Annotated in this window: 47 protein-coding genes (2 of these 47 cut by a window edge); 16 read left to right on the top strand and 31 right to left on the bottom strand. The window is 63.1% G+C overall.

Annotation, left to right across the window (positions count from 1 at the left end):
• The 3 genes from ABVN19_RS08055 to ABVN19_RS08045 all read left to right on the top strand — a co-directional run.
• Positions 1 to 20, top strand: partial view of an acyl-CoA dehydrogenase family protein gene (locus ABVN19_RS08055; protein ID WP_028944994.1) — the 3' end only. The gene continues 1129 nt to the left of window position 1, outside the view; the window shows 20 of its 1149 coding nt (coding positions 1130–1149); its start codon lies beyond the left edge, outside the window; its stop codon occupies positions 18 to 20.
• A 63-nt stretch (positions 21 to 83) separates the two neighbouring features.
• Positions 84 to 887: an enoyl-CoA hydratase/isomerase family protein gene (locus ABVN19_RS08050; RefSeq protein ID WP_105641371.1), complete on the top strand. Its 804-nt coding sequence runs from the start codon at positions 84 to 86 to the stop codon at positions 885 to 887.
• A complete protein-coding gene (locus tag ABVN19_RS08045) occupies positions 884 to 1330 on the top strand; it encodes a PaaI family thioesterase (RefSeq protein WP_028944992.1) in 447 nt (148 codons plus the stop codon). Before ABVN19_RS08050 ends, ABVN19_RS08045 begins: the two co-directional genes overlap by 4 nt.
• Here ABVN19_RS08045 and ABVN19_RS08040 read toward each other — a convergent pair whose 3' ends face one another.
• The 5 genes from ABVN19_RS08040 to ABVN19_RS08020 form a co-directional block, all read right to left on the bottom strand.
• Entirely contained in the window at positions 1331 to 4069 is a 2739-nt protein-coding gene (locus ABVN19_RS08040) for a LuxR C-terminal-related transcriptional regulator (protein ID WP_105641387.1), read from the bottom strand.
• A gap of 1253 nt (positions 4070 to 5322) precedes the next feature.
• Positions 5323 to 5892, bottom strand: coding sequence for a DUF2889 domain-containing protein (locus ABVN19_RS08035; RefSeq protein WP_028942117.1), 570 nt, complete (start codon positions 5890 to 5892; stop codon positions 5323 to 5325).
• Between the two features lie 80 nt (positions 5893 to 5972).
• Positions 5973 to 6803 (bottom strand): SDR family NAD(P)-dependent oxidoreductase, encoded by an 831-nt coding sequence (locus tag ABVN19_RS08030; RefSeq protein ID WP_028942116.1) that lies wholly within the window; start codon positions 6801 to 6803, stop codon positions 5973 to 5975.
• 39 nt (positions 6804 to 6842) lie between these two features.
• Positions 6843 to 8030 (bottom strand): lipid-transfer protein, encoded by a 1188-nt coding sequence (locus ABVN19_RS08025; RefSeq protein ID WP_028942115.1) that lies wholly within the window; start codon positions 8028 to 8030, stop codon positions 6843 to 6845.
• Positions 8031 to 8070: 40 nt separating this feature from the next.
• Entirely contained in the window at positions 8071 to 8901 is an 831-nt protein-coding gene (locus tag ABVN19_RS08020) for an acyl-CoA dehydrogenase family protein (protein WP_036989443.1), read from the bottom strand.
• Positions 8902 to 9198: 297 nt separating this feature from the next.
• Between ABVN19_RS08020 and ABVN19_RS08015 the strand changes: the two genes are divergently transcribed.
• Entirely contained in the window at positions 9199 to 11880 is a 2682-nt protein-coding gene (locus ABVN19_RS08015; protein ID WP_105641373.1) for a LuxR C-terminal-related transcriptional regulator, read from the top strand.
• A 43-nt stretch (positions 11881 to 11923) separates the two neighbouring features.
• Here the strand turns inward: ABVN19_RS08015 and ABVN19_RS08010 are convergent, their stop codons facing one another.
• From ABVN19_RS08010 to ABVN19_RS07980, 7 genes are all read right to left on the bottom strand, one after another.
• Positions 11924 to 13252: an MFS transporter gene (locus tag ABVN19_RS08010; protein WP_105641374.1), complete on the bottom strand. Its 1329-nt coding sequence runs from the start codon at positions 13250 to 13252 to the stop codon at positions 11924 to 11926.
• 61 nt (positions 13253 to 13313) lie between these two features.
• Positions 13314 to 14261 carry an FAD-binding protein gene (locus ABVN19_RS08005; protein ID WP_028942112.1) on the bottom strand — a complete coding sequence of 316 codons (948 nt, stop codon included), beginning with the start codon at positions 14259 to 14261 and terminating at the stop codon, positions 13314 to 13316.
• Positions 14261 to 15010 (bottom strand): electron transfer flavoprotein subunit beta/FixA family protein, encoded by a 750-nt coding sequence (locus tag ABVN19_RS08000; protein WP_028942111.1) that lies wholly within the window; start codon positions 15008 to 15010, stop codon positions 14261 to 14263. Before ABVN19_RS08000 ends, ABVN19_RS08005 begins: the two co-directional genes overlap by 1 nt.
• 27 nt (positions 15011 to 15037) lie before the next feature.
• A complete protein-coding gene (locus ABVN19_RS07995; RefSeq protein ID WP_105641375.1) occupies positions 15038 to 16180 on the bottom strand; it encodes an acyl-CoA dehydrogenase in 1143 nt (380 codons plus the stop codon).
• Positions 16181 to 16190: 10 nt separating this feature from the next.
• Positions 16191 to 17387 carry an acyl-CoA dehydrogenase family protein gene (locus ABVN19_RS07990; protein ID WP_105641376.1) on the bottom strand — a complete coding sequence of 399 codons (1197 nt, stop codon included), beginning with the start codon at positions 17385 to 17387 and terminating at the stop codon, positions 16191 to 16193.
• A gap of 82 nt (positions 17388 to 17469) precedes the next feature.
• On the bottom strand, positions 17470 to 18555 hold the full coding sequence (locus tag ABVN19_RS07985) for a Zn-dependent alcohol dehydrogenase (RefSeq protein ID WP_028942108.1): 1086 nt from the start codon (positions 18553 to 18555) through the stop codon (positions 17470 to 17472).
• Between the two features lie 46 nt (positions 18556 to 18601).
• Positions 18602 to 20014 carry a coniferyl aldehyde dehydrogenase gene (locus ABVN19_RS07980; protein ID WP_105641377.1) on the bottom strand — a complete coding sequence of 471 codons (1413 nt, stop codon included), beginning with the start codon at positions 20012 to 20014 and terminating at the stop codon, positions 18602 to 18604.
• Between the two features lie 228 nt (positions 20015 to 20242).
• On the opposite strand from ABVN19_RS07980, the gene ABVN19_RS07975 reads away from it, so the two are divergent.
• The gene (locus tag ABVN19_RS07975) at positions 20243 to 22840 is read left to right on the top strand and encodes a LuxR C-terminal-related transcriptional regulator (protein WP_353632797.1); all 2598 of its coding nucleotides are present in this window, start codon (positions 20243 to 20245) and stop codon (positions 22838 to 22840) included.
• A gap of 9 nt (positions 22841 to 22849) precedes the next feature.
• Here ABVN19_RS07975 and ABVN19_RS07970 read toward each other — a convergent pair whose 3' ends face one another.
• Both ABVN19_RS07970 and ABVN19_RS07965 read right to left on the bottom strand, forming a co-directional pair.
• A complete protein-coding gene (locus ABVN19_RS07970; protein WP_028942105.1) occupies positions 22850 to 23488 on the bottom strand; it encodes a TetR/AcrR family transcriptional regulator in 639 nt (212 codons plus the stop codon).
• Positions 23489 to 23499: 11 nt separating this feature from the next.
• The gene (locus tag ABVN19_RS07965) at positions 23500 to 24285 is read right to left on the bottom strand and encodes an enoyl-CoA hydratase/isomerase family protein (RefSeq protein WP_051270431.1); all 786 of its coding nucleotides are present in this window, start codon (positions 24283 to 24285) and stop codon (positions 23500 to 23502) included.
• A 140-nt stretch (positions 24286 to 24425) separates the two neighbouring features.
• Between ABVN19_RS07965 and ABVN19_RS07960 the strand changes: the two genes are divergently transcribed.
• Both ABVN19_RS07960 and ABVN19_RS07955 read left to right on the top strand, forming a co-directional pair.
• On the top strand, positions 24426 to 25568 hold the full coding sequence (locus ABVN19_RS07960; protein ID WP_105641379.1) for an acyl-CoA dehydrogenase family protein: 1143 nt from the start codon (positions 24426 to 24428) through the stop codon (positions 25566 to 25568).
• Positions 25565 to 26686, top strand: coding sequence for an acyl-CoA dehydrogenase (locus ABVN19_RS07955; RefSeq protein WP_051270429.1), 1122 nt, complete (start codon positions 25565 to 25567; stop codon positions 26684 to 26686). Before ABVN19_RS07960 ends, ABVN19_RS07955 begins: the two co-directional genes overlap by 4 nt.
• Positions 26687 to 26735: 49 nt before the next feature.
• Here ABVN19_RS07955 and ABVN19_RS07950 read toward each other — a convergent pair whose 3' ends face one another.
• From ABVN19_RS07950 to ABVN19_RS07910, 9 genes are all read right to left on the bottom strand, one after another.
• Positions 26736 to 27662, bottom strand: a complete 927-nt coding sequence (locus ABVN19_RS07950; RefSeq protein ID WP_051270426.1) for a DMT family transporter — start codon at positions 27660 to 27662, stop codon at positions 26736 to 26738.
• A 79-nt stretch (positions 27663 to 27741) separates the two neighbouring features.
• Positions 27742 to 28473, bottom strand: coding sequence for an AraC family transcriptional regulator (locus ABVN19_RS07945; RefSeq protein ID WP_028942102.1), 732 nt, complete (start codon positions 28471 to 28473; stop codon positions 27742 to 27744).
• Positions 28474 to 28979: 506 nt separating this feature from the next.
• Positions 28980 to 30629 (bottom strand): fatty acid--CoA ligase, encoded by a 1650-nt coding sequence (locus ABVN19_RS07940; protein ID WP_028942101.1) that lies wholly within the window; start codon positions 30627 to 30629, stop codon positions 28980 to 28982.
• An 11-nt stretch (positions 30630 to 30640) separates the two neighbouring features.
• Positions 30641 to 32419 carry an acyl-CoA dehydrogenase C-terminal domain-containing protein gene (locus ABVN19_RS07935; protein ID WP_028942100.1) on the bottom strand — a complete coding sequence of 593 codons (1779 nt, stop codon included), beginning with the start codon at positions 32417 to 32419 and terminating at the stop codon, positions 30641 to 30643.
• Complete coding sequence (locus tag ABVN19_RS07930) at positions 32412 to 34907, bottom strand: MMPL family transporter (RefSeq protein ID WP_028942099.1); 2496 nt, start codon at positions 34905 to 34907, stop codon at positions 32412 to 32414. The genes ABVN19_RS07935 and ABVN19_RS07930 overlap by 8 nt, the downstream gene beginning before the upstream one ends.
• A gap of 15 nt (positions 34908 to 34922) precedes the next feature.
• Entirely contained in the window at positions 34923 to 36005 is a 1083-nt protein-coding gene (locus tag ABVN19_RS07925; protein WP_028942098.1) for a YCF48-related protein, read from the bottom strand.
• Between the two features lie 69 nt (positions 36006 to 36074).
• Positions 36075 to 37433: a DUF1329 domain-containing protein gene (locus ABVN19_RS07920; RefSeq protein WP_028942097.1), complete on the bottom strand. Its 1359-nt coding sequence runs from the start codon at positions 37431 to 37433 to the stop codon at positions 36075 to 36077.
• A gap of 37 nt (positions 37434 to 37470) precedes the next feature.
• Positions 37471 to 39426: a DUF1302 domain-containing protein gene (locus tag ABVN19_RS07915; protein ID WP_105641380.1), complete on the bottom strand. Its 1956-nt coding sequence runs from the start codon at positions 39424 to 39426 to the stop codon at positions 37471 to 37473.
• Positions 39427 to 39512: 86 nt separating this feature from the next.
• A complete protein-coding gene (locus tag ABVN19_RS07910; protein ID WP_028942095.1) occupies positions 39513 to 40079 on the bottom strand; it encodes an alpha/beta hydrolase in 567 nt (188 codons plus the stop codon).
• 276 nt (positions 40080 to 40355) lie between these two features.
• Here ABVN19_RS07910 and ABVN19_RS07905 point away from each other — a divergent pair, with 276 nt between their 5' ends.
• Positions 40356 to 41366 (top strand): AraC family transcriptional regulator, encoded by a 1011-nt coding sequence (locus tag ABVN19_RS07905; RefSeq protein WP_028942094.1) that lies wholly within the window; start codon positions 40356 to 40358, stop codon positions 41364 to 41366.
• A 12-nt stretch (positions 41367 to 41378) separates the two neighbouring features.
• On the opposite strand, the gene ABVN19_RS07900 is transcribed toward ABVN19_RS07905, so the two are convergent.
• The gene (locus ABVN19_RS07900; RefSeq protein ID WP_028942093.1) at positions 41379 to 42293 is read right to left on the bottom strand and encodes a tyrosine-type recombinase/integrase; all 915 of its coding nucleotides are present in this window, start codon (positions 42291 to 42293) and stop codon (positions 41379 to 41381) included.
• A gap of 177 nt (positions 42294 to 42470) precedes the next feature.
• Between ABVN19_RS07900 and ABVN19_RS07895 the strand changes: the two genes are divergently transcribed.
• The 3 genes from ABVN19_RS07895 to ABVN19_RS07885 are packed head-to-tail and all read left to right on the top strand — an operon-like array spanning position 42471 to position 44576.
• Positions 42471 to 42719 carry a hypothetical protein gene (locus ABVN19_RS07895; RefSeq protein ID WP_028942092.1) on the top strand — a complete coding sequence of 83 codons (249 nt, stop codon included), beginning with the start codon at positions 42471 to 42473 and terminating at the stop codon, positions 42717 to 42719.
• Positions 42706 to 43872 (top strand): NnrS family protein, encoded by a 1167-nt coding sequence (locus ABVN19_RS07890; protein WP_105641381.1) that lies wholly within the window; start codon positions 42706 to 42708, stop codon positions 43870 to 43872. The genes ABVN19_RS07895 and ABVN19_RS07890 overlap by 14 nt, the downstream gene beginning before the upstream one ends.
• 56 nt (positions 43873 to 43928) lie before the next feature.
• The gene (locus tag ABVN19_RS07885; protein WP_105641382.1) at positions 43929 to 44576 is read left to right on the top strand and encodes a DUF1345 domain-containing protein; all 648 of its coding nucleotides are present in this window, start codon (positions 43929 to 43931) and stop codon (positions 44574 to 44576) included.
• Here the strand turns inward: ABVN19_RS07885 and ABVN19_RS07880 are convergent.
• Positions 44502 to 45758, bottom strand: a complete 1257-nt coding sequence (locus tag ABVN19_RS07880; protein WP_028942089.1) for an aminotransferase class I/II-fold pyridoxal phosphate-dependent enzyme — start codon at positions 45756 to 45758, stop codon at positions 44502 to 44504. The genes ABVN19_RS07885 and ABVN19_RS07880 overlap by 75 nt on opposite strands.
• A gap of 332 nt (positions 45759 to 46090) precedes the next feature.
• Here ABVN19_RS07880 and ABVN19_RS07875 point away from each other — a divergent pair, with 332 nt between their 5' ends.
• A complete protein-coding gene (locus ABVN19_RS07875; protein WP_028942088.1) occupies positions 46091 to 46351 on the top strand; it encodes a DUF1652 domain-containing protein in 261 nt (86 codons plus the stop codon).
• Between the two features lie 4 nt (positions 46352 to 46355).
• Here the strand turns inward: ABVN19_RS07875 and ABVN19_RS07870 are convergent, their stop codons facing one another.
• The 4 genes from ABVN19_RS07870 to ABVN19_RS07855 all read right to left on the bottom strand — a co-directional run bounded on the left by ABVN19_RS07870 (position 46356) and on the right by ABVN19_RS07855 (position 50936).
• Positions 46356 to 48440: an EAL domain-containing protein gene (locus ABVN19_RS07870; RefSeq protein ID WP_105641383.1), complete on the bottom strand. Its 2085-nt coding sequence runs from the start codon at positions 48438 to 48440 to the stop codon at positions 46356 to 46358.
• A 250-nt stretch (positions 48441 to 48690) separates the two neighbouring features.
• Positions 48691 to 49938, bottom strand: a complete 1248-nt coding sequence (locus tag ABVN19_RS07865; protein ID WP_105642849.1) for an IS256 family transposase — start codon at positions 49936 to 49938, stop codon at positions 48691 to 48693.
• Positions 49939 to 50001: 63 nt separating this feature from the next.
• Complete coding sequence (locus ABVN19_RS07860; RefSeq protein ID WP_146117355.1) at positions 50002 to 50439, bottom strand: hypothetical protein; 438 nt, start codon at positions 50437 to 50439, stop codon at positions 50002 to 50004.
• The gene (locus ABVN19_RS07855; protein WP_051270419.1) at positions 50436 to 50936 is read right to left on the bottom strand and encodes a hypothetical protein; all 501 of its coding nucleotides are present in this window, start codon (positions 50934 to 50936) and stop codon (positions 50436 to 50438) included. The genes ABVN19_RS07860 and ABVN19_RS07855 overlap by 4 nt, the downstream gene beginning before the upstream one ends.
• Before the next feature lie 435 nt (positions 50937 to 51371).
• On the opposite strand from ABVN19_RS07855, the gene ABVN19_RS07850 reads away from it, so the two are divergent.
• Together ABVN19_RS07850 and ABVN19_RS07845 are read left to right on the top strand one after the other, a co-directional pair.
• Entirely contained in the window at positions 51372 to 52502 is a 1131-nt protein-coding gene (locus ABVN19_RS07850; RefSeq protein WP_028942086.1) for a hypothetical protein, read from the top strand.
• A gap of 129 nt (positions 52503 to 52631) precedes the next feature.
• Positions 52632 to 53357: a thioredoxin family protein gene (locus ABVN19_RS07845; RefSeq protein WP_028942085.1), complete on the top strand. Its 726-nt coding sequence runs from the start codon at positions 52632 to 52634 to the stop codon at positions 53355 to 53357.
• Between the two features lie 7 nt (positions 53358 to 53364).
• On the opposite strand, the gene ABVN19_RS07840 is transcribed toward ABVN19_RS07845, so the two are convergent.
• Together ABVN19_RS07840 and ABVN19_RS07835 are read right to left on the bottom strand one after the other, a co-directional pair.
• Positions 53365 to 54504 (bottom strand): heparan-alpha-glucosaminide N-acetyltransferase domain-containing protein, encoded by a 1140-nt coding sequence (locus ABVN19_RS07840; RefSeq protein ID WP_105642697.1) that lies wholly within the window; start codon positions 54502 to 54504, stop codon positions 53365 to 53367.
• 78 nt (positions 54505 to 54582) lie between these two features.
• A complete protein-coding gene (locus ABVN19_RS07835) occupies positions 54583 to 55584 on the bottom strand; it encodes a bile acid:sodium symporter family protein (RefSeq protein WP_028942083.1) in 1002 nt (333 codons plus the stop codon).
• Between the two features lie 79 nt (positions 55585 to 55663).
• On the opposite strand from ABVN19_RS07835, the gene ABVN19_RS07830 reads away from it, so the two are divergent.
• Both ABVN19_RS07830 and ampC read left to right on the top strand, forming a co-directional pair.
• The gene (locus tag ABVN19_RS07830) at positions 55664 to 56506 is read left to right on the top strand and encodes a helix-turn-helix transcriptional regulator (RefSeq protein WP_105642696.1); all 843 of its coding nucleotides are present in this window, start codon (positions 55664 to 55666) and stop codon (positions 56504 to 56506) included.
• On the top strand, positions 56493 to 57340 hold the 5' portion of the coding sequence (gene ampC, locus ABVN19_RS07825) for a class C beta-lactamase (protein WP_105642695.1). 322 nt of this gene lie beyond the right edge of the window; 848 of the gene's 1170 nt are visible here — the first part of the coding sequence; it begins with the start codon at positions 56493 to 56495; its stop codon lies beyond the right edge, outside the window. The genes ABVN19_RS07830 and ampC overlap by 14 nt, the downstream gene beginning before the upstream one ends.

Genomic DNA, 57340 nt, shown 5'->3' with positions numbered 1-57340 from the left:
TGATCGCACGCACTTTCTGATACATCCGATGCGCCCCGGCTGCCAAGGCCGGGGCGTTTTTGTTGCTGGAACGGAGGTTTCCCATGTCGGTACTTGAGTTTTCCAGGCACGAGGGCGTGGCCACCCTGGTGATGTCACGCCCGGGCGTCAAGAACGCCTATAACAGCGAGATGGGCACAGCGTTGCTGCAAGCGCTGGACGAGATTCGCCGCGACCCGCACCTGCGCGCCGTCGTACTCACCGGCGCCGGTGAAGACTTTTGCGCCGGCGGCGATGTCGGCGGCATGTCACGCATGGACTGCTCAGCGGCAGAGCTGCGCACACGCATGGAAGCAACCCACCGTGTAGTGGCCGAACTGGTCGCGCTGCCCTGCCCGGTCATTGCCGCGGTGGATGGCGTTGCCGCTGGCGCCGGTTTCAGCCTGGCCCTGGCGGCGGACTTCACCCTGGCCTCGGAGCGCGCGCGGTTCAGCATGGCGTTCGCGCGTATCGGCGCCGTGCCCGATATGGGCGCCACCTACATCCTGCCTCGGCTGGTGGGTCTGCAAAAGGCCCGCGAGTTGATCTACTCGGCACGCGAAGTCACCGCCGCCCAGGCCCTGGAGATGGGCATCCTGCTGGAGGTCGTGGCCACTGCCGGCTTGCACGCCAGGGCCAGCGAACTGGCCCGCAGCATGAGCGAACAATCACCCTCTGCGTTTGCCATGACCAAGCGCCTGCTGGCCCAATCGTTGAACAATGACTGGCACAGCCAGTTGAGTGATGAAGCCTGGGCCCAGGCCATTGCCATGTCGGGTGACTACTTCAAGGACGCCACTGCACGCTTCATGCGCAAGGAACCGTTGCGCTACCGCTGGCCTCGGCCGGCCAGGAGCGAGCCATCATGAGCACCACCCTTGCCCAGGGTGCTGCGTTGGCCAGCGACGATGCACCACTGGACGGCTTTGTGCCGATGGTGCCCAGTGGCTTCGTGGCGCAATGCACCGGCTTGTATTTCCATCCGCAGCGCACCGTGATAGCCGCGAGAATCCGCCCCGAGCACTTGAACCCGCTGGGAATCGCTCACGGCGGCTTTCTCGCCACCCTGGCCGATACGGCCTTCGGCCGCGCGCTCAAGTTTGCCGCTGGCAGCGAAATGCCCCCAGCGACCATCAACCTGAGCATGGATTACCTGTGCCCGGCACCGCTGGGGGCCTGGATCGAAGCGCATGTACAGATCCACCGCCTGGGTCGCACCCTGTACCACGCCAGCCTCGACCTGCTCGACGGTGAGCGCCTGGTCGCCCGGGGCAAGGCGACCTTTATCGGAAATGCCTTGAAGCCGCGCTGATCACAGCGCGGTGTTGTCGGGGAGTTTCAGGTCCAGGTCGCGAGCCTTGGCAATCGCCTCGTCGCGACCGGTGACCCCCAGCTTGTAGAAGATGTTCTTCATGTGCCATTTCACCGTTTCCGGTGACAGGTTCAGCACCCTGGCAATCTTCTTGTTCGGCAGCGTCCGGGCTACCAGGCTGAGCACATCCAGTTCCCGGGCACTGAGCACTTTCGGGCTGTCGGCGTCTGTGACCTGCGCCTGGATTGCCGCCGTGCTGCGGGCGATGTCGAGCAAACGCCGGGTATAGAACGCCAGCACCGGGTCAGGCGCGCCGTCTTCCAGCCACGCCTGGAGCAGTGCCACCCCCCCCGGCCAGGCATCCAGCAGGCTGCGTACCAGGCCCAGGCGATGGCCCTGGCGCAGCGCTTCCATGATGAGCTCACGCGCCTCTCGGGGTCGCCCCAGGCCATGCTCGCTGACTGCCAGCTGCAAGAGCATGGGGACCACCCGGCGCCAGCGCCGATGCTGGCGCGAGGTGTCGATCAGTGCCTGCAACTGCTGCCCGGCATCCTGAAGGTTGCCCTGGTGCAGGCGCCGCTCGCTGGCGGCGCGACGGGCAATGATCCGGACCTCCAGGGCAGTCCCTGCGCCTTGCGGGCCATCGCTCTGGTCGAACTGTTCGATACGCTGCAACACAGCATCTGCCTGTGTTTCATCACCGCCCTGCTGCGCCCAGCGCATGCGCAGTATCAACGCCGCCGCGAGCAATCGGTCGAGGTTGTAACTGCAGGCAAACTGCTCCAACCGTTCAACCCAACCCCAGGCCTCGGAGTGCCTACCCGCGAGCCAGTGGGCCGTGGCCAGGGTCTGCATGGCCTGCAGCACGCTGTCGGGAATGGCCACGCGCTGCAGCAGCTTCATGCGCGGCTCCAGCAATTGGCACGCAGCCTCATAATCGCCCTGCTCGTACAGCGCCATCCCCAGCAGCGCCGCCGCCATGCTGCTGACGATCAGGTAGGCCACGCCCTGGCTTTCCGCCTGTTCGAGTACCTCGCGGTACAGGTGCTCGGCTTCGGTTGTGCGACCCTCCAGGGCCAGGCTCATGCCGGTGAAGCAGCGCCCCACCAGGCTGCGACGCGGCGAGCCCTGCAAGCGTTCACCGTCCTTGAGTACCGCCCGGGCCCGCTCGAACTCGCCCTGGTACATGTACAGCCAGGCCAGGGTGTTGCAACGCCCGGAGTAGGCAAAATCGTCGGCATCGTCAGGAATGGCCAGCAGCGCAGGCAGCAATGCCAACAGGGCTTCGGTATCGTCCTTGAACAGTGCCAGGCTGCCTTGCAGCACGGTAAATACATGCCGTTGATTGCGGTCGAGCACGGCATGCTGGCGGCGCAGTTCGGCCATGCTTTGCTCGACAGCGGGGTAATTGCGGGCGTACAGCGACAGGTGCGCCATCACCAATTGCAAGCCGATGCGGCTGGCGGTCTGCTCGGCTGGCAGGCTGCGCAACAACCCCGAAACCTGGCTGAGGTTGCCCTTGTTGAGCAAGTCGTAGGCACAGGCTTCGACGATATCGGCAGCGGCTTCGGCATCGCCTGCCTTCACCGCATGGCGCACGGCCTCGTCGAGGTGACCGTGGGCGCTGAACCATCCCCGGGCAGCAGCGTGCAGCTCGGTCGGGCGAGTACCCGCCTCGGCCTCCAGGCGACTGTGCAGGACCTTGCCCAACAATGGGTGCAGGCGATACCAGGTCTCCTGGTCATGACTCTTGACCTGAGTGATGAACAGGTTGTCGCTGTCCAGGCGGGTCAATTGGGTGAGCATCCGGGCAATGGCATGGGGTTGGCCGAGCAGGGTTGCACACAGCGAGGCGCAAAAGCGCTCGCAGATCGATACCCGCGTCAGCAGGCGCAAGTCTTCGGGCGCCAGGCGTACCAGCACTTCGCGTTCGAAGTAGCTGGCAAAGGCCCCGGGGTCGCGCACCTGCACCCGGTCGAAGCGGCCGCCCTGCTTGGCCTTCAGGTCTACGGCAAACAGCTGCAGCCCCGCAATCCAGCCATCGGTCAGTTCATGCAGCACCGCCGCATCGCGAGGATCAATGCTGCCCAGTTGCTCACGCAGAAAGCGCTCCGACTCTTCAGCGCTGAAACGCAGGTCGCGCAGGTCGAAATCACTGACCTGCCCGCGACCACGAAAGCGTGCGAGGACCACCGGCGGGGCCACCCGCGAACAGAACACCAGGTGCAGCCTGGCGGGTGCGTAGTCGAGCAACCAGTGCAGGGCCTGGATGATGAACGGGTCCTGCACATGGTGCAGGTCATCGAGCATCAGCACCAACTCACGCCCGTGGCCGGCAATGCTTTGCACCAGGGTAATGACCCAATGTTCCAGCGCCATTTCACCCGTGTCGCGCCCCAGCAGGAAACCGGCTTCGCGCACCAGCGTGGGGTCTATTTCAGCAAGGCTTGCCTGCAGGCAATGGCAGAAACACTCCAGGTCATTGTCATCGGCTGACAACGACAACCAGGCCACATCGAAATTCAGTGCCAGCAGTTCACGCCGCCAGGCCAGCAGGGTGCTGGTCTTGCCGCTGCCGGCTGGGCCCTGGATCACCACGCAGCGCTGTCGGCGCGCCTCCATCAAGCGCGCCAGAAGCCCTTCTCGGGCAAGCAGCAAGCGCGCCCCGCGTGGCGGCACGACCTTGGTCTGGACGTTGGATGGATCAGTGTCGGTTTCTGAATCGGGCAATAGCGGCATGAGCGAAAACATCCAGAATGGCGAACAGCGCAAGGCTCCAGTGTAAGGGCTAACGCAACACTTGTGGGAGGCGCAATAGCGACCGTTCCTGGTCGCCGCTGGCGCCAGCCGTGCGGCCACAGGCCATGGCAGATGCCCCGTGAGAGGCCAGACAAACTTCGTACGACCGCTGCGCGGCCGATCGCAGGCTATCGCCAGCGGCTACACGGGCCGGTAGCCGCTGCCGAGGTACGAGGCTGCGATCGACTGCGCAGCAGGCGCCATCCGACCATCGAGGCAGGCGCAGGCTTGCCCCGCGAGAGACCGGACAAACTTGGAGATAGGCGCAACGTACGACCGCTGCGCGGCCGATCACAGGCTATCGCCAGCGGCTACACGGGCCGGTAGCCGCTGCCGAGGTACGAGGCTGCGATCGACTGCGCAGCAGGCGCCATCAGGCCACCCAGGCAGGCGCAGGCTTGCCCCGCGAGAGACCGGACAAACTTGGAGATAGGCGCAACGTACGACCGCTGCGCGGCCGATCACAGGCTATCGCCAGCGGCTACACGGGCCGGTAGCCGCTGCCGAGGTACGAGGCTGCGATCGACTGCGCAGCAGGCGCCATCCGACCATCGAGGCAGGCGCAGGCTTGCCCCGCGAGAGACCGGACAAACTTGGAGATAGGCGCAACGTACGACCGCTGCGCGGCCGATCACAGGCTATCGCCAGCGGCTACACGGGCCGGTAGCCGCTGCCGAGGTACGAGGCTGCGATCGACTGCGCAGCAGGCGCCATCCGACCATCGAGGCAGGCGCAGGCTTGCCCCGCGAGAGACCGGACAAACTTGGAGATAGGCGCAACGTACGACCGCTGCGCGGCCGATCACAGGCTATCGCCAGCGGCTACACGGGCCGGTAGCCGCTGCCGAGGTACGAGGCTGCGATCGACTGCGCAGCAGGCGCCATCAGGCCGCCCAGGCAGGCGCAGGCTTGCCCCGCGAGAGACCGGACAAACTTGTAGATAGGCGCAACGTACGACCGCTGCGCGGCCGATCGCAGGCTATCGCCAGCGGCTACACGGGCCGGTAGCCGCTGCCGAGGTACGAGGCTGCGATCGACTGCGCAGCAGGCGCCATCCGACCATCGAGGCAGGCGCAGGCTTGCCCCGCGAGAGGCCAGCAAGGAGGTGATGGCGACAACCCACATGCTCCGGTAACAGGCCGGAGGCGGTGGATTGCAATGGCAGCATAAAAAGGCTCCGGTAATACAAAAGCGTCAGGCCTTGGGCAGCCCCTGGGGCCACAACAGCCGTACGGCATCGCCGTCTTCGCGGTAGGCATGGCAGGTGCCGATCACCCACGGGCGCACGGCAATCGGTCGTTGCAGGCCATCGACGGTGCGCAGGCTGGCCTGGGCCCGGTAGGTGGAAAACAGGGTCTGCATCGCAGTGGTGGCCATGCGTTCGAGCAGTTCGGTCAGGTGTGTACAGCCGTTGGCACCGCCGATGACTTCTTTCATCTTGCGTTTGAAGCCTGCGGCAATTTTCAGCCCCTGCAGGCCGGCATAGGCGCTGCTGATTTCAGCGCAGAACGGGCTTGCCCCCACTTCGGTGGTGGCCGCGATGTGCTGGATGACCATGTCGGCATCAATGGTCATGACCAGGCGCATGTCATGGATGGTGCCGCCCTCGCCTACCGAGTGAAACGGCAGGTCGGTGGGCGCGTTGGTCAGGTCCTGCAGCCGCCCTTCGATGTCGAACAGGCCGTCGCTGCGCTGGTAGCCTCGACAGATGATTTCACGGGTGTGCAGCAAGGTGCGGGTGAGCGCTGGCGGGGTAGTCGTCATGGACTGCTTCTCTTTGGCCGGGTCGCACAATGGAATGCGCCGGGAACGAGCGTCCGCTCCCGGCGCGGTGACACGAGGGCTCAGAAGCCGCCGCGACCACCACCACAGATGATGGTCTGGCCGGTAACGTAGTCCGACTCGGGAATGCAGAACATGTACACCGAGCCGGCGGCTTCTTCGGCGGTGCCCGGACGACCCAGGGCAATCTCGCGGCTGGCGGCGGCGATGCGGTCCGGGTGAACGCCGACCTTGATGTCGCGGCCTTCGACCTGCACGGTCTTTTCTTCGGTGGTGGGCTGGGTCAGGCGGGTTTCGATAAAGCCGAACGCCACGCAGTTGACGTTGACCTTCATCCGCCCCCACTCCTTGGCCAGGGTCTTGGTCATGCCCATGATGCCGGCCTTGGCCGAGGAGTAGTTGACCTGGCCGGCGTTACCCTGGGTACCCGACACCGAGGAGATGTTGACCACCTTGCGAAACACTTCCTGACCCGCTTCGGCTTCGGCCTTGCTGGCTTCGCGAAAGTACGGGTAGGCCGCGCGCAGGATGCGGAACGGCGCCTTGAGGTGGCAGTCGAGGATCGCGTCCCACTGCTCGTCGCCCATTTTCTGGATGACATTGTCCCAGGTAAAACCGGCGTTGTTGACGATGATGTCGATCCGGCCAAAGGCTTCCAATGCGGTTTGCACGATGCGCTCGCCAAAGTCGGGGGCCGAGACGTTGCCGATGCAGGCCACGGCATCGCTGCCCAGGGCGCGGATTTCGGCGATGACTTCTTCGGCCGGGCCCTGATCCAGGTCATTGATGATGACCTTGGCGCCTTTGCTGGCGAATTTGAGTGCCACGCAGCGGCCGATACCGCGGCCGGAACCGGTGACGATGGCAACTTTTCCTGCAAGTGTCTGTTCCATGGAGCTTGTCTCTTGTTTTTGTTGAGAAGGAGTCGGTAATTACTGCTTGCCGTACAGGGTGACCACGCAGGCGCCACCCAGGCCGAGGTTGTGTTGCAGGCCGTGCTGCAAGCCTTCGACCTGGCGGGCGCCGGCGGTGCCGCGCAGTTGGTGGGTCAGTTCGTAGCACTGGGCCAGGCCGGTGGCCCCCAGTGGGTGGCCCTTGCACAGCAGGCCGCCGGACGGGTTGGTGACCACGCGACCGCCGTAGGTGTTGTCGCCGTCGAGGATGAATTTCTCGGCACCGCCCTGGGGGCACAGGCCCAGTGCTTCATAGGTGAGCAGTTCGTTGTGGGCGAAGCAGTCGTGCAGCTCGACCACGCGGATGTCCTGCGGCCCTACGCCGGCTTGCTCGTAGACCGCACCGGCGGCGCGCTCGGCCATGTAGGCACCGACAAAACCGGTCATGGTCTTGGGCTCGAAGGACTCCACCGGGTCGGTCACCAGCGACTGACCGAGGATCGCCACGTCACGGCGCAGGCCGTGCTTGCGGGCAAACGCCGGGGAACAGATGATCGCCGCCGCGGCACCGCAGGTGGGCGGGCAGGCCATCATGCGGGTCATTACCCCTTCCCACATCAGTTGGTCGTTCATCACCTCTTCGGTGCTGACCACTTTCTTGAACAGCGCCAGGGGGTTGTTGGCCGCGTGGCGGCTGGCCTTGGCGCGGATCGCAGCGAAGGTGCTCATCTGCGTGCCATATTTGCGCATGTGTTCGCGTCCGGCGCCGCCGAAGGTGATCAGGTTGCGCGGGATGTCGCCGGCATCACTGCACAGCTCGTCCTGGATCGGCAGGACGTCGCCCCGTGGCAGCGGACGGTCGTCGAAGTTGGAGCGGGTAGGGCCCGGGCGCATCTGCTCGAAGCCGACCGCCAGGGCACACTCGACCTGGCCGCTCTGCACCGCGGCCCGGGCCAGGTACAGGGCACTGGAGCCGGTGGCGCAGGCATTGTTGACGTTGAACACCGGGATGGCTGTCCGGCCTACCCGGTACAGCACGGCCTGGCCGCAGGTGGTATCGCCATAGACGTAGCCGGCAAAGGCCATTTGCACCTGGTTGTAGTCAAGGCCGGCATCGGCCAGCGCCAGGCGCACGGCTTCGGCGCCCATGTCGATGTAGCTGGGGCTGGCGCCAGGTTTGCTGAAGGGGATCATGCCGACCCCGGCTACAAGTACGTTTTCGCTCATGGTGATGTGTCCTGACGGGTGGAAAAAGAGATTGGAGAGATCAGTCCAAGCCATGACCAAGGCTCAAGGCCCTGGTCTTGATGCTGGCAAGGGCCAGGCGCGCATCGCTCGGGTCCCAGCTGCGCTGCGCCTGACCGAGTACGGGCTCCAGCAGTTGCTCCAGCTGGCAGGCCGCGAAAATCGCAGTCAGCAAGTGCCGTTGCCGTAGGGCTTGGTCCAGGCAGGTCTGGCCCCTGCCCGTCTGCCCCAGCAGGTTGGCACTGGGTACACGCACGTCGACAAGACCAATATCCGTGCCACCAGCGCCAAGGCCTGGGCGATCGCGTTCGACGATGATCAGGCTCAAGCCCGCCTCGCTGTCTTCGCCGTCGATCAGGCAGGCCAGCAGCAACAAGTCGAAGTCGCCGCCATTGCCCAGGGCGCAAGCGCTGCCATTGATGTGGTAGTGGTCGTGTTCGCGACGGGCGCGGGTCTGCACTTCGCCATTGGCGCTGTCGGCATCGGCCACTGCCAGGGCGAGGATCAGCTCACCGCTGCAAATGCCCGGCAACCAGCGCTGCTTCTGCTCGTCGGTCGCAAGGCCTGCGATGCAGGGCGCGACAATGTCCGAGTGCAGTGACAAGGCCTGGTCCTGGATACCGGCACGGGCGAACTCTTCGCGGATGATCGCGGCATGGCCGAAGTCGCCGCCACCGCCGTACTGGGCTGGCAGGGTCACGCACAGCAAACCCTGCCGGCCTGCTTTCAACCACAGTTGCCGGTCCAGCGCGCCGCTGCTCTGGTGCGGCAGGTAATCACGCTCCAGAAAACGCCGCACGGCAGTGCGAAACAGCTCGTGATCCTCGCGATAGAGCGTACGCTGTGCATCCATACGAAAACCCTTGGCCCATCACAAGATTGCAAGAACGAAACGGTACAAACCCGTTTCAGCGTGTTGCAGCAATCGTTGCATGGGGGTTGGGTGGGCGAGAGCCACCCTCACCGGGTGGGCCGGTATCCAACGCCCTCCCCGACGAACAATAATCGGGCTCGACCTGGGGTGCAGACGATGGTCCAGTGCCCCACCGCTTATCTGCCACCCGTGGCAGAATGTGGCCCCAGCAGAATAATAATTTGATCGCCTGCGCCGATATCCTCGCGCGGCAGGCGGCACGAGCGGAGGTTTTCAATGCCAGTTCAGCGGGACGAGGTTGCTATCCCCAAAACCACCTCTACCAAGTACGCAAGCCCAAAATCCGCCGACAGCCATTTGCCGCGCCTGCGGCTGCTCGACCAGATGGCCAACACCGACACCACCCGCCTGATCCTGATCCGCGCTGCCGCAGGGTTTGGCAAGACCACCTTGATGCAGCAGTACCGCGAGCTGAGCCTGGCGGCAGGCAAGCAGGTGCTGTGGGTCAACCTGGAACCAGCCGACAACGACCTGCCACGCTTTCTTCGCGTACTGGCCACCGGGCTTGCCCGTTGCCTGCCGACCTGCATCGAGGCCTCCCCCACTCCCGGTGTCGACGAGCTGCTGGAGCAGATTGCCGCCTGCACGCAGCCCTTTACCCTGTTGCTCGATGAAGTCGAGGTGATCCAGAACACCGAAGTCCTGGACTTTCTCCAGCAATTGGTTGAGCAACTGCCCGCCGGCTGCGTGCTGGCCATGGCCTCCCGCGCCTCCCCGGCCATTGGCCTGGGGCGCATTCGTGCCCGTGGCCAGTTGCTGGAAATCAAGCCCGCCGACTTGCGCTTCACCCCTGAAGAGTCCATGGCGTTCATCCGCGACAAACGCCAGATCCCCCTGCGCGACAATGAGCTGGCCACGCTGTACCGCTGCACCGAAGGCTGGATCGCCGGCCTGTACCTGGCCAGCCTGTCGCTCAAGGATCGCGAAGACCATGCCGCGTTCATTGCCTCGTTCTCGGGCTCGAACCTGGAACTGGCCGAATACCTGACCGAAGACATCCTCATGCGCCAGAACGAGGAATGTCGCCTGTTCCTGATGCAAACCAGCATCCTCGACCAATTCTGCGTACCGCTGTGCCAGGCAGTGACCGGCCGCAGCGACAGTGGCGCGATGCTCGAGCACCTGGATCGCACCAACCTGTTCCTGGTCCCGGTCGACAGCCAGCAGCAGTGGTTTCGCTACCACCACTTGTTCGCCAGCTTCCTGCGCCATGCCCTGGAGCGCTTGCACCCGCACATGGCCAAGGGTTTGCACGAAACCGCCGCCCAGTGGTTCTTCGACAACGAGCAACCCATCCCGGCCATCGAGCACCTGTTCAGCGCCGGCTTGCATGACGAAGCGGCCAGGCGCCTGAATCAGCACATGGATACCCTCATCAACAGCGGCCGTACTCGCCTGCTGCTGCGCTGGCTCGACCGAATCGCCCAGGAAACCCGCGACGGCTACCCCTACCTGAGCAAGTCTTACGCCTGGTTGCTGGCCACCACCACGCGCATGAAAGACGCCATGCTGGTCGCCGAACGCCTGGAGCAGGTTTCGGGGCCCGAGTATGCCTACGTGACCCAAGTGCTGCATTGCCTGCAACTGGGGGCCACCGATCACGCCGAAGCCTGTTGCACCCTGGGGCTTGAACTGCTTCGCCAGATGCCCGCCGACGAGGTCAATCTGTATATGGTCCTGGCAAGCTCGGTGGCCCAAAACCTGGTTGCCAATGGTCGCTACGATGAAGCCCGTAGCCTGTTGTCTGCAGCGCTGCAGCGCAATCCATACATCAACGTCAGTTTTCTGCGCCACACATTCAGCGTCAACGAAAGCATCCTGGACCTGATCCAGGGGCGTCTGAGCAACGCCCTGGTGCGCATGCAAGGCACCGTCGATGCGCCACTGGGCAGCAGTCAGCGCAAGTCCCACGAAGCCAAGCTGTCGCTGGATATTTTCTACGGCCTGCTGATGTACGAAGTCGCCGCCTTCGACCAGGCCGAAAAAACCCTGACGCGCTGTCTGTACTTTGCCAAGCAGGTGATCTCGCCGGAGAACCAGATCGTCACGCATGTGCTCACGGCGCGCATTGCCTACAACAAGGGTGACCGCAACACCTGGATGCGTTGCCTGGTGGAGCTGGAGCAGATCGGCCAGCAGGTCGGCTCTCGTCGCCTGCAGTGCTCGGCCTGGCTCGAACGTGCGCGCGTGGCGATTCTTGAGCAACGCCTGGATGTCGCCAGCCAGGCGCTGCACGCCGCCGATCAGAACGGCGACTGGGACCGCCCCGACTTCATCCGTTTTGCCAACGAGGTCGATACCCCCAGCATCGCCCGCCAGCGCCTGCGCATCGTCCAGGGTGAAGGCGCACAGGCGGCCCAGGCCTTGCGTACCGCCATTGAACAAGCGCGGCACTGGCAGCATGTGCGCCGCGAACTGAAGCTGCATATCCTGCTGGCCATGGCCCTGGACAGCCAGCAGCAAACCCAGGAGGCCTTCAACGCGCTCAACGATGCCTTGCGCCTGGCCAGCCATGAAGGCTTCCTCGGGACCTTCATCGAAGAAGGCGAGCGCCTGGCCAACCTGGTGCAACGCTGGGCCGTCGCCGGCAGGTCGCGCTGCAAGGAGCTGGGTATCGAACCCAACTTTGTCGAAGAGTTGCTGCAGTACCTGGGGGCCGAAGCCGGTGAAAGCGAAGCGGCACAAGACGACAATGGCGCCCAGAAGGTCTTGACCGCACGCGAATACCAGATCCTTCAGTTACTGGCTGTGGGCCTCAAGAACCGCGATATCGCCGAAAAAGTGTTCCTCTCCGAGTTCACGGTCAAATCGCACCTGCAAAAAATCTACGCCAAGCTCGATACCAAGGGTCGCACCGAAACCCTGGCCATCGCCCGCGCCAGGGGCTGGATCGCCTGAAGATGCTGTGCGGGGCAGCGCACTGAGCCACCCCGCACAGCACTCAGTGGCCGGAACGTTCCTGCAACTGCCTGGCCGGAATGGCCACCAACAGCAGCACGGCCCCCACTACCAGTACCGCGGCAATGACGTCGAAGGCCAGGTACAAGCTGCCCGTCGCCGACTTGATCGCGCCTACCACAACCTGACTGATGACCCCGGCCATACCGCCAATGCAGCTGATCACGGCAATGCCCACCGCGGCAGCCGAAGGCGTGAGCAACGCCGGGGGAATGGTCCAGAACAGTGACAATGAGGCCAGGGCCGAGGCTGCGCCCACGGTCATCAGTGCCACCGAAAACGCCAGGTGCCCCTGGGCCGGGCCCAACATCGCGAAGCACGCTGCGCTCACCAGTACCGGCACCGCCACATGCCAGCGCCGTTCCAAACGCTTGTCGGAGCTGCGCGCCAGCAGGTACATGCCGATCAATGCCATCAGGTAGGGCAGGCTGGCCAGCGAGCCGATGACTTTCAGATCGTCGACGCCAAAGCCGCGAATCAGGGTCGGCATCCAGTACGACACCGTGTTCGAGCCGCTGTAGAGGCAGAAGAACACCAGGCCGGCGATATACACCCGTGGATTGCGCAACACTTCGCCGAGGGTGGCCTTGGCTGTGTCGGCACCCCTTCCCTGCGCCAGGGCGTTGGTCAGCAATTGCTTCTGCCGGGCAGTGAGCCAGCGCGCATCAGCCGGTTTGTCGACCAGCCAGAACCAGCCGAACACCCCCAGCAGCATCGCCGGAATGCCTTCGACCACGAACAGCACCTGCCAGTCGCGCAATCCCATCCAGCCATGCAGGTGGGTCATGATCCAGCCGGCCAGCGGGCCACTGACAACCCCTGCGATCATCGCTGCCATCAGGAACACGGCGGTGATGCGCGCACGCAGGGCCGGTGGAAACCAGTAGGTGAGGTAGAGGATCACGCCGGGGAAGAACCCGGCCTCGGCCACGCCCAGGAAGAACCGCGCAACGATCAACTGGTTGGCCGTGGTGACGAAGGCCGTGGCCACCGTCACCAGCCCCCACAGCACCATGATCCGGGTCAACGTGGCGCGGGCGCCAATGCGTTGCAGGTACATGTTGCTTGGCACTTCAAACAGGATGTAGCCGAGGTAGAAAATACCCGCGCCGATGCCGTAGGCGGCATCGGTCAGAGCAATGTCTTCGGCCATACGCAGCTTGGCGAACGACACGTTGAGGCGGTCGATGGTGTTCAGGCCGTAGGCCAGGAACAGGTACGGCAGCAAGCGCAGGATGACCTTGCGAAACACCTCGCGGGTTTCCAGGGCCTCTGCATCGCTTGTGACAGGTATCGCAACGGCGTCGTTCATGGTGCTCTCCTGGCCGACTGCAGGGCCCGCCGGGCGGGCCTGCAGAGGGCGCGTTGGCGAATCAGAGTGCCGCTTGCAGTTCAGGCACCGCCTCGAACAGGTCGGCCACCAGGCCGTAGTCGGCGACCTGGAAAATCGGCGCCTCCTCATCCTTGTTGATGGCCACGATGACCTTGGAATCCTTCATCCCGGCCAAGTGCTGGATTGCCCCGGAGATACCCACCGCGATGTACAGCTGCGGGGCGACGATCTTGCCGGTCTGGCCGACCTGCATGTCGTTGGGCACAAAGCCTGCGTCCACCGCCGCGCGCGAGGCCCCCACACCGGCGCCAAGGGTGTCGGCCAGGCTGTACAGGTACTTGAAGTTGTCGCCGTTCTGCATGCCGCGCCCCCCGGAGACGACGATCTTGGCCGCGGTGAGTTCGGGGCGGTCGGACTTGGCCAGTTGTTCACTGATGAAACGGGAGATGCCGGGGTTGTGGGCGCTTGTCAGGGGCTCGACGGCCGCTGTATCGCCGCGCAAGCCTGCGCTTGCGGGAGTGAAGGCGGTGGTGCGGACGGTGATGACCTTGACCGCCGCAGTCGACTGCACGGTGGCGATGGCGTTGCCGGCGTAGATCGGCCGCTTGAAGGTGTCGGGCGACTCCACCGCGATGATCTCGGAGAGCTGGTCGACATCCAGCACCGCCGCCACCCGTGGCAGGATGTTCTTGCCGTTGGCGGTGGCCGGGGCCAGGACGTGGGTGTAGATCACCGACTGGTCGATCACCAGCGTGGTGATCAGCGGGGCGATGTTTTCCGGCAGTTGATGGGCGTAGGCGGCATCGTCGGCCACCAGCACTTTACTCACGCCCTCGACGGTTGCGGCCGCCTCGGCGACAGCACCTACGCCCTGGCCTGCCACCAACACGTGAATGTCGCCACCGATGTGCGTGGCCGCGACCACGGTGTTCAGGGTTGCCGAGGCGAGTGCGCCGCCTTCGTGTTCCGCAATAACCAGGATTGCCATCAGATCACCTTCGCCTCGTTCTTGAGTTTCTCGACCAGTTCGGCCACCGACTTCACCTTGATGCCAGCGCTGCGGCTGGCCGGTGCCTCGACCTTGAGCACCGTGATGCTGGACGCGGTGCTGACACCCAGCGCCTCGGCGGTGGTGCTCTCGAGCGGCTTTTTCTTGGCCTTCATGATGTTGGGCAGCGAGGCATAGCGCGGCTCGTTCAGGCGCAGGTCGGTGGTAACCACCGCCGGCAGGTTCAGCGCCACGGTCTGCAGGCCGCCGTCGATTTCACGGGTGACCAGCAGTTGCCCGCCCTCGACGCCGACCTTGGAGGCGAAGGTGCCCTGGGCGTAGCCGCCCAGCGCCGCGAGCATTTGCCCGGTCTGGTTGTTGTCGCTGTCGATGGCCTGTTTGCCGAGGATCAGCAGTTGCGGCTGCTCTCTTTCGGCCACCGCCTTGAGCAGCTTGGCCACGGCCAGGGCACTGAGCTCATCGGCGGTTTCGACCAGCACCGCACGGTCGGCACCCAGGGCCAGGGCGGTACGCAGCTGCTCCTGGGCAGTTGCCGGGCCGACGCTGACCACGACCACTTCGCTGGCAATACCCTGCTCTTTGAGACGCACGGCCTCTTCCACGGCGATTTCGCAGAAAGGGTTCATGGCCATTTTCACGTTGGCCAGGTCAACGCCACTGTGGTCCGCCTTGACGCGCACCTTGACGTTGAAATCGACCACGCGCTTGACCGCTACGAGGACTTTCATCGGTTGACTCCAGTAATGGGGGGCGGATTACACGACGGCCATCAGTTCGCTGTAGGCCTGCAGGTGATGATCGTCATCACCCAGTTGCCGGGCGATCATCAACAGGTGCTTGGCGTGATGCGACAGCACATATTCCCAGGTCAGGCCGATGCCCCCGTGCAGCTGGATGCCCTGGTCGGCGATGTAGCGCGCCGCCCGGCAGACAATGAACTTGGCGGCGGCGAGGACGCGGCTGCGCTCGTCGCTGTCGGGGGCATCGGCCAGGCAGGCGGCGAGAATGGCCATGGAGGTCGCCTGGTCGAGTTCGATGTGCATATCGACCATGCGGTGCTGCAACACCTGGAACTTGCCGATTGGCTGGCCGAACTGCTTGCGTGTCTTGAGGTAGTCCAAGGTCAGGTCGCAGGCGGCGTTCATGCTGCCCACCGCCTCGGCACACTGCGCGGCAATGGTTCGCCCCTGCTGGTAGCGCAGGGCCGGCAGCGCGGCGCCCGGCTCACCGAGCAAGGCGCCGGCGCTGACGTACACCTGCTCAAGCAGCACATCACAGGCTTTGCGCCCATCCAGGGTTGCGTACTCGCGCAGCGACACACCCGGGCTTTTCGGATCGACCAGGAACAGGCTGATGCCGGTTTTATCGCGGCTTTCGCCGCGGGTGCGGGCCGACACCAGCAGCAGGTTGGCGCTATGCCCCCCCACCACCACAGCCTTGCGTCCATCCAGGGTCCAGCCGCCCGGCACCGCTTCGGCGCGGGTCTGAACATCGTGCAGTTGATAGTGGCTCTGCGGCTCTTCAAGGGCCACGGCCAGTTGCAGCGAGGCCGCGGCAACCTGGGGCAGCAACTCGCTCTTTTGGGCCTGGCTGCCCAGTTGATCGACCAGGCCACCGCCGAACACCACCGAATACAGGAACGGCTCCAGGCACAGGCCGCGGCCCAGCTCCAGGGCGACCAGCATCACGTCCACGCCGTTGCCGCCAAAGCCACCGTAGGCGGGATCAAAGGGCACGGAGGTCAGGCCCAGTTCACCCAATTGCTGCCAGAAGGCGTAGCTGAACCCCCGCGCGCTCTGGCGGTGTTCTTCGCGCTGCTCGAAGCCGTAGGTCTCGCGTACCAGGCGTGCAGCGGTGTCTTGCAGCATCTGCTGCTCTTCAGTCAATTTGAAGTCCATGGCCTGCCCCTTAGAGTTCGAGAATCATCTTGGCGATGATGTTCTTCTGGATTTCATTGGAACCGCCGTAGACCGAAGCCTTGCGCATTTCCAGGTACTGGCAGGTGGCGGTGGCGCTGTAGTCGTTGTGCAGTTGATCCCCGGCATGCCCATAACCGAGCTCGCTTTCAAGAAACGGCACCGCGTAGGCACCCACCACTTTCGACTGCAGGTAGGTAATGGCCTGGCGGATTTCGGTACCCTTGATCTTCAGGATCGAGCTTTCCGCCCCCGGCACACCGCCATCGCGGGCTGCTGCCAGAATGCGCAGGTTGCTCATGTCCACGGCCATCAACTGCATCTCGACTTCGGCGATCTGGGCGCGGAACGACGCGTCGTCGATCAAGGGCGCTCCGTTGCGCAGTTCGAGGCTCGCCGCCTGCTTGAGGCGCTGGAGCATGGCCTTGGCATTGCCGATCCCGGCGATGGTGGTGCGTTCATGGGTCAGCAGGTACTTGGCGCAGGTCCAGCCTTCGTGCTCGCGGCCCACCAGGTTGCCAACCGGCACCCGCACGTTATCCAGGAACACTTCGTTGACATGGTGACCACCATCGAGGGTGATGATCGGCCGCACGGTAATGCCCGGGGTTTTCATGTCGATCAACAGGAACGAAATACCGCGTTGGGCCTGGGCCTGGGCATCGGTGCGCACCAGACAGAAAATCCAGTCGGCCTGGTGGGCGGTGGAGGTCCAGGTTTTCTGGCCGCTGACCACGTACTCGTCACCTTCGCGCACGGCACGGGTCTTCAGGCTGGCCAGGTCGGAGCCGGCACCGGGCTCGGAGTAGCCCTGGCACCACCAGTCTTCGCAGTTGAGGATGCGTGGCAGGTAATGGGCCTTTTGCTCGGGCGTACCGAACTTGATGATCACCGGACCGACCATGTTGACGCCGAACGGAATAATTCGCGGCGCACCGGCACGTGCGTACTCTTCGTCGAAAATGTGCTTTTGCACGGTGCTCCAACCGGTGCCACCGTGCTCGACCGGCCAACTCGCTGCCAGCCAGCCCTGTTTGTTCAGGGTGCGCATCCAGGCGACGCTGTCGGCCTTGGACACGCTTTTGCCGTGGCGGACCCGCTCGGCGAGGTCTTTGGCCAGGTTACGCTCCAGAAACGCGCGCACCTCGTCGCGAAACGCGAGTTCGTCGCGAGTGAAATGGATATCCATTTGATACCTCGGTAAGGTTTTTCGCCCGGTACAGGCAAGGGGGGGCCGCCGCAGGCCGGGGCGCCGCGGCGGTTTCAGGCTGTTATTGATCGAAGACGATGACCGAGCGGGCCAGCTCGCCGCGACGCAGTTCGTCGAAGGCTTCGTTGATCTGCTCAAGTTTGATGCGCTGGGAGATCATCTCGTCGAGCTTCAGGCGGCCTTGCATGTAGAAGTCTGTCAGGCGCGGCAGGTCGACCGGGAAACGGTTCGAGCCCATGAACGAGCCCTGGATACGGCGCTCGTGCAGCAGCATCAGCGGGTCGATGTCCAGCTTCAGGCCCGGCTTGATCATGCCGATGATGGTCGCGCAGCCGCCTCGGGCGAGCATGGTGAAGGCCTGTTCTGCCGTCTGTTTGAGGCCGATGCACTCGAACGAGTGGTGTACACCGCCACGGGTCAGCTCTTGTACCTGCTGCACCGGGTCGCCGTTTTTCGGATTGATCACATCGGTGGCGCCAAACTGCTTGGCCAGTTCCAGCTTCGAGTCCTGCATGTCGATGGCAATGATGCGCCCCGCGCCTGCCAGTGCCGCACCATTGATGGTGGCAAGGCCGATACCGCCGCAGCCGATCACAGCCACCGTCTCGCCCGGGCGAACCTTGGCCGTGTTGAACACCGCACCGGTGCCGGTGGTGACCGCACAGCCCAGCAGCGCCGCACGGTCCAGCGGCATGTCGCGGCGGATGGCGACCAGCGCGTGCTCATGCACCAGCATCTGCTCGGCGTAGGCCGACAGGTTGATGAACTGGGTCATCGGCTTCTGTACGTAGGTCAGGCGGGGCTCTTCATCCTTGCCGCGCTTGGTGTCGGGCGACACGCACAACGACAAGTGGCCGGTGACGCAGTGTGCGCAATGGCCGCAATAGGCCGACAGGCAGGTGACGACGTGGTCGCCCGGCTTGACTGTGCGCACCAGCTCGCCCACCTGCTCGACAATGCCGGAGGCTTCGTGACCCAGCACCACGGGTGCCGGGTGCGGGTACAGGCCGTCGACAAAGTGCAGGTCCGAATGGCAGACCCCGACAGCGACGGTGCGCACCAGCACTTCGTGCGGGCCGGGCTTGCTGATGCCCACTTCCTCGATGGTCAACGGGGAACCTGGGGTATGGAATACGGCAGCTTTCATATTGTTGTTCTCTTTATTGAGTGAGCCGGACAGGTGTGGGGGCGGTTCAGCGCTTGATCAGCGAGCCCACCAGCTGGCGTACCTGGTCGCTGTAGGGCGGGCGCATCAGGTCGGGGCCATCGGCTGCGCGCAGCACCGCCCGGGCGTGGCTGAAGGTGCGGAAACCATCGAAGCCGTGATAGGCGCCCATGCCGCTGGCACCGACACCGCCGAACGGCAGGGTCTCGACGCCGGCGTGGCGCAGCACATCGTTCACGCACACGCCGCCGGAGGTGGTGCGGTTGAGCACGAAGGCTTCCTCTTCGGCATGGTTGCCGAAGTAGTACAGGCCCAGCGGGCGCGGATGGCTGTTGATGTAGGCAACCGCGGCCTGGATGTCGCTGTAGGGCTTGACCGGCAGCAGCGGGCCGAAAATTTCGTCCTGCATGACCTTGAGGCTGTCATCGGGGTTGAGCAGCAGGGTCGGGGCCATCCTGTGGTGGGGCTGGCCGGTGAAGTCTTCATTGGCCGGGTTCAGCTCGACGGTGTGTACACCGGCGTCGCGCGCTTCAGTCAGGTAGCCTTGCAGGCGCTCGAAGTGACGGCTGTTGATCACCGAGGTGTAGTCGGGGTTGTCTTTGAGGGTCGGGTACAACTTGGCCACCGTCGCCTTGGCCAGGCTGACGAATTCGGCCATGTGCTCTTCGGGCACGAACACGTAGTCCGGGGCCAGGCAGATCTGACCGGCGTTGTGCAGCTTGCCGGTGATGATCTTGCTCACCGCCGCTGGCAGGTCGGCAGAGCGCGAAATGATGGTCGGCGACTTGCCACCCAGTTCCAGGGTCACTGGTACCAGGTTCTCGGCGGCGGCGCGCATGACGTGCTTGCCAATACTGGTGGCGCCGGTGAACAGCAGGTGGTCGAACGGCAGCGCACAGAAGGCCTGGCCAACCTCGGCCCCGCCGGTAACGATGGCGACTTCGTCTTCGGCAAACACCGTCGGGAAGATGCGGGCGATCAGCGCGCTGGTGCTCGGGTTGAACTCCGACAGTTTGATCATCACCCGGTTACCGGCCGCCAGGGCACCGGCCAGGCCGTTGAAAATCAGGTTGCCGGGGAAGTTCCAGGCAGTGAGGATGCCCACCACGCCCAGCGGCTGGTAGCGCACCCAGGCTTCGCCGCGGTCGGTATGGCGGGGTTCGTCGCGCATCCACGTGGCGACCTGGCTCTTGGTGTACTTCATCGACGCCAACGGACTGAGCACGTCGAACAGGCGCGAGAAGTCCGCACTGCGATGACCGAAGTCAGCGGCCAGGGCCGTGACGATATCGTCCTGATAATCCACCAGCAGGCCGATGGCACGATCGATCAGCTCGCAGCGCTGTTCGGCTGTCCAGGGCTCATTGGCCAGCCACGCGGCACGTTGCTTCTCCAGCACGACGTGAACATCGGCACCCCGCAGGTTTTCATTGGCACTCATGTGGTTGGGTCTTCCTTTCAAAGGGCTGTTCGGGAGCTGCCAATCCGCCAGCAGGCCGGTACACTCAGGGCGCGTGCCACGATTGGAGCGGTATTCCAGTGAGCCGATACTAAGAAGGACGGGACCACCCGACGACAACCAAAGGTAGGATGCATGGAAGGTTTCTTGCGTAGTTCCAACGGACCAGAGCAGGGAGTAGTCCCTCCTGTACGCCCAGGCAAATTCCTGGTGCCGGCTACCCTGCCCGGGTTGCTGGACCGTAGTGCCCTGCTACCCCTCGGCGAACAACACCCCGGGCTGCGTCTGCTGCTGATCAGCGCCTGTGCCGGTGCTGGCAAGACCACCCTGCTGGCGCACTACCAGGCGCACTGCCTGGAACAGGGCCGGCGGGTGCTGTGGTGCAACCTGGACCCCGCCGACAACGATCCCCGGCACCTGGCTGCCACATTGTTCAGCGGGCTCAGTGAGCGGGGCATCATCAGCGCCGACGTACCCGCCCTCGGGCAACTGCCGCAATGGCTGCTCGAACAACTTGCCGGTTGCCCCGAAGCCTTCGCCATTCTGTTCGACGAATTCGACGTCATCACCCACCCCGACGCGCTGGCGTTCATACAACAGCTGCTCAAGGTACTGCCCACCCACGCCACCCTCGGCCTGGCGAGCCGCACCCTGCCGGAGCTCAATCTCGGGCGCTTGCGCGCCCTGGGGCAACTGCATGAAGTGAGCAGCGAAGACCTGCGCCTGAGCCTCGAGGAAACCAGCCACTACCTGCGTCAGTGCCACCAGCTGGCGCTCGCCCAGGACGACATCGCCCGCCTCTACCAACGTACCGAAGGCTGGCTGACCGGGCTCTATCTGGCCACCTTGTCGCTCAAGCGCCATGAGGATCCGTCGGCGTTCATCAACGCCTTCAGCGGGGCCACGCCGGCGCTGAGCGAGTATCTGGGCGAAGATGTCCTGGCCAGGCTTGATGAGCCGAGCCAGCGGTTTGTGCTGCAGACCTGCGTGCTGGCGCAGTTCTGCCCTGCCCTGTGCGACGCGGTCACCGGGCGTACGGACAGCGCGGCCATGATCCAGGCCCTGGAACAGGACAATCTGTTCATCACCGCCACCGATGAACAACACCTGCAGTTCCGCTACCACGGCCTGTTTGCCGATTTCCTTCGCCACACCCTGGCGCGGCGCCACCCGGACTGGGTCGCGCAGCTGAACCGCGCAGCAGCCCAGTGGTACACCGCCGCAGACCATAGCGAAGAAGCGCTGGAGCATCTGTTTGCCGCCAATGCCATCGACGAAGCGGCCAGCCAGTTGGTATCCCAGGTCGATCACCTGGTCGAGAACGGTCATGCCAGCCTGATGATGCGCTGGCTGTCACGGATTCCCGAGTCAGTGCGGGAACAGCATCCAGGCCTGGGTGTGGCCTATGCCTGGGCGCTGATCCACGCCCGGCGCTACAAAGAAGCGTTGCAAGTAATGGAAAGCCCGACGCTGGCTGATCAACAGCACCACATCCGCTGCCTGCTGCTGGTGATCAACGACCGAGTGACAGAAGCCCGGCAAAGCGCCGAGCAATTGCTGCCGCGCCTGCCTTGCGACTCAAAATCGCCTTATCGGGTGACGGCCTATGTGCTGGCCAGCACCCTGTACTACAGCGGCCGCTACGACGAAGCCCGGCAACTGCTGGGCAGCGACCGCTTGCGCGAGGCGCAGAGCGAGTCCCCTTACCTGCGCGATGTGACCGACAGCCTGGAGGCCCTGCTCGATATCACCCAGGGCCAACTGGACAGCGGCATGAGTCGCTTGCTCGCCGCAAACGGGCGTAGCCGCGAAACCCTGGCCGGTACGCCGCCGGTGGGCTTCCCGGTGCTGCAGACCGCGCTGTGCCTGGTGATGTATGAAACCGATGCCCTGGAGCAAGCGCACCACCGCCTCAACGAGTTGCTGCCTTACGCCCGCGAGCACGCAGCCCCCGACTCGTTGATCACCACTCACGTGCTGCTGGCCCGCATCACCTACCTCAACGGCGACCGCCAGGGCTGGATGCGCTATCTGGCCGAGCTGGACCAGCTCGGCCGGGTTTCGGGGTCCTCTCGCATCCTGTGCTCCAGTTGGCTTGAGCGCGCACGGGTGGCCACCCTGGAAAACCGCCTGGACACCGCCGACCACGCCATGCGCTCGGCCGAGCAGCACAGTGACTGGGACCAACCCGGCATTCTGATCACTGCCAACGATGTCGACACCCCTTACATCGCCCGCCAGCGCTTGAATATCGCCCAGGGCACAGTCGACCCGGATGACCTGCTGCAGGCCATGAACCAGGCCCTGACACGTCATCAACACCGCCGTGCCTTGAAGCTGCGCTTGCTGCTGGCCATGGCCCTCGAGGCCTGCAAGCAGCCCAAGCAAGCGCTGGAACAACTGACCCAGGCCCTGGGCATCGCCAGCCCGGTAGGGTTCATTCGTACCTTCCTGGATGAAGGTGCGCCGCTTGCCGCGTTGCTGGAGCGTTGGTCGGTGACCTTTCACGGCCAGGAGAGCGCCCTGGGGATTGAACCGCGCTTCGTCGCCCATTTGCTGCAGCGCTGCCACACCGGCCCGGCGCAGGAGGCCAAGGCCCAGGAATCCTCACCCAACGCACTGTCCAACCGCGAACTGCAGGTGCTGCGGCTGCTGGCCCTGGGTTATCGCAATCGCGAAATTGCCGAGAAGATGTTTTTGTCCGAGCTGACGGTCAAATCGCATTTGCGCAAGATCAACACCAAGCTGGGCGCCGGTGGTCGCACCGAGGCGGTATCGATTGCCAGGATCCAGGGCTTGCTCGACTGACGCGCCGGCTCAGGCCGCCAGCGCTGCGTCGATCAAATCGAGCAACTGGCGGTGCAACGCCGCCATGTCGATGCCGCCGGGATCAAGCAGGTACTGCAGCATCGAACCGCGCAAGGTGCCCAGGATCAGCACGGCGCTGGCCAGTGGCTGTACATCGGCGCGGATCTCGCCATTGGCGATGCCCACGCCGATGCAATCGGCCAGGTGCTGCTGCACCGTGCGATTGTACTGCGCCAGGATCTGCGCGGTTTCCGAGTCCTGGGTGACCGCCTCGGCCATCAACGACAACAACGCGCGACTGTTGACCCAGTCGCTGTCGTTGCGTCCCAGGTAAACACTGATAAAGCCCTTGAGCGCATCCAGGCCAGGGCGCCATTTGGGCGCCTCGACCTGTACCAGGCGCATGAAGTTGCTGTTGACGTACGCCGCCAGGGCGCGAAGCAACCCGGCCTTGCTGCCAAAGTGGTGGGTGGCCAGGCCCCGGCTGTAGCCCGCTTCCTCGCCCACCTCGGACAAGGTCATGCCGACCCAGCCCTTGCGTGCAACGATCTGCCGCGCCGCCAGCAACAAGCGCTGTTCAGCCTCGCCTCGACGCTCGGCCTGGGTGCGGCGCGAACCGTTCTGGCCTGTTTTGTCTGCCGGTTCCATCGGGTTGTTCCTTACTCACCTGTAAAAACGGGTTGGCGCCGCTCGGCCATGGCACGGGTGCCCTCGGCAAAGTCGGCGCTGACGATCTGCCACTCCTGCTCGCTGGCTTCGCGGTCTATGATCGTGTCCACCGCATCGGCCAGGCCCATGCGCAGGGTCTCGCGGCTGGACATCACGGCGCGGGGTGCGCTGGCGGCAATTTCCTCGGCCAGTGTACGGGCAGCCTGGCGTTCCTGACCCGGTTCGGCCAGCACATCGGCAAGGCCGATACGTACGGCTTCGCGGCCGTCGATGCGCCGGCCGGTGGCAAGCAGCAAGGCAGCCATCTGCGGGCCGACCAGGCGCGGCATGGTAACCGAAATGCCGAAGCCTTGATGAATCCCCAAGCGGTTGAAGTTGGCCGAAAAGCGCGCTTTTTCGCTGGTGACACGAAAGTCGGCGACCAGCGCCAGGCCCAGGCCGCCGCCTATGGCAGCGCCCTCCACCACACAGATCAACGGCTTGCGGGTGCGGAACAGGCGCACCGCCGACTTGTAGACCCGCCGCGGGTACTGCGGGTCACGTTGGTCGGCCCCGGAAAAGTCGGCCCCGGCACAGAACACCTTGCCTTCGGCCACCAGCACTGTCACCCGGCAGGCGGGCAACTGATCGAGGTAGTCCAGGGTATCGGCCAGGTCCTTGATCAGCTCGGCATCGAAAAAATTCAGCGGCGGACGGCTGAAACTCAAGGTGGCGACATGCCCTTGAAGTTCCAGGGTCAGGCCGCGGCCTGGGGTAAACGTGCTGGGGATCGGCATACAAGCTCCAAAAGGTCACAGGTTGTGGGTGGGCGGCTATTGCTTCACGGGCCGGGTTGCTGATAGCGTATTTACTTGTTGGGCGTTCAGCAAGTTTAAAAACTAGAGCCCTGCCCCTTCAATCACATGAGCACATTGTTATGCAGGCACTCGATATTCGACCCTGTCACCTGGACGCCAAGGCCGAAACCTTGCGCGTCGAGGTCCGCAGCTTTCTCGCCCAGGCCCTCAAAGACCTTCCCGCTGCCGAGCGAGCCAAGAACTGGAACGGTGCCGACAGCGCCTTCAGTCGCCAGCTTGGCGAACGCGGCTGGCTTGGCATGACCTGGCCCAAGCGCTACGGCGGCCATGAGCGCAGTGCGCTGGAACGCTACGTGGTGCTGGAAGAGCTGCTGGCCGCCGGCGCCCCGGTCAACGCGCACTGGATTGCCGAACGTCAGTCGGGCCCGCTGCTGATGAAGTTTTCCCCTGAAGTGCTTGCCCCGCGACTGTTGCCGGCCATCGCCCGTGGCGAGCTGCTGTTCTGCATCGGCATGAGCGAACCGGATGTCGGTTCCGACCTTGCCTCGGTGCGTACCCGTGCGGTGAAGACCGAAGGTGGATGGGTGGTCAACGGCAGCAAGGTCTGGACCACTGGCGCCCAGCGCTGCGACTACATGGTCACCCTGCTGCGCACCGGGCCCAAGGAGCCTGGCGATCGTCACGGCGGCCTGTCGCAGTTGCTGATCGACCTGAAAGCCCCCGGCGTCACCGTGCGACCGATCCACAACATGCTCGGCGAGCATGATTTCAACGAGGTGTTCCTGGAGGATGTGTTCGTTGCCGACGACTTTCTCATCGGCCAGCCCGGCGATGGCTGGAAGCAGGTCGGTGCCGAGCTTGCGCTGGAACGCAGCGGCCCGGAACGCTACCTGAGCTGCACCCAGCTGTACCTGGAAATGCTCGACGCCGCCGACGCCAGCAACCCGCATCACGCGGTGAGCCTGGGCCGCGTGGCGGCGCGCTATGCAGCCTTGCGGCAAATGTCGCTGGGGGTCGCCGGAATGCTTGCCCGAGGCGAGAACCCTGCCACCCCGGCGGCGCTGGTCAAGGACCAGGGCGCGCTGCTCGAACAGGCCATGCCCGACCTTGCCCACACGCTGTTCGGCGATACGCGCACGCCCGGCTCCCGACTCGACCAGGTAATGCGCTACCTGACCCAGACCGCCCCGTCGTTTTCCCTGCGAGGCGGCACCCGCGAAATTCTTCGTGGAATCATTGCCAGAGGATTAGGACTGCGATGAACCAGGCACTCCATCACAACGACGGGCACGACAGTGCGACTTCGTCACTGCAACGACTGATCGCCGACAGCGTCGAGCGCCTGTTCAACGATCAAGTGACACCCCAAGTCCTGACGCAATTCGATAGTGGTCTGCCGGCCGATGCGCTATGGCAGCAACTGGTCGAGCACGGCTTGCCCCAAGCCCTGGTGGCACCGGTGTCCGACGACAACACCGCCAGCTGGCTTGATGTCAGCCCGGTGCTGCGTGGCGTGGGCTACTGGCAGGCGCCGGTACCGCTGAGCGAAACGCTGCTGGCCGGCATGCTGTTGTCCCGGGCAGGTATCGAGGTCCCCGAGGGTGCGCTGACGGTGCTGCAGGCTGGCGCTGCCACCGCACTTGAACTGACAGCATCCGGGGTACTCAATGGCCGCTGCGCCAACGTACCCTGGGCGCGCAGTTGCCGCTGGGCGGCGGTGGCCGACGACAACGGCCGTGTGGCCCTGGTCGATCTGCGCCAGGCCCAGGTCAGCGTCGAAGCAGGCACCAACTTCGCCGGCGAGGAGCGCGATGTACTGCAGTTCACGGCCGCTCCCGTGGACGCGCTGGGTACCTTGCAACTGGCCGATATCCGCGAGCCGGTGCGGGTATTCGGTGCCTTGGTGCGGGCGTGCATGCTGGTGGGTGCGCTGGAGTCGTGCCTCGACCAGGCGGTGGCGTATGCCAACGAGCGGGTCCAGTTCGGCAAGGCTATCGGCGCCTTCCAGGCCATCCAGCAGCAACTGGCGCATATGGCCGGCGCCATCAGCGCGGCCCGTACCGCCACCGAGGTGGCCCTGTACAGCGCGAACCAGGTGATGCAGGCCGCGCCTGGCAGCGCCAGCAGCCTGGCCTTCGATGTTGCCGTGGCCAAAGTCTGCGCTGGTGAAGCCGCCAGCCTAGCAACCTCGGTGGCGCACCAGGTCCACGGCGCCATCGGCTTTACCCAGGAGCACCGCCTGCACTTCGCCACCCGCCGCGTGTGGTCGTGGCGCGATGAGTTCGGCAGCGATGCGCACTGGGCCCAGGTGCTGGGCCAGGCAGCGATTGCAGCGGGCAGCGAAGGGTTCTGGGCCGGGCTGACGGCGCGCTCTCTGTAAACGTGGCCCCGGGAAGGAGCGGGCTTGCTCTGCGATAGCGATCCAACCGTCACATCGCATCGCGGGGCAAGTCGAGACGTCGCACCGCCGCGCCTACAGCCAGTACCGCGCCACCGACGATCAGGAGCGCCGCAACCAGGATCGACCATGTAAACGTACCCGGATCGAGCGCTACCAGGATCAGGGTGGACAGCAGCGGCGCCAGGTAGGACAACGCGCCGATGCGCTGGGATTCACCGGCCTTGGTGGCATAGTCCCAGGCAAAGAAGGCAATACCGACCGGGCCCAGCCCCAACAACAGCAAGGCGACGCCGTTACCGGCATCGGGGATGACCGTCTGCTCGAACAACAGGTGGCAGACCAACCCGGCCATCGCCACCCCTCCGCAAATCCCGCCCATCACATTGGGCGAGGCACCGTTGTAGCGTTTGTTCCACACCGAGTAGCTCGACCACACCAACGCGCCGGCAAAGGCCGACAGGTAGCCGGCGATCGCCGCGTCAGAGAAGCCGCCCCAACCGGGTAGCAACAACACGGCGGTGCCCAGCAGCCCCAGGCTTGCACCCAGCAGGCAAGCGGGCTTGAGCCTGCCGCCGTTGCACAGGCTGCCCAGCACCACGATCAACAGCGGCCAGAGATAGGCAATCAGGCTGGCCTGTGCCGCAGGCGCCTTCTTCAAGGCGAAAAAGTAGAAGGCATGGTAGAAAAAGATCCCGCAAAAACCCGAGACCCAGACGCCCCACGGCTGGCGCCACGCAGCAAACCCACCGGCCACACCAAGTGCTGAAGTGATGCAACTGAGCACAAAGGGCACGAGGAACGATAGAAACATCACCTCGAACGGCGGGATGGCGGCAGTGCGCGTGGTCAGCAAGGCCAACGAGGACCACATGACAATCGCCAGCAGCCCCGCGAGGTTGGCGAGTTGCAGAGATCGTTTGGGTGAAGTGTCCGGGGAAAACGAGGTACGGGTCATGGCAACCTGATCGCAGGGTTTGCCCGACTATAGGCTCGGGTACTGCAGGCAGGATTGTAGAAACCCGCATTTTTATTGTTCAAAACCGTGAGCGATAACGCAGGCGGCCCGGCGTCAGGCCGTATTTTTTCTTCATGGCATGGGTCAACGCACTCTGGTCGCAAAAGCCGCAGCGGCTGGCGATGTCGCTGATGGTCAAGGGGGTGCCGACCAGCAACTGATTGGCCTGGCGCAAACGCAGATCGAGCAGATAGGCATGAGGCGTGGTGCGGTACACCTGTTGAAAAAGATCGTTCATCTTGCGTTCGCTGACCCCCACCGCCTGGGCCATGTGCTTGCAACTGATGGGCTCGGCGATGTGACGCTGCATGAAATCGACGATTTTGCCGCACAGCACCTGATGGAGGCTCGGCTCGGGGGCCGGGTTGGCCAAGGTGCAGAACATGAGGTTCAACCAGGCCTGCGAGTCGGGAGCCGTCGCACTCTGGAAATAGCGCACCAGGTGCAAGCAAGGGTTCGACACCTGGAAGAACTGCGCATCGAGCAGCGGGTCGAGGGCGATGCGTTGCTGGGCGACATACGCCAGCGGCACATCGGCGACGATGAACTGCGCGCCGGGCCTGGCGTGGAAATCATGGCGACTGTTGGCAGGAATGAGCACACCCGTGCTGCAACTGAGGTAGCCACCACGGCCATCAACTTCGATCTCCATCACGCCAGTGGTGGGTACCACCAACTGATGAAAATCGTGGGTGTGGAGTTCGGCGCCGGCCTCGTAGGTTTTCAGGCTGACTTCGCTAATAGCGTCCATTGTGCCTCCTGCAGGAACGGGCTTGCCCCGCGATACGCTGTGACTGATGGTACGCCATCGCGCGGCAATCCTTACACCTCACTCAGAAGCACACAGCGGGGCGCTTGCAACGAACGAAAGGTTTGCTGTGGCCCGTCCCGACATCAGTGCCAGATACCGGCTCATTCAACACCCCCATTCTGCGCATAGGCCACAGCCTTGTCCGCCTGATTCGAAGCCGCGCAGCATCAGCAGCGGCCCGAAGGTGGCATCCAGCGGCCCCATCAGGCCTGCACCTGCTGGCCGTGGACTGGAATGAGGCGGCGGTACGACGTCTCGACTTGCCCCGCGATAGCGAACAGGCGTTACATCGCCATCACGAGGCAAGCCCCTACCCGGCGACTGCTGCGCAGCCGATCGCAGCCTCGTTCCTCGGCAGCGGCTACAGATTGCAAATCAGTCCGGTGTAGCCGCTGGCGACAGCCTGCGATCGACCGCACAGCGGTCGTGGTTCATGACAGTTGCTCCTACCCCAGATTACCGAGGCCCTCGCGAATCAGCTTCTTGTTGATCTTGCCAACGCTGGTCTTGGGTATCTCGCTGACAAAGCGTACCTGGCGCGGTATCGCCCATTTGTTCAGCCGGCCGCTGTCGACAAACTGCTGCAGGTGCCGCGCCAAACCGGGTTGGTCCAGCCGCGCGCCGGCGACACACACCACCAGCGCCAAGGGCTGTTCACCCCATTGCGTGTCGGCAATACCCACAACGGCCACGGCATCGACATCGCTGTGCTGGCTGATCAGGCTCTCGAGTTCCACCGAGCTGATCCACTCGCCGCCGGTCTTGATCACGTCCTTGATCCGGTCGCGGATCTGTACCACGCCGCGCTCATTGATGCAGGCCATGTCGCCAGTATGCATCCAGCCACCGGCCCACAGTTCGGCCCCCTGCTCCGGTGCGTTCAGGTAGCCCTGGGTGAGCCAGGGCGCACGTACCACGATCTCGCCCAGGCTTTCTCCGTCATGGGCGACGCTTTTGCCCTGGCCATCGACAATGCGCAGGTCGACCAGGGGCACAGGCACGCCGGCGTTGATGCGCAGTGGCAGTTGCTGGTCCATGGGCAGCGCAAGATCTTCCGCACTCAGGCAGGTGAGGCTCAGCAACGGGCAGCTCTCGGACATGCCATAGCCGCAGTACACCCGGATGCCCCGGGCGCTGGCGCGCGCAGCCAGGCCCTGGGTCAGGGCGCTGCCGCCAAGGAGCATTTTCCAGCCGACCAGGTCGGTGCGCCGACCCTCTTCGCAATCGAGCATCATCTGCAACAGGGTCGGTACGCAGTGGGAGAACGTCACCTGTTCCTCACGGAACAGGCGCACCAACTGGTTGGGCTCGTAGCGGCCGGGGTACACCTGCTTGATGCCCAATGCCGTGGCGACATAGGGCACGCCCCAGGCATGCACATGGAACATCGGGGTGATCGGCATGTACACATCGCCCGAGCGCAGCAAGGGCTCCGCCCCGCAGGCGGCGAAGGTACCCAGCTCGTTGAGGGTGTGCAACACCAGCTGCCGATGAGTGAAATACACCCCTTTGGGATTGCCCGTGGTGCCGGTGGTATAGAACAGGGTCGCCAGCGAGTTCTCGTCGAAGTCGGGGAACTCATACTCGTCACAAGCCCCGGCAAGCAACGCTTCGTACTCGCCTGCCACGGGCAGGTCGGTGATACAGGTACCCTGGTCACTCAAGCGGATATAACGCTCGACCGTGGTCAACTCGCCGCCGATCTGCTCCATCAGCGGCAGGAAATCGTCATGCACCAGCACCAGGCGATCTTCGGCGTGGTTCATGGTGTAGCGGACCTGTTCCGCCGACAGCCGCACATTGACGGTGTGCAGCACCGCGCCCAGCATCGGTACGGCAAAGAAACATTCCAGCGCACGATGGCTGTCCCAGTCGAGCAAGGCCACGGTATCGCCGGGCTTGACCCCGGCCTGGGTCAGTACATTGGCCAGGCGCTGGATGCGCTCATTCAGGGTGGTGTAGGTGTAGCGCAGCGTGTCGGCATAGACGATTTCCTGGCCGGGCTGGTAGCGCACGCCCGACAGCAGCAGGCGCTTGATCAGCAAGGGGTAGTTATAGGCCCCGGGGGCCGGCGGTATGACGCGGGTGTTGATCATGTGCGTGTCCTTCACAGTTGCTCGGCGTCGAGCAGGTACAGGCTGTGGCTGCCGGCCTTGACGCTGGCGCTCAGGGAGTGGATGCGCGGCAACAGGCGGGCAAAGTAGAAGCGCGCAGTGCCCAGCTTGCTCTGGTAGAACGCCCCCTGTTCCTGCCGGGCCAGGGCCACGTCGGCCATCTGCGCCCAGAACCAGGCGTACAGCGTGTAGCCCATCACATGCAGGTACTCCACCGCCGCCGCGCCGACTTCCCGCGGGTCGCCGTGGGCGCGGTCGAGCACCCAGGCCGTCAGTTCGTCCAGATTGGCCATGGCGGCCAGCAGCGGTGCGCCGAACTCTGCACGCGACGCTGGCAGGCCTTTTGCGTAGGCCTTGATCTGCTCGGACAACAGCCCGTAGGTGCGACCACCGTCGGCCACCAGCTTGCGCCCCATCAGGTCCAGGGCCTGGATACCATTGGTGCCTTCGTAGATCTGGGTGATACGACAGTCGCGGATCAACTGCTCCTGGCCCCATTCGCGTATGTAGCCGTGGCCTCCGAACACCTGCTGGCCATGCACCGTGGTTTCCAGGCCCAGGTCGGTGAGGAAGGCCTTGGCCACTGGCGTCAGCAACGCGACCTGGGCCTCGGCCTGGCTGCGCGCCGCGGCGTCTTCGCTGTACTTGGCCAGGTCCAGTTGTTGCGCCACGTAGGTGGAAAACGCCCGCCCGCCTTCGTTCAGCGCCTTCATGGTCAGCAGCATGCGGCGCACGTCCGGATGTACGACAATCGGGTCGGCCGCCTGCTCGGCGGCTTGCGGCCCGCTGGGCGCACGGCTTTGCAGGCGCTCGCGGGCATACTCGATGGCGTTCTGGTACGAGCGTTCGCCCAGGGCCAGGCCCTGGATACCCACGCCCAGGCGCTCGTAGTTCATCATGGTGAACATGGCAGCCAGGCCCTTGTTCGGCTCGCCCACCAGGTAGCCGGTGGCGCCGTCGAAGTTCATCACGCAGGTGGCCGAGGCCTTGATGCCCATCTTGTGCTCGATGGAGCCGCAGCTCACCGCGTTGGCCTGGTTCAGCGCCCCGTCGTCGCCAACCATCACCTTGGGTACCAGGAACAGCGAGATGCCCTTGGCTCCGGCGGGCGCATCGGGCAGCTTGGCCAGCACCAGGTGAATGATGTTCTCACTCAGGTCCTGTTCGCCGCCGGTGATGAAGATCTTCGTACCGCTGACCCGATAGCTGCCATCGGCCTGGGGCTCGGCGCGGGTACGGATGAGCCCCAGGTCGGTGCCGGCATGGGGCTCGGTCAGGCACATGGAGCCGCTCCAGCGCCCTTCGTACATGGGCGGCAGATAGCGGGCCTTGAGCGCTTCGCTGGCATGGTTGAGCAGCGACAGGCAGGCACCCGCCGTGAGCATCGGGTACAGGGCAAACGACAGGTTGGCGGCATTGAGCATCTCTTCGACCTGCGCGCCAATCACCTTGGGCATGCCCATGCCACCGAACTCCGGCGAGCCGGCCACACCCACCCAGCCATCGGCGGCGTAGGTACGGTAGGCCTGGACAAAGCCGTCGGGGGTGACGACCCGCCCCGCGTCGAAGCGACAGCCCTGTTCATCACCACTGCGGTTGAGCGGCGCCACCACCTGGGCGATGACCTTGCCGGCCTGCTCCAGTACCGCCCGGGCGGTGTCGGCATCGATCTGCTCGGCCAGGGCCGGCATCCGTGCCCACTGAGACGGGATGTCGAAGACTTCGTTGAACAGAAATTCCATGTCGCGCAAAGGTGGGAGGTAATCAGACATGTTGCGAACACTCGACTGCTTGGGTGGTTAGGGGCTGCCCCTTGGCAGGTGCGGGGCTTGCGGTGGTCGCCCGGGCCTTGTTGTCGGGCAACAGGAAGTACGACAGCGCCGGGATCAGGATCAGCGCGCCAAGCATGTTCCACAGGAACATGAAGGTCAGCAGGATGCCCATGTCGGCCTGGAACTTGATCGGCGACCAGGCCCAGCCCACTACGCCGGCGGCCAGGGTGATGCCCACCAGGCCCACTACCCGGCCGGTGAAGGCCACAGCGTTCTCATAGGCCTGTGACAGCGACATGCCCTTGCGCTGGTAATGCAGCTGCACGCTGAGCAGGTACAGCGCGTAATCGACGCCGATGCCCACGCCCAGGGCGATCACCGGCAAGGTAGCGACTTTCACCCCGATGCCCATCATCACCATCAGTGCTTCGCACAGTACCGAGGTGAGCATCAGTGGCAGTACCGCCACCAGGGTGGCGCGCCAGCTGCGGAAGGTGATCAGGCAGAACACCGTGACGGCCAGGTACACCAGCAACAACATAGTGCGGTTGGCGTCATGCACCACGATATTGGTGGCGGCCTCGATACCGGCGCTGCCGGCGGCCAGGAGGAACTGACGGTCGTCGCTGCTATTGGCCTGGGCGAAGCGTTCGGCAATCGCCACCACTTCATTGAGGGTGTCGGCCTTGTGATCCTTGAGGTAGGCGATCACCGGCATCAGCGAGCAATCGTTGTTGAACAGCTCCGGGGCGTTGACCGAGGCCTGTTGCGCCGCGTAGTTGAGCACGTCCTGGTTGCGCTGGATGCTGTTGAGCTTGGGGTTGCCCTCGTAAGTGCCGGCGGTGATCTGGCGCACCGCGTTGGTCAGCGACAGCGTGGTCTGCACCCCCGGATACTGTTGCAGCTCCCAAGCCAGGCGGTCGGCCAGCACCAGGGTCTGGTAGCGCAGGCAGCCTTCGGGGGCGGTTTTGATCATCACCGCGAAGGTGTCGCTGGACAGCGCGTAGTGCCCGGTGATGTAGGCGTTGTCGCGGTTGTAGCGCGAGTCGGCATGCAGCTCCGGGGCGCCACTGTCAAGGTCGCCGATCTTCAGTTGCAGGCTGACCCAGAAGCCCCCTGCCCCCATCAGCGCGGCAATGACCACGGCGGCGGTGGCCCACCTGCGTGTGGTAAAGCGGTCGAGCAGGTCCCAGAGCTTGCCGAAACCGCGGTGCTCGGCCGCCCGCGAGTCGATTCGCAGCGCCCGCTCGGCAGCCTTGCGGCCAACGCCAATGTACGAAAGCGCCACCGGCATCAGCAGCAGCGAGGTGAAGATCAGCACGGCTACGCCGATGCTGGCGGTGATGGCCAGGTCCTGGATCACCGGGATGTCGATCAGCATCAGCACGGCAAAGCCCACGGCGTCGGCCAGCAGCGCGGTGACACCGGCCACGAACAGGCGGCGGAAGGTGTAGCGCGCGGCAATCTGGCGGTGGGTGCCGCGGCCGATGTCCTGCATGATGCCGTTCATCTTCTGCGCGGCATGGGACACACCGATGGCGAAAATCAGGAACGGCACCAGGATCGAATACGGATCAATCGCGTAGCCCAGCCAGGCGACGATCCCCAGTTGCCACACCACCGCCGTCAGCGAGCACACCACCACCAGCAAGGTGCTACGCACGCAACGGGTATAGAGGAAGATGATCACCAGGGTGGTCACCACTGCCAGGGCGAAGAACAGCATGACCTGGATCAGCCCGTCGATCAGATCGCCCATCAGCTTGGCGAAGCCGATCACATGGATCTTGTAGTGGCCCTGGCCGCCGTTTTCAGTACCGATGGCTTCGTACTGGTTGCGCAGCTGTTCGAGCTTGAGGGAAAAGTCGTGGTAGTCGATGCCGCGGCCGGTGGCCGAGTCGCGGTCGAACAGCGGCACAATGAGCATGCTCGACTTGAAGTCACGGGCCACCAGGCTGCCGACAATATTGGCGCGCTCGATGTTCTGGCGCAGTTGCTGGATATCCTCGGCCGAGCCCTGGTAACTGTCGGGCATTACCGGCCCGCCCTGGAAGCCCTCTTCGGTGACTTCGGTCCAGCGCACCGCCGGGCTCCACAGTGACTTCATCCAGGCGCGGTCCACGCCCTGGGCAAGGAACAGCTCATCGTTGATCTGGCGCAGGGTCTGCAAGTAGGCCGGGTCGAAGATGTCGCCCTGGGTGTTCTCCACCACAATACGCAGCGAATTGCCCAGGCCGCGCAGCGACTCACGGTTGTTCAGGTAGTTTTGAATATAGGGATGACTCTGGGGAATCATTTTCTCGAAGCTTGGGCGCAACTCCAGGCGCGTCAGGGCCATGAAGCCCAGCACCAGGGTAACCAGCAGCATGCACACCACGAACGGCAGCCGGTGGTTGAACACCAGGCGTTCGAGCAGGTTGCCGGAGCGTGCATCGAAGTCGCCGAGGTTACGGATCACCGGCAGGGTGTCTTGTTGGATGTTGGCCATCAGGTTGTTCTCTTGTTATGGCTGCAGCGGTTGTTCGTGGGCCAGGGTGCGCACACCGCGGTCGCCTACCAGCACCAGGTCGGACGCGGCATCGAAGGTCGCCCCGCTGACCGGGGTGCGGGCCGTTTGCGTCACCGGTTGGAAACTTACGCCGCTATCACGGCTGACCAGCACGTCCCCGGCCTGGCTCGACAGCCAGAGTTGCCCGGCACGGTCCAGGCTGGCGGCGGTGATGCTGGTGGATAGCCCGGTGGGGACGGCTTGCCAGTGCTGGCCGCCATCGGTGCTGCGGTACACATGCCCGCGCAAGCCGTAGGCCAGCAGCACGCCCGGTTTGCCGAGCGCACCAAAGAAGGTGCCCGCGTATGGCGTGGTCAGTCGTTCAAAGTGCTGGCCATCCGCGGTGAGCTTGAGCAGCAGGCCCTGCTCGCCGGTGATGTACAGCGCGCTGTCGACCTCGGCCAGGCTGGTCAGGTGCAAGGCCTGCGGGTTGTCGGTGCGTTCAAGCCACGGTGTCCAGTGCCGGCCGCCATCGCTGGTGTGCAACAGCAGGTTGAACACCCCGACCGCAAAGCCGTTGTCGGCATCGCGGAACCACACATCCAGCAGCGGCTTGTCGGCACCTTCGGCCACCAGCCGCTCCCCCTCACCCACCCACGTTGCCCAGCGCTCATCCCCCGGCGCGGCGTGAGCCTGGGCCCGGTACCAGGCCACGACCTGCTCGCCCAGTACGCGTCCGTCCAGCTGCTTTTCCCAGCTCAGGCCACCGTCGCGGCTGTGCAGGATCACCCCGTCATTGCCCACTGCCCAGCCCAGCTCCGGGGTCGGGAACGTAACGGCGTTGAGGTCGGCGCTGACCGGCACTCGCGCTTGTTGCCAGCGGCTGCCCAAGTCATCGGAATACACAATGTGCCCGCGCGGCCCTACCGCCACCAGGCGTGGCCCCGCACGGGTCACATCGCGCAAGGCGCTGTTGCTGGCCAGGGCGCTGGGCATGGCCGGCAGGTCCAGCACGTCTACATAAGTGGCCGCCTGGGCCGTGCCGTGCAGGGCCAGCAACGCCACCATCAGCGTCGTCCATCGCTTCAAACAGTACATACCCGATCCTCCGGATCGCTCAACCAGGGGCCCGGCGCCAGGTATCGACGCCAGGCCGTTCGTGGACGCTTATCGGATACCGGCGCCGGCCAACGACTCGGGCGACCATTGGGTACGCGACAGCGGCTCGATGTAGCGGATGCCGCCATAGGCACCGACCACGCCGTTGAGGTTGTAGGTGCCGCCGATCAAGTCGTAGATCATGAAGGGCGTGGCATCCGGGGTCTGCTTGTCGTAGCTCTGGCTGAGGAAGGCGAACGAGCCGCGGTACAGTTGGTCACGGGCGTCGTACTGGTCCGAGGCCAGAGCGATCCAGCTGTCTTCGTCGAGGTAGAAGCGGCGCTTGTGGTAGATGTGGCGGGCGCCGTCCTTGAGTTTGCCTTCCACCACCCACACCCGGTGTTTTTCCCAGCGCACAAATTGCGGCGCCAGGTGGTTGGGGGTGGTCAGCTGCTTGACGTCGGTGTGGTAGGTGAGCTGGTAGGTGTTGTACGGCACGTACATTTCCTGCTTGCCCACCAGGGTCCAGTCGTAGCGGTCCAGAGCGCCGTTGAAGACGAACACGTCATCGTAGGTGCCAGAGCCCGAAGTACCGGGGTTGGGCGTGTCGTAGGCGAGGTTCGGTGCCAGCTTGACCCGGCGCTGCCCCGGCAGGTACTGCCAGGCGCTGCGTGGTTGTACCAGCGGGTTGGCGGCATCGCGCAGCATCATCGCTTCGCCGGCGCGACGAGCGGGCCCGGTGTAGCTCAGCTTCATCTGGTAGTAGGTGTCCTTGGCGCCGATCAGCTTGTTCATGTCCTCGTAGATCGGATAGCTGATGTTGGCCTGGCCGGTGGTGGACAGGGTTGGCCGGCCACTGGCGTCTACGTTCCATGAGTCGTACTTGGCGGTCATGCTCACGCCCTGGTAGCGCAACAGGAAGTTCCACATGGCTTCGGCGCCGGTCTGCGGAATCGGGAACGGAATACCCGGCAGCACGTTGTCGACGGCCGTACCGCCCTCCTGGCTGCGCGCACCCACGGCGTTCTTGCGGGTGTTGTCCAGTACCGCTTGCGGCAAGGCGACGGTGCGATGGGTCGGGTAGACGTCTACGCGAAAACTGGGGTAGCGCTTGAGCAGTTCCAGGGTGGTGGCGGTCAGCTGGCCCTTGTACTGCTCGGCATTCTTGCCGTCGATGACCAGCAGCGGTTTTTCACCGGCAAACGGGTCGGGGCGCATGCTTTCGCCGCTCTTGTAGCTGGCCGGCGGGGTCACCAGGCCGCCCTGGTAGGCGGGAATCGAGCCGTCGGCATTGGCGGCCTTTTCGGCGCCGATCGCGGTCAGGCTGGTGCCCAGGCGCGCGGCCTGTTCGGTGGAAACGGCCGCCTGGGCGGTATTGAGGGCAGCCAGCGACAGGCACGTGGCCAACAGTGTGTGCACGTAGTTCATGATTGTTGTTTTCCTGTTTGGTCTGTGGGAGACGGACTCAGAAGGTGGTCTTGAGGGTCAGGTAGAGCGCGCCACGGTCCTCGGTGGTGGCTGCGCCGCCAGAGAAAGACGCGTACCCGCCGCCGTAGCAGGTGTAATCCTGCTCGCCGTCCAGGGCATTGGGGGTCGTGCCATCGGTCTGGCCGTTGTTGCACGACTGGGACTTGCCAAAGCCGTCGACGTACTTGAGGTCGACAAAATACTGGTTGTACACCGCAGCACTGACGCCCACGGCGTAGTTGCCGGTGTCCTCGGCGCCGCCGCCCTGCACGGGAGACACCCCGTCCAGGCCCATGTTGATCGACAGCGGCATGCTCAGGTCGACGCCGGGCACCACCTGGTACCAGGTCGGGGTGAAGTTGACGGCGATGCCCCAGTTGTCACGGGTGGGTTTGTCGATGCCGCGGTAGCTGCTCTTGCCCTTGTACAAGGCCTCGTTGTGGCCATCGAGCTTGAGCAGGTTGCTGTAGAACAGTTCGCTCAGCAGGGTGGCGCTGTCGAACAGTGGTGTATCGCCAATGGTCATCAGGCCATTGAGGGTCCAGTGCAGGGTCTGGCCGGTGGCGCTCATGCCATCGCCATCCTCGGGCACGTCGTAGACCACGCCACTGCTCGGCAGGCGTGGTGGCAACAGACCGAAACCGCCGCCCAGGCCGCCGGTTCCCGGTGCACTGACAATCGCCGGAATGCTCGCCAGCGGCATGTTGTGACGGATGTTCAGGTCGCTGCCGACGCTGATGCCGGCCACGTCCTTGGACAGGCTCAGGCCATACACGTCGATGTTGTCGGCGTAGGCAAACTGATAGGTAGGGGTTTGCAGCGAGTTGTAGAGGTTGCCGACCGCGCCCTGGAAACCTGCCGGCGGGTTGCCGAACGGGCCACGGGAAACCGTCATGCCACGTGCATCGAGCCAGGCCTGGGGCAGGATCTCGGAGGTCTTGCGGTAGTAGAAGCCCAGGGTGCCGCCCAGCCACTCGGGCGACCACTTGGCCATCACCCCCCAGTCACCGCGCTTGTCCGGGGTCAGGTCATGGCCGCGGCGGATGCTGGTCAATGCCCCTTGTACCGGGATCAGCCCAGGGGTACCGGTATGACCGAGCAGGAAGCTCTGGGCGCCCTCGCCCACCAGGTCTGAACCGCCATAGAAGGTGCCGGCTTCGGGCAGGCGAGCGGCATCCCAGTCGAGGAAGTACTGGGCACCAATGGTCAGTTCCGGGTTGACCAGGAACGAGGTCGACAGCTGGTTGCGGGGTACGAACAACTCTTTGGCTTCGGTACCGGGCGATGCCGCCAGCTTGGCGAGGTCAAGACCCGACTGTCCGTAGCTGAGCGAATGCACCGGGTTGAGCAGCGTCTCGCCCCAGAACAGGTTGTGCTGGCCCAGCTTGCCGCTGAGCTGCGAGTTATCACCGATGTCGGTGCGCATGAACACGAAGGCATCGAGCACTTCGCCCGACGGGCCGCTGTAGTAGCGCTGGGCGTAGTTGCTCAGGTGCGGGCTGCCCAGTGGCGTACCCGTGCCTGGCAGGCCATTGAGGCTCGGGTTGATGCCGGAGGTGTCACCGTTGCCATTGACGAACGGATTGGAGTTGGAGCCGGTGTTGTCATAGGCCTTGTCGTACCAACTGGCGGCACTGACGCGAAAGCCCATGTTGCCCTGGTAGATCACATCCAGTTCGGTGAGCAGGTCGACCCGATTGGTCACGGTGGTGCCGGCCTTGCGAAAGTTGTAGTCGCCATCGTTGTTGTTCGGGGTGGCGAGCATGCGTTTGTCGGCGCTTTCGGTGCGTACGCCGTAGTTGTACTTGACGGTGTTGTCCAGACGCACGGCCCAGTCTTCACTGCCGGTATCGACTTCGAACGCCTGGGCACCGGGCAGTGTGAGCAGGCTGATGGCGCAGGCCAGCAGGCAGCGCTGTGGGTTCACAGCACGGTGAGTGCGATGTTTTGGCATTGCGATGACTCCACTTATTGTTATTGTTTTTAACTCCACCCGTCGTGTGCGGGTGTTGGTCGAGCATCCGTGCGGTGAGGCAGGCGTTAGCGGTCGAGCATGTGAATCAGGGCCTCGGCCTTGGGCCAGGGGCCAAATCCGGCGGCGGGATTGAGGTGGCCGACCGCACCCAGCTCCAGCAGTTGGCTGCCCCAGCCACGGGCCATGGCACTGGCGGCTTCGAGGCTGGCCAGGTGGTCATTACTGCTGGCAGCGACGATGCTCGGGAACGGCAGTGGCGTGATCGGCAGCGGGCTCCAGCCATTGGCGCGCAGGCTATCGGGGCTTGGGTAGTTGTCCGGCCATGCCGCTTCAAGGTCAGGAGGTGCGGCCAGCAACGCCCCTTTGATCGGGCGCTGATAACGCGCGGCCCAATGGGCAACCATCAGCACCCCGGCGCTGTGCGCCACCAGCAGCACATCGCCGTCGATCTGCTCGATCTCGCGCTGGATCGCCTCGACCCGTGCCGTGCAGTCGAGCCCGTTGACCTGTAGCGGTGGCACCGAGCGGACCTTGGCCAGGCGCGCCTGGAGCAAGGTCTGCCAATGCTCGGCCACATGATCACGCAGGCCGGGAACGATCAGAACAGTAGCGGCGGTATGCAGTTTTTCCACGTCGGTACCTTTGCTCGGAACAGTCCGCTCGCGAGTGTTGTCGAGCGCTTGTGGCGTCACAGTAATCACCCCACCTGCAAGGCGCTTTACATTGAGCGTCAGTGACTTTTCATTTGATGACAAAGGCAAAGGCAGGCGACCGAAGCGCCAGTACACAAGGCATTTGCGTCGCACCAACGGGCATAAAACGGCTTCTCATTTGACGACACACAGGCTATAAGAAGCGACCCGCCGCAGAAGCGGGTCGCCTGATGAGAATGCGTGGAAAACAATAAAATGACCGCCCTCGTACGTGCTGCAAGCTTGACCAATTACCTCGAAGTGTCCCGTCACCTGGGGCTCAACCCCCATGCTTTGCTGGCCCAGGTGGGCCTGAGCGCTGCCCTGCTCGACGACCCCAACCAACGCCTGCCGGTGGCCAGCGTGATCACCCTGCTGGAAGAGTCTGCCCAGGTCAGTGGCTGTGAAACCTTCGGCCTGCGCATGGCCGAGCTGCGCCAGTTGTCGGATTTCGGTGAAATCAGCTTGCTGCTCAGCCACCAGCGCACCCTGCGCGATGCGCTTCAAGTCATCGTGCAATACCGCCATTTACTCAACGACGCCCTGGCCATTCATATAGAAGAAGCCGGCAAGACCGTGATCATTCGTGAAGAAGTGGTGAGCGACCTGCCTCACCGGGGGCGCCAGTCCATCGAGCTGGCCATTGGTGTGATGCTGCGCCTCTGTGCTGCCCTGCTCGGGGCCCACTGGCATCCGATCAGCGCAAACTTCACCCATGCCGCCCCCGCCGACCTGTCGATTCACCGGCGTATCTTTGGCTGCAAGCTGGTGTTTGGCAGTGAGTTCAACGGCATCGTCTGCCCGGCGGCCGACCTCGACACCGCCAACCCGCTGGCCAATGAGGCCATGGCCCGGCTGGCGCAGCGCTACCTGGATACCCTGCAGGCAGGCGGCAAGCTGTCGCTGGAACTGGAGATGCGCAAGACCATCTATCTGTTGCTGCCGATGGGTCGCGCCACCATTGAACAGGTGGCGCAGACCCAGGGCATGAACGTGCGCACCCTGCAACGGCGCCTGGAGGAAAGTGGCGTGACTTTCAGCGATCTGGTCAACGGCGTGCGTCGCGACCTGGTAATCCGTTACCTGGAAAACCCCAACTATTCGCTGGGGCGCATCGCCGACATGCTCGGCTACTCGATGCCCAGCTCGTTCACTCGCTGGTTCATCGCCCAGTTCGGTATGCCGCCAGCCAGCTGGCGGGCCCAGCACGGCGTGCAGATGCGCTGAACCCGCAGGCCGCTAGTAGTCGTAGCGGTCCACGGCGCGACGCCGTTCGTTGTCATCACGCATGTCATAGTTGGCGGTGGTCTGGATGTTGGTGTGGTGTGCCAGCTTCTGGGCAATCGACAGGTCGTGCTCCTCGATCACCCGAGTGATGAACGAACGGCGAAAATCATGGGGCATGATCTTGACCCCCACCTGGGTGCCGCGCTGGCGGGCAATGTAGTAGATCGCATGCTTGGTAATGCGCTCGCGGGTAATGTGGCTGCCGCGACGAATTCGATTGAACAGGAAGTCGTCGTCTGCCTGGCCCTCTGGCAGGTGTTCGCGACGAAAAGCCAACCAGGCATTCAGCTTGTCGAAGGCCCAGGTGGGCGCGTACTTGATCAGTTGCTTGTTGCCCTTGCCCAGCACCTGCAGGCTGCGCTCGTTGAAATCGACCTGGGCCAGGCTCAGGTTGACCGACTCGGATTTGCGCATGCCGGTGCCATAGAGCAAGGCGATCACTGCGGCATCACGCAATCCCTGCGGCCGGGGGTCGGCGGCGCATGCATCCATCAGCTCGCGGATCAGGCTGCGCTTGAGGTTGCGTCCGGTTGGCAGTCGTGTGCCCTGGGTCGGCTTGACCGTGCGAATTCGCAACAGCTGTTCCTGGTCGATCAGGCCCAGGCGCCAGGCTTCGTTCATCACGCCGCGCACGGCGTTGACGTACAGCGACGAGGTGTTGGGTGCATAGCCGTCGGCCCGCAAGGCAGCGACCAGGGCCGTGACATGACCCGGTTCGAGCTGGTGCCAGGGCACCTCGGCGATGTCGCAATCCTCGAAGCCCAGCCGGTCGGCGGCATCCTGGAGGATGTACTTCATGGTCAGCTGGCTGGAAGGCGCCAAACGCGCGAGGTATTGCAGCAAGGGATTGTGCAGTGAATCGGACAAACCGGAAATCCTGTAGAGCTGAGTCAGAATGACTGCATCAGGTCATTCTGACTCGAATCAACCAGGGTCAATATGACCCACATCATGAGCAGGCCCTTGATAGACAAGAGGTTTATACCTGGCACGTTTCGTGATAGTACCTCATCAGTCCTACCAGAATCGATTGAGGGCAAAATCATGGCCACCCTGTTCAGTCATTCCCGTCACCTGTTGCTGGTATCTAGCTACCTGCTATCGGGCGGGCTTGCCCTGTTGACCGTTGGTCTGTTGCTTGCCTACGGCTGGCAGGCACACCTGACCATCGCCACCCAGGTACTGGGCCATAGCCTGGTGATCCTCGGGCCGACCCTGCTCAAGGTGGGTTACATATTACGCCTGGTCGCGCACCATCAACTGCACAAGGAGTGCCCTCATGCGTTGGCTTGAACAACTGCCACTCTGGCGACTGGGCTTTCGCCCGTTCTTTCTGGCGGGCAGCGCTTTCGCCTTGCTGGCGATCTTGCTCTGGGCGCTGTGGCTGGCGGGGGCGATCAACCCTGAACCCACCGGCGGCATGCTGGCCTGGCATCGGCACGAGATGCTGTTCGGCTTTGGCGCGGCGATCATTGCCGGCTTCCTGCTGACGGCGGTGCAGAACTGGAGCGGCCTGCCGGGGCTCAAGGGCCGCCCGCTGCTGGCCCTGGTGCTGCTTTGGCTGCTGGGTCGCCTGGCCTGGTTCAGCCCCCTGCCCCTGCCCGCCCTGGTGCTGTTGCAAGCAGTGTTTCTACCACTGGTTGCGCTTGCACTCGCCAGGCCGATAATCCGCCGCAAGCTGCGCAACAACTACCCGATTGTCGTCATGGTGTTACTGATTGCCGGCTGCCAGTGGATGGCCCTGGGCGGGCTGCTGCAGGCTGATGAGGCACTGCAACGGCGCGGCGCGCTGGCCGGGCTGTGGTTGATCGGGGCGTTGATGACCGTGCTTGGCGGGCGGGTCATTCCGTTTTTCACCCAGCGCGGGCTTGGTCTTGCTGCACAGCCGGCGGGGAAAGCCTGGCTTGAGCGCCTGACACTGGCCAGCAGCCTTGGCGTGGCGGTACTGACGGCAGCAGGCCTGAGTGATGCGCCGTCGCTGCCGATGGCTGGTGCATTCCTGTTGCTGTGTGTCTTGCATGGGCTGCGGCTGTGGCGCTGGTACACACCGGGGGTGCGCAAGGTGCCCTTGCTGTGGTCACTGCACCTGGCCTACCTGTGGTTACTGTTGGCAAGCCTGGGGATGGCGGCATGGCACCTGGAGCTGGGCCTGAACCAGAGCCTGGCCAGCCATGCCCTGAGTGTCGGCGCCATGAGCGCGATGATCGTGGCGATGATGGCACGGGTGAGCCTGGGCCATACCGGCAGGCCGCTGCAGGTGCCCGCGGCGATTGTTGGCGCTTTTGTCCTGGTGCAACTGGCGGCAGTACTGCGGATCGGCGTGGTGCCCTTCAGCCATTGGGGGCTGGGCCTGTCGGCACTGTGCTGGGTGCTGGCATTTGCACTGTTCGTGCGCCATTACGCGCCGATCCTCTGGGCGGCTCGGGTCGATGGCAAACCGGGTTGAGCCCGGGCGCAGTCAGATGGGCTACAGTTGCCAGAGTCCCTTCGCGCAGAGGCCCCATGGCATTTCACCGCCTGTCCCGCAGCCACCCACGCCTGACGCTCGCTGCCCTCGCCGGTGTACTGGGCGGCTGGCTGATTCCGGCAAACGACTGGATCGAACATGTACTGGTTGGCTGGAACCTCGGCGTCTGGCTCTACGTGCTGCTGATCCTGTGGCTGAGCCTGACTGCCAATCCCGACAAGGTACGCAAAGTTGCCAGCATCGAGGACGAGAACGCCGGCCTGGTTCTGTTTACTGTCAGCATTGCCGCGATAGCAAGCCTGGCGGCGGTAACCTTGCAACTGGTGGCCGGCGCCAAACTGAACGACGGCCCCACCCTGGCGCACTACGCCTTCACCGGCCTCACCGTGGCCGGTTCCTGGTTGTTGATCGGCACCATCTTCAGCCTGCACTACGCCCATCTGTTCTACACCGCCACCGCGCACGCGCCGTTACTGCGCTTCAGCGACGGTGAACGCCACCCCGACTACTGGGATTTCCACTATTTTTCATTCACCTTGAGCGTGGCGGTGCAAACCTCGGATGTGGGGGTTGCCGGGCGCGAGATGCGTCGGGTGGTGCTGGCCCACTCACTGGTAGGCTTTGTGTTCAACACTGCGATACTGGGCTTTACCATCAACATGGCAGCTGCCTTGCTCAACTGAAGCCCGACCTTCCAGTGCTTGCATGGCGCACTGGGCGATGCGACGGCAGGCTTGCTCCAGGCGCTCGCTGTCGAGCACCAGGCCAAGGCGCAGGTGCCCGGCAGCACTGGGCCCAAAGGCATCGCCGGCCAGCACTGATACCCCATGGTCCTCCAGCAGGCGCTCGGCGAACGCCTGGGCGCCCAGGCCCGTTTCACGGATATCGATCATCACGAACATGCCACCGTCAGGCGTGTGTACCCCCACGCCAGGGCAATCGGCCAAGCTTGCACAGACCCGGTCGCGGCGCTCGCGGTAGATGTCGCGCATCTGCCGCACCTCGGGCAGGTCCTGCTCCAGCGCCAACTGGGCCGCATTCTGGATAAAGTCCGGCAGCCCATACAGCATGCACAGCGCCAGGTTGCTCAAGTGTTCGCCCAGCACCTGGGGCCCGATCACCCAACCGACCCGCCAGCCCGACATGGCGTGGGACTTGGAAAGGCTATTGATGGTCGCCGTGCGTTCGGCCATGCCCGGCAGGCTGGCGGGGCTGAAGTGCTGCCCCTCGTAGAGCAGTTCGCTGTAGACCTCATCGCTGATCAACCACAGGTCGTGGTCGATACAGATCTGTGCCAAGTGCTCCCAGGTGGACCGAGGCAGGCTGGCGCCCGTTGGGTTATGCGGGCTGTTGAACAACAGCGCGCGGGTGCGCGGCGTGACCCGTGCGGCGACATCGGCAGGGTCTACCCGAAAGCCCTGCTCGGGCTTGACCGCCACCGGTACCACCCGAGCACCACAGGCGCCGAACACCGCCTCGTAGGTGACGTACATCGGTTCGGCCACAATCACTTCGTCGCCCGGATCGAACAGGCACTGCGCCACGCCGTACAGCGCACATTGGGCCCCCGCCAGTACCACCACGTTCTGCGGTTCGACCGGCTGCCCGCTATGGCGGGCCTGGTGGCTGGCGATGGCCTGGCGCAGCCCCAGGCTGCCGCGCACATCGGCGTAATGGGTATGGCCGGCACGCAGGCTGTCGATGGCGGCTTGGACAATCGGCTGCGGAGTATCGAAATCCGGGTCGCCAATCGACAACAGAAAAATCTCCCGCCCCTGGCTTTGCAACTCGACCGCGCGGTAGTGGATGTTCCAGGCAGCAGCGCCGTCACCGGCGATACGATGGGTGAGCGCGGAATAACGCATGGCGGGTCTCCTTGACTGAACCTGGCGCGCCGTTGTTCTGGCCGTTTGTCTGAAAGTCTCCCAGGCAAGCATCCCAGCCGACTGCCGGTAAAAATAGCAGAACAGCCAGCGCCTACGGGGGGAAACTTTGCCGGCAAACGTTTGCCGTTGCGGACGGTTGATCCAGGCCGGCAGCACCCTGACCGAGACCTGGTTCAAAGAATCGCAAAACCGTCACTTGCGCGGGCAGACACTGACCTCAGCAGTGCTATGTTTAGGATTCTCGCAAGGTCCCATGGCCTGCAGCCACCTCGACCCGATCACCCTGTTGTTCACCCTACAAGGAGGCCGGCATGAACAAGCTTACCTTTCCCAACGCTTGCCAGGTAATGCGCTGGCATTTTCACCCGCTGGGTTTCGAGGCCAGCATGGACGCCCCGCGCAGCATGGTCGCCCGCCTGTTCGACCGCGCCACCGGCGAAACGCTGCTAGCCATTGCCGGCATCCCGTGTGCCACCGTCATGCCGGCCGCCGATGTCGAACGCATCATCGAGGCGGTCGAAGCCGAACTCGATGCCTTCGAGCCTTCCTGCAACCTGCGTGCGGTCGGCTGAGCGATCAGCTCACCGCCATCGCTTTGCGCGTACGCTCGATATCGACGATGAAGCGCTCGGCCGGCATGGGCTGGCCGAGCAGATAGCCCTGCAATGAGTCGCAACCAAGGCGGGTCAGGAAGTTCTGCTGACGGTCGGTTTCCACGCCCTCGGCGACAATCCGCAGGCCCAGCGCCTGCCCCAGGGCGACAATCGCCGAAACAATGGCGGCATCGTCGCTGTCCTGCTCGAGATCGCGCACAAAGCCGCGGTCGATCTTCAATTCGTTGGCCGGCAAGCGCTTGAGGTACATCAGGCTCGAGTAGCCGGTGCCGAAGTCGTCGATCGACAGGTCCACCCCCATGTCCGACAGCTGCTGCAACACCGCCATACTGGCATCGGCATCGCGCATGGCAGTGGTTTCTGTGATTTCCAGAGTCAGGCTGTTGGCCGGCAACTGATGCCGCGCCAAGACCCGCGCCACGCTTTCCACCAATCCGGCATGACAGAACTGGATGGCCGACAGGTTGACCGCGATACGCCAGTCGGCATGCCCCTGGTCGATCCAGGCGCGCATCTGCCGGCAGGCTTCGTCGAGCACCCATTCACCGATGGGGATGATCAAGCCGGTCTTTTCTGCCAGGACGATGAAGCGATCCGGCAACAGCAAACCATGCTGGGGATGCTCCCAGCGCAACAATGCCTCGGCACCAATCGGCAGACAGTTCTGGGCATCGAACTTGGGTTGGTAATAGAGGCGGAACTGGCCCTGCTCCAACGCCATGCGCAAGTCCTGGAGCAATTGCAGTTGCAGGCGCGCGTTGCTGTTCATCGACACATCAAAGAAGCTGTAGCCATTCTTGCCCGCGCTTTTGGCGTGGTACATCGCCGCATCGGCATTGCGCAACAGCTCATGCTGGTCGGTGCCGTTGCCCGGGTACAGGACAATGCCGATACTCGCCGAAATCTGCAGGTTCTGCTCGGCCACGCGAAACGCACGGGAAATCAGGTTGACCTGTTTGGCCGCGACCCCTACGGCGTCGTCCGGCTCCTGCAACTCCACCAGCAGCACGAACTCATCGCCACCGATGCGGGCCAGGGTGTCCTGGCTGTGCAGGTGACCGCGCAAGCGCATCGCTACTTCCTTGAGCAACAGGTCGCCCATGTGGTGACCGAAGGCATCGTTGACCGGCTTGAAGCCATCCAGGTCGATGAACATCATTGCAAAGTAACCGCCCTGCTCTGTCACCTTGCTGATGGCCTGCTCGATGCGATCGGCCAGCAACGTGCGGTTGGGCAAGCCGGTCAGGGTGTCATGCAGGGCCAGTTGGGTCAGCTCCTGGTTGGCCAGGGTCAACGATTGCGCCAACGCTGCCGTACGTGCTTCCAGGCGTGCATCGAGCACCGATGTCAGCAGCGCCACCGCCAGCACCGACAGGGTGGTAATCAGCACCAGGTAATCCAGGCCATCACCACTCAGGCCGCTGCCCACCGCACCACAGAAACTGCCTTCGGGGAAATTCGCCGCCGCCATGCCGGTATAGTGCATCCCGACAATCGCCACCCCCATCACCACCGCAGCAGCACCACGGATCTGCCGCACATAGAGGGTTTGCTGGCGCAGCCGGAAGGCTATCCACAACGCCGCTGCCGACGCCCCCACCGCAATCACCAGCGACAGCGCAAACAGTTGCGGGTCGTAGTCGATACCGGGTTGCATCAGCAGCGCCGCCATCCCGGTGTAATGCATGCTGCTGATGCCGGCCCCCATCACCAGCGAGCCGAGCGCCAGTTGCAGCCAGGGCAGGCTTGGCTGGCTGACCAGCCACAAGGCAAAGCCAGAAGAAAGGCCGGCGATGAGCAACGACAACAAGGTCAGTGCCAGGTCATAACCCAGCTGGATCGACAGGTTGAATGCGAGCATGCCGATAAAGTGCATCGACCAGATCCCCACGCCCATCGCCAGCGCCCCGCCGGTCATCCACAGGTACACCGCACGGCCCTTGGCGGTGGCAATCCGACCCGCCAGGTCGAGTGCGGTATAAGAGGCAAGAATGGCCACGCAAAGGGAAATCAACACCAGCGAAGAAGAGTAACTACCGATCAGCATGAGGCCTTCCACAACCCTTGAAACCAGGCACTGAGCAGGCCCGGGGGAAAACCGATGATTGTACTCAAGCTTTGGCGAAACGCACGGGGTTTTCGGTGGTGGGAAGGGAAAGGTCAGCGGTGCCAAACGTAGTGGAGCCCTCTGCTCACGAGGGCGTTTACCAATACTGGGAATGGACGCTAACCAAAGGAGAGTGTCAGTTTTTTTGTGTGCGGGCCGATAACGGCCTGCCGCCAGGCAGGCCAGGCTTTTACCAGGTCGGCCTGATAAATCGATCTCCGTACAGAATCGCAAATTGATTCATCGCATTTTTCCAATCATGCGCCGCCGAGCCCCAGTTTGCCGTAATGTTGCGCAGCCCAAGCCAGATCAGCTTGGTCGCTGCGTCATCAGTCGGGAAGTGGCCTCGCGTTTTGATGATCTTGCGTAGCTGGGCGTTGATGCTTTCGATAGCGTTGGTCGTATAGATCACTTTTCGAATGGCAGGTGGGAAGACAAAAAATGGGATCACTCGATCCCAAGCTCGTCTCCAGGCCGCCACGACCGCTGGGTACTGCTTTCCCCAAGGGCCATTTTCAAAGGCACCCAGTGCTTCCTCAGCCGCTTCTGCGGTGATGGCCTGATAGACCGGTTTAAGCGCCTTGGCCAGCTCACGGCGCTTATCCCACGCCGCATAATCGAGGCTGTTGCGGATCAAGTGGACGATGCAGGTTTGCAGCGTTGTCGCCGGAAACACTGCACTTAGCGCCTCTGGCATGCCTTTGAGACCGTCGGTAACGGCTATCAGCACGTCTTCTACGCCGCGGGTCTTGAGGTCGTTGAATACCTTCATCCAAAACTTCGCACCCTCAGTGTTTTCGATCCAGATGCCAAGAATATCGCGCGTTCCATCGGGTAAAACACCCAGCGCTAAGTAAATCGCCTTGTTGCGGACAAGGCCTTCTTCGCGGATCTTGACCCGCAGCGCATCGAAGAAAATGACTGGGTACATCGGCTCAAGCGGTCGCTGTTGCCACGCACCAATTTCCTCCATCACCTCGTCAGTGACTGAGCTGATGAAGTCATGGGAAACGTCCGTCCCGTATTGCTCAGAGAGGAAAGCGCGGATTTCTCGAACGGTCATGCCTCGGGCATACATGGCGATGATCTTGTCATCAAAACCGGTGTAACGCCGCTCATGCTTGGGGATCAGAATGGGGGCAAAACTGCCATCCCGATCACGGGGAATCTCCAGCCGCAGCGGGCCATCCCCTGTCAAAACCGTCTTGCCCGTTTTGCCGTTGCGCTGGTTGGTTTCATCCTCTGGGCGCTGCGCGCCCGGCGGATACCCCAGGTGGTGACCGAGCTCAGCACTCAATGCTCGCTCAATCAAAGCCTTCTTGAAGGCCGCAGAAGCGTCTTCGATAGCCTCTGCGGTCATCAGCCCTTCACCGAACTGCTCGAGCAGCTCCTTGGGGATTTTTGGTAGGTCACGCAGGGGTTTCTTTTTGGTTGGCATACATGCACCTCTTACTCATGTTATGCCCGAACACAAAATTTCTGACACCCCCAACCAAAGGTACTAAGCAGATTCCCCACCCCCAAAAATGACCTTCACCGCCGGGCTCAGAAAATCGATGTGAAAGCCCGTGGAGCCGTCGCCAATTGCCACATGAATACCTTCAACACCTTCATTCATCTGGGAATTGACGCCGTAGTCGATCACATCGCAAATTTCTTTATTCACACCAACCGCAAACTCTGTAAGCGCCAACCCTCGATCGCCCGCAGCAAGTGCCAGCAAAGGAGAGTATTCCTTTCCACCCACAGAGAAAGATTCAACTACATTATTGATCACTACTAAAACCGCCTCATACTCAACAACTTCTTGCGCAAGGTGCGTAAGACTTTCCTTCAGCTCCGCTGCCCTCTCCCAGTGTTCGTTCCTAATGACTGTCAGTACTCCTGATACAGCCACCATCCCCGTAAAACTAAACGGACACTGCTCTCGAGGGCTCATGTGCGCATAATGCACCTCGAAGAACTCAGCAACTGAATGAATATAATTTTTTTGACGTCATCCAAGATCATTGCATAAGGAGTAGCGCCAGGCCTAAGAATTATTTCCCCCTTCGCTCCCCGTCCTAAAATTTGAAATCTGTCCACCACATCAAGCTTAGCCAGTATTTTTTTCTGGCTTTCAAGTGAAGAATAAAAATCACTACCAGCCAATAGACTTAATGCATAATCCGCATGACTTAGAGAGCTTTCAAATACGTGCAAAGCACAAAAAATACATTCCTTTTCGATAGAGATTTTTGCAATCTCAAACGCACGCTTTGACGCTCCCTTGGAGAACGACAGCACTATACTTTTTGCCGGCAGAATTTCCATATCGTGAATATTCTCGGCATGCACACCTCTCCCCAACAAATGGGAAACATACTCAGCAGAGTCAGTAACAATCACTGCCTCCTCCTTCACAACCCAATCAAATATACCTTTGACGGAAGACATTCGACCTCCTTGCATTGATGATAAAGAGGTCGCCCTCTTTATCATCACTCGCTTTTAGTCTTCAGCATGAGCCCAAACAAGAGGAGCCCAGCCAAAATTATCTGGCCCTGAAGCCAGCCGGTTCAATTTACCACCTACATTGAGCATAACTACGATCTCCCTTTGAAAGCCCCTCACAGCGAGAGGTGGTACTAGATTTAGTACGACCCCGACGGGCAAGCAAGCACTTCCCAGGCAATATGTATTTCATTTTGTTATTTACAAAATCGAATCAGCCAGCTGACTAAGCGCACCCACGAAAAACATGTAGTACCTTTCTGAACGAAACTTCCTTTTTTACGCCCCTCCGTTGCCATTCAGTATCCGGAGACCTAGATTGTTCAACCGAAACAACCAAACAACTCACCATTCAAATAAAGTTCGCACAGGTTCTACATGCCTATAAAAAACTTCATTCCCAACGAAAAGCTCAATCAAGCGCTCGGACTAAGCGACCTGACAGAAGCCACTCCTACCCCTCACGCCATTTACCTCTTGATGAGCGAGATCGTCAGCGGCTTGAAGTTGTTGGGTTGGCCAGCAGCACAGCAGGTCACCGGCCCGCGCATCGTGTCCGCGCAAGACAACTACGGCTTGCTGGGGTACAGCCCGGACGAAACAACCTTGGGCAGCGCCCATACGCGCTGGGTCGACGACCGCTCGTTGCTGCGCACCCAGACCACCAGCCAGATCCCACCGGCACTGCAGGCCGCGGCACAGGCCAGGAAGCCGGGTGAAACCCTGATGATCGCCGCCCCGGGCATCACCTTCAGGCGTGATACCCGCGATCGCTGGCACTGTGCCGAACCTCATCAAATGGACATCTGGGTCTTGGGTGATCCTTGCCTGTCATCTCGCTCTGAGCTGCTGCGAATGGTCGGGGATATCGTGAAGATCGCTGTGCCTGATGCGGCCTGGACCCATAGCGATAGCCCGCATCACTACACCGACGGAGGGATCGAGGTGAACCTGCTGACGCAAGGGCAGCCTGTCGAAGTCCTTGAGTGTGGCTGCATTGCCACCTCACTCCTCAATCGGCTGAACATCGACTCAAGCACACATGGCGGGCTGGCCCTGGGGATGGGCCTGGACCGACTGACCATGCTTCGCAAGGGCATTCCCGATATTCGCCTGCTGCGTGATGAGCATCCAAGGGTCCGCGCGCAGATGCATGACTTGCTGCCGTGGAAACCGGTTTCACGCTTGCCGTCGATCACACGGGATATTTCGCTTGCCGTCACACCCGGCCAGACAGAAGAAGCGCTGACAGAGAAGATGCTGCACGCAGCCGCGGACAAGGCCGGCTGGATCGAAGAAATGCAGGTCAAGGGACGCTGGTCGGTGGATGAGCTTCCCAGCCAGGCCATCGAACGCCTGGGGCTGCTGCCGGGCCAGGAGAATGTGCTGCTTCGGGTAGTGTTGCGCGATAGCTCCAGGTCCATTGCAACGGAGGAAGCCAATGCACTGTATGCGCATCTGCAGGCTGCGTTGCACGAAGGGGCTGCCGGGGGTGGCTATCGACTGTGAATGTTCGCCAACAGATGCTGTGCAAGGTCGTGGTGTCCTCTGGAACCGTTCATCAGTCCCCGATCCCGCGATGTCGATTCATCCTTCCCGCAAACGACCATCAGTACATTCCCCCACCGGAGCGTACCCATGGACAACTACCACAACCCCCAGGTGGTCTCGCGTAGCGAGTGGCTCGCCGCCCGCCGCCAGCTGCTACTGCACGAAAAAGCCCTGACCCACCAGCGCGACGAGTTGAGCAAGGCCCGCCGCGCCCTGCCCTGGGTCCGGGTCGATCAGGACTTCAGTTTTGAAGGCCCGCAAGGCCGAATGAGCCTGGCTGACCTGTTCGCCGGTCGCAGCCAATTGCTGGTGTACCACTTCATGTTCGCCGACGGCTGGGACGAAGGCTGCGGCGGCTGCTCGTTCCTGGCCGATCATTTCGACGGCGCCAACCTGCACCTCGCTCATCACGATGTGTCACTGGTAGCCGTATCCCGCGCGCCCTTTGCCGAGTTCCAGGGCTTCAAGCAACGCATGGGCTGGAAGTTTCCCTGGGTCTCGTCCCATGGCAGCCACTTCAACCAGGCCTTCGGTGTCAGCGTCAGCGACGACGGCAACAGTCAGTACAACTACGAACCCTACTCGGGCGAGGAAACCGAACTGCCGGGCCTGAGCGTGTTCTATCGCGATGCCGACGGCACGATTTTCCATACCTATTCCAGCTACGCGCGTGGCCTGGATATCCTGGTGGGCGCCTACAACTTCCTCGACCTGATGCCCAAGGGCCGCAACGAGGAAGGCACCATGGACTGGGTCCGCCATCACGACCGCTATGAAGGGGCAAGCGACACCTCCCATTGCTGCCATGATTGACGGTGGCTCAGAAGTACTTGAGCCAGACAATGTCACGACGCCGCTGTTTCAACGCCGCGAACCAGCGCGTCGGGGCATACAGCAGCAACGCCAGCACCAGGCTGCAGAGCCATACGCCACTGACCTGATCAAAACCAAAGTACTGCCCTTGATTCAGGCCCCACCCGGCCACTGCCAACAGATACAGGGCCTTGAGTACATACAGATGCAGCAGGTAGAAAAACATCGGCGCGGCGCCGAACAGCGCCAGCACCGGCACCCAGCGCCGGGCTTGATAGCGCTCCAATAGCGCCAGCAGTACCAGGCACATCCCCAGGGTGGGCAGCAGGAACATCAACGAAGGTGGGTATTTGCGCGCACTGAGGAAACTCATGGTGGTACGCACGGCATCACCCGTGGCCACCCAGGGCTGGTCGCCGTAGCCATTGAGCAGGCGCAATGCGACAAACGCCGCCAGCAAACCAAGCCCCCACCCTGTCAGCAGCGCAAGGCGGCGCCTCGCCCCTCTGGTTTGCGCAAACCAGGGGCCGATCCCCCAACCCAGCAGAATCACGCCAATCCAGGGCAATACCGGGTAGGTGGTGCGCGCGCGGGTAATGCCCAGGTCGATGAAGTCTCGCTGGTGCAGGATCGCCCACGGCGCGAACCAGGGTGAATCGGGGGGCAGCACCAGCGCATCGAGCACGTTGTGTCCTCCCACAATCACGGTGCCGATTACCAGTACCGCCGCGCGCGGAAGATGCAAGGCCGCCGCCAGCACGATCATGCAGACGCCAATGCACCAGATCACTTGCAGCCACAAGGTCTGCGGCAGCAAGGTGCCATTCCAGGCCAGGTTGACCAGGGTCAGCTCCAGCATCACTAGAAACACCCCGCGCTTGAGCAAGAACAGCGAGGTGTCGGCACGGCTGTGCTTCTGGCTGTAGAGCCAGGCCGACAGGCCGGTCAGGAAGATGAACACCGGGGCGCACAGGGCGCTGAGCAAACGGGTGAAGAACAGTTCGGGGGCGATAGTCAGCGCGTCCATCGGGTCGCTGACTTGGCGATGCAGGAAGAACGTCTCGCGCACATGGTCGAGCAACATGAACAACATCACCAGGCCACGCAAGGCGTCGATCGATTGCAGACGGGATTGGCTGGGGGGCATACGAAGGCTCACGGCAAAGGGTAACGGCACAATGTAACACTATATCGTTACCACCTTGCCTGTCCGCACTACGTTGCTCTACAGCAAGGGTTGATTCGCCTGCGCGGCTGACGGCTCGTCCGTGCGGGCGGCGTAGCGCTGGGCCAGGACTGCGCACACCATCAGTTGAATCTGGTGGAAGATCATCAAGGGCAGGATCATCGCGCCGATACCACCGCCGACGAACAGCACCTGGGCCATCGGCACGCCAGTGGCCATGCTCTTTTTCGAGCCGGCAAACAGAATGGTAATGCGATCTTCGACACTGAAGCCCAACCACCGCCCCAGCGCAGCCGTACACCACAACACCACCGCCAGCAGCAGGCAGCAGACCAGCACCAGGCCAGCCAGGCGCAGCGGCGCCACCGAATGCCACAGGCCGCTGACCACCGCATCGCTGAAAGCGGTGTAGACCACCAGCAGGATCGACCCCTGATCGACGACCTTGAGCCAGCGTGCATTGCGCGCCACCCAGTGGCCGATCCAGCGCCGCGCCAGTTGCCCGGCAACAAAGGGCACCAGCAACTGCAGGACAATCTTGAACACCGCATCCAGGCTAGAGCCGGTATCACCCTCCACGCCCATCAACAGCACCACCAGCAAGGGCGTCAGTGCAATACCGAGCAAGCTGGAGGCCGCCGCACTGCAGATGGCTGCCGGTACGTTGCCACGGGCCAGCGAAGTGAAGGCAATGGCCGATTGCACCGTCGCCGGCAACGCACAGAGGTAGAGCACGCCCAGGTACAGTTCATCACCCACCAGCGGCAAGAACAGCGGCTTGAGTGCCAAGCCCAGCAGCGGAAACATCACGAACGTGCAGGCAAATACCAACAAATGCAGGCGCCAGTGCCCAGCGCCGGCAGCCACGGCCTCGCGTGACAGTTTGGCGCCGTGGAGGAAGAACAGCAGGCCGATAGCCAGGTTGGTCAGCCCGCCGAACAGCACGGCACCGGTGCCTTCGCAGGGCAACAAGGTGGCAATGAGGATCACCCCGAGCAGGGCCAGGGTGAAATTGTCGAACAGCATCCGCAGGTACTTCATGGTCGATCCCGACTTGTTATTGTGGCGCGGCAGACGATAAGGTCTACGCACATTCTTCACTAACGCCAGAACCCCCGCAGTGTCGCCAAACGGACAACCCAACCTCCCCGAGCCCCAGGCGCTCGAACACCTGACCCAGCTGCCGCGCCCGGTCTATGGCCACCGCCAGACGTTACCGAACATCGTCCTGGGGTACCGCCACGCGCACCCCTGGGGGCAGTTGTCCCATGCCATTGGCGGCGTGCTCGAAGTGCACACGGACGACAGCTTCTACCTCGTCCCGCCACAGCGGGCGGTATGGGTGCCGGCACAAGTCCAGCACCGCGTCAGCTGCGCCGACGACACCCACCTGCGCAGCCTCTATCTGGAACACGCGCCCAGCGACTGGTCGACCACGCAATGCCGGGTGCTCGCGATCAACCCGCTGTTGCGCGAGTTGATCCGCACCTTCAGCGAACTGCCCGTGCATTACGACCTGCAGGGTGCCGATGGCCGCCTGGTGCAGGTATTGGTCGATCAACTGCAAGCAGCGGCAGAGCAGCACCTGATGCTGCCCCTGCCCCACGACAGCCGACTGCGCGCCTTGTGTGCCCACCTTCAGGCACAACCTGATGCGTCGACCGGACTCAACGACTGGGCATTGCGTGAAGGGGTGTCGGAAAAGACACTGAGCCGCCTGTTCCAGCGCGAGACAGGCCTGAGTTTTCGCCTCTGGCGCCAACGCATGCGCCTGTTGAGCGCGCTACCGGCGCTGGAGCGCGGCGAGCGGGTAACCGATGTCGCCCTCGCGTGCGGCTACGATTCGCTGTCGGCCTTCATTGCTGCCTTCGGCAAACAGTTCGGTTTGCCACCGGGAGCGTTCTTTCGCACTCAATCCACCGAAATCGCTACACATGAGGCCTTGCCAGATGGAACACGATAGAACCCGGGCCATGCCGGCGATCCTGGCCGCTGCCACCCTGATGATCGTTGCAGCCCCCGCGCTGGCTGCACCGCTGGCCGATGCCCAACTCGAATCGACCGTCAGTGCTGCTATCCGCCCGCTGATGCAGCAACAGGCAATTGCAGGCATGGCAGTGGCAATCTCGGTAGAGGGCAAACAGCACTACTTCAACTTTGGCGTTGCATCCAAGCAAACCGAGCAGCCAGTAACCGCCGACACCCTGTTCGAAATCGGCTCGGTGAGCAAGACCTTCACCGCCACCCTGGCAGGTTTCGCCCAGGCCAGCGGTGCGCTGTCGCTCAGCGACACGGCCAGCAAGCACTGGCCGGCACTCAAGGGCACCGCGTTCGATGGCATCACCTTGCTCAACTTGGGCACCTACAGTGCCGGCGGCTTGCCGTTGCAATTTCCCGACGAAGTCAAGGCCCCGTCCGACCTACTCGGCTATTACACCCATTGGAAAGCCGACTATGCACCCGGCACCCATCGGTTGTACTCCAACCCCAGCCTGGGTTTGTTCGGCTACCTCGCCGCCCGGAGCCTGAATGCCCCGTTCGCAGACCTCATGCAAAAACAGCTGCTGCCGCAAATGGGCTTGCAGCACACCTTCATCCAGGTACCCACAGAGCAACTGAGCCACTATGCCCAGGGCTACAACAAGGACGATCAGTCGGTGCGCGTCGGCCCGGGGCCGCTGGACGCCGAAGCCTATGGTTTGAAAACCACATCGGCCGATCTGCTGCACTATCTGGAACTGAACATGCGGCCGAAGGCCCAGAGCCCGGTGTTGGAGCGTACCCTGGCGATTACCCA

The organism is Pseudomonas vranovensis (assembly GCF_040438935.1).
GTDB lineage: Bacteria > Pseudomonadota > Gammaproteobacteria > Pseudomonadales > Pseudomonadaceae > Aquipseudomonas > Aquipseudomonas vranovensis.
Note: the sequence above shows the minus strand (reverse complement) of the source record. Positions and strands in the feature narration are given on the sequence as shown.

What these genes read in the sequence shown, in the direction of transcription:
- ABVN19_RS08050 (WP_105641371.1), top strand. Translation starts at nt 84, where the DNA reads ATGTCGGTACTTGAGTTTTCCAGGCACGAGGGCGTGGCCACCCTGGTG.
- ABVN19_RS08045 (WP_028944992.1), top strand. Translation starts at nt 884, where the DNA reads ATGAGCACCACCCTTGCCCAGGGTGCTGCGTTGGCCAGCGACGATGCA.
- ABVN19_RS08040 (WP_105641387.1), bottom strand. Translation starts at nt 4,069, where the DNA reads ATGCCGCTATTGCCCGATTCAGAAACCGACACTGATCCATCCAACGTC.
- ABVN19_RS08035 (WP_028942117.1), bottom strand. Translation starts at nt 5,892, where the DNA reads ATGACGACTACCCCGCCAGCGCTCACCCGCACCTTGCTGCACACCCGT.
- ABVN19_RS08030 (WP_028942116.1), bottom strand. Translation starts at nt 6,803, where the DNA reads ATGGAACAGACACTTGCAGGAAAAGTTGCCATCGTCACCGGTTCCGGC.
- ABVN19_RS08025 (WP_028942115.1), bottom strand. Translation starts at nt 8,030, where the DNA reads ATGAGCGAAAACGTACTTGTAGCCGGGGTCGGCATGATCCCCTTCAGC.
- ABVN19_RS08020 (WP_036989443.1), bottom strand. Translation starts at nt 8,901, where the DNA reads ATGGATGCACAGCGTACGCTCTATCGCGAGGATCACGAGCTGTTTCGC.
- ABVN19_RS08015 (WP_105641373.1), top strand. Translation starts at nt 9,199, where the DNA reads ATGCCAGTTCAGCGGGACGAGGTTGCTATCCCCAAAACCACCTCTACC.
- ABVN19_RS08010 (WP_105641374.1), bottom strand. Translation starts at nt 13,252, where the DNA reads ATGAACGACGCCGTTGCGATACCTGTCACAAGCGATGCAGAGGCCCTG.
- ABVN19_RS08005 (WP_028942112.1), bottom strand. Translation starts at nt 14,261, where the DNA reads ATGGCAATCCTGGTTATTGCGGAACACGAAGGCGGCGCACTCGCCTCG.
- ABVN19_RS08000 (WP_028942111.1), bottom strand. Translation starts at nt 15,010, where the DNA reads ATGAAAGTCCTCGTAGCGGTCAAGCGCGTGGTCGATTTCAACGTCAAG.
- ABVN19_RS07995 (WP_105641375.1), bottom strand. Translation starts at nt 16,180, where the DNA reads ATGGACTTCAAATTGACTGAAGAGCAGCAGATGCTGCAAGACACCGCT.
- ABVN19_RS07990 (WP_105641376.1), bottom strand. Translation starts at nt 17,387, where the DNA reads ATGGATATCCATTTCACTCGCGACGAACTCGCGTTTCGCGACGAGGTG.
- ABVN19_RS07985 (WP_028942108.1), bottom strand. Translation starts at nt 18,555, where the DNA reads ATGAAAGCTGCCGTATTCCATACCCCAGGTTCCCCGTTGACCATCGAG.
- ABVN19_RS07980 (WP_105641377.1), bottom strand. Translation starts at nt 20,014, where the DNA reads ATGAGTGCCAATGAAAACCTGCGGGGTGCCGATGTTCACGTCGTGCTG.
- ABVN19_RS07970 (WP_028942105.1), bottom strand. Translation starts at nt 23,488, where the DNA reads ATGGAACCGGCAGACAAAACAGGCCAGAACGGTTCGCGCCGCACCCAG.
- ABVN19_RS07965 (WP_051270431.1), bottom strand. Translation starts at nt 24,285, where the DNA reads ATGCCGATCCCCAGCACGTTTACCCCAGGCCGCGGCCTGACCCTGGAA.
- ABVN19_RS07960 (WP_105641379.1), top strand. Translation starts at nt 24,426, where the DNA reads ATGCAGGCACTCGATATTCGACCCTGTCACCTGGACGCCAAGGCCGAA.
- ABVN19_RS07955 (WP_051270429.1), top strand. Translation starts at nt 25,565, where the DNA reads ATGAACCAGGCACTCCATCACAACGACGGGCACGACAGTGCGACTTCG.
- ABVN19_RS07950 (WP_051270426.1), bottom strand. Translation starts at nt 27,662, where the DNA reads ATGACCCGTACCTCGTTTTCCCCGGACACTTCACCCAAACGATCTCTG.
- ABVN19_RS07945 (WP_028942102.1), bottom strand. Translation starts at nt 28,473, where the DNA reads ATGGACGCTATTAGCGAAGTCAGCCTGAAAACCTACGAGGCCGGCGCC.
- ABVN19_RS07940 (WP_028942101.1), bottom strand. Translation starts at nt 30,629, where the DNA reads ATGATCAACACCCGCGTCATACCGCCGGCCCCCGGGGCCTATAACTAC.
- ABVN19_RS07935 (WP_028942100.1), bottom strand. Translation starts at nt 32,419, where the DNA reads ATGTCTGATTACCTCCCACCTTTGCGCGACATGGAATTTCTGTTCAAC.
- ABVN19_RS07930 (WP_028942099.1), bottom strand. Translation starts at nt 34,907, where the DNA reads ATGGCCAACATCCAACAAGACACCCTGCCGGTGATCCGTAACCTCGGC.
- ABVN19_RS07925 (WP_028942098.1), bottom strand. Translation starts at nt 36,005, where the DNA reads ATGTACTGTTTGAAGCGATGGACGACGCTGATGGTGGCGTTGCTGGCC.
- ABVN19_RS07920 (WP_028942097.1), bottom strand. Translation starts at nt 37,433, where the DNA reads ATGAACTACGTGCACACACTGTTGGCCACGTGCCTGTCGCTGGCTGCC.
- ABVN19_RS07915 (WP_105641380.1), bottom strand. Translation starts at nt 39,426, where the DNA reads ATGCCAAAACATCGCACTCACCGTGCTGTGAACCCACAGCGCTGCCTG.
- ABVN19_RS07905 (WP_028942094.1), top strand. Translation starts at nt 40,356, where the DNA reads ATGACCGCCCTCGTACGTGCTGCAAGCTTGACCAATTACCTCGAAGTG.
- ABVN19_RS07895 (WP_028942092.1), top strand. Translation starts at nt 42,471, where the DNA reads ATGGCCACCCTGTTCAGTCATTCCCGTCACCTGTTGCTGGTATCTAGC.
- ABVN19_RS07890 (WP_105641381.1), top strand. Translation starts at nt 42,706, where the DNA reads ATGCGTTGGCTTGAACAACTGCCACTCTGGCGACTGGGCTTTCGCCCG.
- ABVN19_RS07885 (WP_105641382.1), top strand. Translation starts at nt 43,929, where the DNA reads ATGGCATTTCACCGCCTGTCCCGCAGCCACCCACGCCTGACGCTCGCT.
- ABVN19_RS07880 (WP_028942089.1), bottom strand. Translation starts at nt 45,758, where the DNA reads ATGCGTTATTCCGCGCTCACCCATCGTATCGCCGGTGACGGCGCTGCT.
- ABVN19_RS07875 (WP_028942088.1), top strand. Translation starts at nt 46,091, where the DNA reads ATGAACAAGCTTACCTTTCCCAACGCTTGCCAGGTAATGCGCTGGCAT.
- ABVN19_RS07870 (WP_105641383.1), bottom strand. Translation starts at nt 48,440, where the DNA reads ATGCTGATCGGTAGTTACTCTTCTTCGCTGGTGTTGATTTCCCTTTGC.
- ABVN19_RS07865 (WP_105642849.1), bottom strand. Translation starts at nt 49,938, where the DNA reads ATGCCAACCAAAAAGAAACCCCTGCGTGACCTACCAAAAATCCCCAAG.
- ABVN19_RS07860 (WP_146117355.1), bottom strand. Translation starts at nt 50,439, where the DNA reads ATGAGCCCTCGAGAGCAGTGTCCGTTTAGTTTTACGGGGATGGTGGCT.
- ABVN19_RS07855 (WP_051270419.1), bottom strand. Translation starts at nt 50,936, where the DNA reads ATGTCTTCCGTCAAAGGTATATTTGATTGGGTTGTGAAGGAGGAGGCA.
- ABVN19_RS07850 (WP_028942086.1), top strand. Translation starts at nt 51,372, where the DNA reads ATGCCTATAAAAAACTTCATTCCCAACGAAAAGCTCAATCAAGCGCTC.
- ABVN19_RS07845 (WP_028942085.1), top strand. Translation starts at nt 52,632, where the DNA reads ATGGACAACTACCACAACCCCCAGGTGGTCTCGCGTAGCGAGTGGCTC.
- ABVN19_RS07840 (WP_105642697.1), bottom strand. Translation starts at nt 54,504, where the DNA reads ATGCCCCCCAGCCAATCCCGTCTGCAATCGATCGACGCCTTGCGTGGC.
- ABVN19_RS07835 (WP_028942083.1), bottom strand. Translation starts at nt 55,584, where the DNA reads ATGAAGTACCTGCGGATGCTGTTCGACAATTTCACCCTGGCCCTGCTC.